The organism is Proteus sp. STS61-E, assembly GCF_040932335.1.
Classification (GTDB): Bacteria; Pseudomonadota; Gammaproteobacteria; order Enterobacterales; family Enterobacteriaceae; genus Proteus; species Proteus mirabilis_B.
This window is the reverse complement of the sequence record NZ_JBFQGE010000003.1, coordinates 346029-403699: the sequence shown is the minus strand read 5'-3', so window position 1 is coordinate 403699 and position 57671 is coordinate 346029. Positions and strand designations below refer to the sequence as shown.

The 57671-nt window shown below is 39.2% G+C and carries 45 protein-coding genes and 2 riboswitches (2 of these 47 cut by a window edge); of the genes, 20 read left to right on the top strand and 25 right to left on the bottom strand.

Annotated features, from left to right (window positions below):
- From lgt to rppH, 3 genes are all read right to left on the bottom strand, one after another.
- Positions 1 to 890, bottom strand: partial view of a prolipoprotein diacylglyceryl transferase gene (gene lgt / locus AB4J89_RS10085; protein WP_088494672.1) — the 5' portion only. The gene continues 1 nt to the left of window position 1, outside the view; the window shows 890 of its 891 coding nt (coding positions 1-890); it begins with the start codon at positions 888 to 890; only part of the stop codon is in view: it crosses the left edge, with 2 bases visible at positions 1 to 2.
- 79 nt (positions 891 to 969) lie between these two features.
- Positions 970 to 3216 (bottom strand): phosphoenolpyruvate--protein phosphotransferase, encoded by a 2247-nt coding sequence (gene ptsP, locus AB4J89_RS10080; RefSeq protein ID WP_368469100.1) that lies wholly within the window; start codon positions 3214 to 3216, stop codon positions 970 to 972.
- An 8-nt stretch (positions 3217 to 3224) separates the two neighbouring features.
- The gene (gene rppH / locus AB4J89_RS10075) at positions 3225 to 3755 is read right to left on the bottom strand and encodes an RNA pyrophosphohydrolase (protein WP_036934096.1); all 531 of its coding nucleotides are present in this window, start codon (positions 3753 to 3755) and stop codon (positions 3225 to 3227) included.
- Between the two features lie 112 nt (positions 3756 to 3867).
- Positions 3868 to 3959, top strand: a riboswitch (TPP riboswitch).
- A gap of 64 nt (positions 3960 to 4023) precedes the next feature.
- Between rppH and thiB the strand changes: the two genes are divergently transcribed.
- The 6 genes from thiB (at position 4024) to rluA (ending at position 13552) form a co-directional block, all read left to right on the top strand.
- On the top strand, positions 4024 to 5037 hold the full coding sequence (gene thiB / locus AB4J89_RS10070) for a thiamine ABC transporter substrate binding subunit (RefSeq protein ID WP_194951149.1): 1014 nt from the start codon (positions 4024 to 4026) through the stop codon (positions 5035 to 5037).
- Positions 5037 to 6617 (top strand): thiamine/thiamine pyrophosphate ABC transporter permease ThiP, encoded by a 1581-nt coding sequence (thiP, locus tag AB4J89_RS10065; protein ID WP_088494669.1) that lies wholly within the window; start codon positions 5037 to 5039, stop codon positions 6615 to 6617. The genes thiB and thiP overlap by 1 nt, the downstream gene beginning before the upstream one ends.
- Positions 6610 to 7311: a thiamine ABC transporter ATP-binding protein ThiQ gene (gene thiQ, locus AB4J89_RS10060; protein WP_088494668.1), complete on the top strand. Its 702-nt coding sequence runs from the start codon at positions 6610 to 6612 to the stop codon at positions 7309 to 7311. Before thiP ends, thiQ begins: the two co-directional genes overlap by 8 nt.
- A gap of 88 nt (positions 7312 to 7399) precedes the next feature.
- Positions 7400 to 9754, top strand: coding sequence for a DNA polymerase II (locus AB4J89_RS10055; protein ID WP_088494667.1), 2355 nt, complete (start codon positions 7400 to 7402; stop codon positions 9752 to 9754).
- A 185-nt stretch (positions 9755 to 9939) separates the two neighbouring features.
- A complete protein-coding gene (gene rapA, locus AB4J89_RS10050; protein WP_088494666.1) occupies positions 9940 to 12843 on the top strand; it encodes an RNA polymerase-associated protein RapA in 2904 nt (967 codons plus the stop codon).
- A 55-nt stretch (positions 12844 to 12898) separates the two neighbouring features.
- Positions 12899 to 13552 carry a bifunctional tRNA pseudouridine(32) synthase/23S rRNA pseudouridine(746) synthase RluA gene (gene rluA, locus AB4J89_RS10045; protein WP_006535967.1) on the top strand — a complete coding sequence of 218 codons (654 nt, stop codon included), beginning with the start codon at positions 12899 to 12901 and terminating at the stop codon, positions 13550 to 13552.
- A gap of 243 nt (positions 13553 to 13795) precedes the next feature.
- On the opposite strand, the gene djlA is transcribed toward rluA, so the two are convergent.
- Positions 13796 to 14596, bottom strand: coding sequence for a co-chaperone DjlA (gene djlA / locus AB4J89_RS10040; protein WP_088494665.1), 801 nt, complete (start codon positions 14594 to 14596; stop codon positions 13796 to 13798).
- 272 nt (positions 14597 to 14868) lie between these two features.
- Complete coding sequence (locus AB4J89_RS10035; protein WP_162556638.1) at positions 14869 to 15018, bottom strand: hypothetical protein; 150 nt, start codon at positions 15016 to 15018, stop codon at positions 14869 to 14871.
- A gap of 8 nt (positions 15019 to 15026) precedes the next feature.
- Here AB4J89_RS10035 and lptD point away from each other — a divergent pair, with 8 nt between their 5' ends.
- Genes lptD through apaH form a run of 6 tightly spaced genes read left to right on the top strand, consistent with a single transcriptional unit; the run spans position 15027 to position 21816 of the window.
- Positions 15027 to 17402 (top strand): LPS assembly protein LptD, encoded by a 2376-nt coding sequence (gene lptD, locus AB4J89_RS10030; RefSeq protein WP_088494664.1) that lies wholly within the window; start codon positions 15027 to 15029, stop codon positions 17400 to 17402.
- Positions 17403 to 17452: 50 nt separating this feature from the next.
- A complete protein-coding gene (gene surA / locus AB4J89_RS10025; protein WP_088495989.1) occupies positions 17453 to 18790 on the top strand; it encodes a peptidylprolyl isomerase SurA in 1338 nt (445 codons plus the stop codon).
- Positions 18780 to 19778, top strand: coding sequence for a 4-hydroxythreonine-4-phosphate dehydrogenase PdxA (gene pdxA / locus AB4J89_RS10020; protein ID WP_088494663.1), 999 nt, complete (start codon positions 18780 to 18782; stop codon positions 19776 to 19778). The genes surA and pdxA overlap by 11 nt, the downstream gene beginning before the upstream one ends.
- Entirely contained in the window at positions 19771 to 20589 is an 819-nt protein-coding gene (rsmA, locus tag AB4J89_RS10015) for a 16S rRNA (adenine(1518)-N(6)/adenine(1519)-N(6))-dimethyltransferase RsmA (RefSeq protein WP_088494662.1), read from the top strand. The genes pdxA and rsmA overlap by 8 nt, the downstream gene beginning before the upstream one ends.
- Before the next feature lie 25 nt (positions 20590 to 20614).
- Positions 20615 to 20992, top strand: coding sequence for a Co2+/Mg2+ efflux protein ApaG (apaG, locus tag AB4J89_RS10010; protein WP_006535978.1), 378 nt, complete (start codon positions 20615 to 20617; stop codon positions 20990 to 20992).
- A 2-nt stretch (positions 20993 to 20994) separates the two neighbouring features.
- Positions 20995 to 21816 (top strand): bis(5'-nucleosyl)-tetraphosphatase (symmetrical) ApaH, encoded by an 822-nt coding sequence (gene apaH / locus AB4J89_RS10005; protein ID WP_088494661.1) that lies wholly within the window; start codon positions 20995 to 20997, stop codon positions 21814 to 21816.
- 440 nt (positions 21817 to 22256) lie between these two features.
- Here apaH and folA read toward each other — a convergent pair whose 3' ends face one another.
- Complete coding sequence (folA, locus tag AB4J89_RS10000) at positions 22257 to 22742, bottom strand: type 3 dihydrofolate reductase (protein ID WP_088494660.1); 486 nt, start codon at positions 22740 to 22742, stop codon at positions 22257 to 22259.
- 174 nt (positions 22743 to 22916) lie between these two features.
- Here folA and AB4J89_RS09995 point away from each other — a divergent pair, with 174 nt between their 5' ends.
- Positions 22917 to 23531 (top strand): LysE family translocator, encoded by a 615-nt coding sequence (locus tag AB4J89_RS09995; RefSeq protein ID WP_088494659.1) that lies wholly within the window; start codon positions 22917 to 22919, stop codon positions 23529 to 23531.
- 45 nt (positions 23532 to 23576) lie between these two features.
- On the opposite strand, the gene AB4J89_RS09990 is transcribed toward AB4J89_RS09995, so the two are convergent.
- The 9 genes from AB4J89_RS09990 to nudF form a co-directional block, all read right to left on the bottom strand.
- A complete protein-coding gene (locus AB4J89_RS09990) occupies positions 23577 to 24719 on the bottom strand; it encodes a hypothetical protein (RefSeq protein WP_368469094.1) in 1143 nt (380 codons plus the stop codon).
- A 109-nt stretch (positions 24720 to 24828) separates the two neighbouring features.
- Positions 24829 to 28053: an autotransporter Pta gene (pta, locus tag AB4J89_RS09985; protein ID WP_368469092.1), complete on the bottom strand. Its 3225-nt coding sequence runs from the start codon at positions 28051 to 28053 to the stop codon at positions 24829 to 24831.
- A 459-nt stretch (positions 28054 to 28512) separates the two neighbouring features.
- A complete protein-coding gene (gene ftsP / locus AB4J89_RS09980) occupies positions 28513 to 29934 on the bottom strand; it encodes a cell division protein FtsP (protein ID WP_088494656.1) in 1422 nt (473 codons plus the stop codon).
- A 538-nt stretch (positions 29935 to 30472) separates the two neighbouring features.
- Complete coding sequence (locus AB4J89_RS09975) at positions 30473 to 31222, bottom strand: 1-acylglycerol-3-phosphate O-acyltransferase (protein ID WP_088494655.1); 750 nt, start codon at positions 31220 to 31222, stop codon at positions 30473 to 30475.
- Between the two features lie 64 nt (positions 31223 to 31286).
- The gene (gene parC, locus AB4J89_RS09970; protein ID WP_368469089.1) at positions 31287 to 34244 is read right to left on the bottom strand and encodes a DNA topoisomerase IV subunit A; all 2958 of its coding nucleotides are present in this window, start codon (positions 34242 to 34244) and stop codon (positions 31287 to 31289) included.
- A 32-nt stretch (positions 34245 to 34276) separates the two neighbouring features.
- A complete protein-coding gene (gene parE, locus AB4J89_RS09965) occupies positions 34277 to 36172 on the bottom strand; it encodes a DNA topoisomerase IV subunit B (RefSeq protein ID WP_088494653.1) in 1896 nt (631 codons plus the stop codon).
- Between the two features lie 124 nt (positions 36173 to 36296).
- Entirely contained in the window at positions 36297 to 36872 is a 576-nt protein-coding gene (yqiA, locus tag AB4J89_RS09960; protein WP_368469087.1) for an esterase YqiA, read from the bottom strand.
- A 3-nt stretch (positions 36873 to 36875) separates the two neighbouring features.
- The gene (gene cpdA / locus AB4J89_RS09955; protein ID WP_368469085.1) at positions 36876 to 37715 is read right to left on the bottom strand and encodes a 3',5'-cyclic-AMP phosphodiesterase; all 840 of its coding nucleotides are present in this window, start codon (positions 37713 to 37715) and stop codon (positions 36876 to 36878) included.
- A gap of 226 nt (positions 37716 to 37941) precedes the next feature.
- On the bottom strand, positions 37942 to 38577 hold the full coding sequence (nudF, locus tag AB4J89_RS09950; RefSeq protein WP_088494650.1) for an ADP-ribose diphosphatase: 636 nt from the start codon (positions 38575 to 38577) through the stop codon (positions 37942 to 37944).
- Positions 38578 to 38790: 213 nt separating this feature from the next.
- Between nudF and tolC the strand changes: the two genes are divergently transcribed.
- The 3 genes from tolC (at position 38791) to AB4J89_RS09935 (ending at position 42418) form a co-directional block, all read left to right on the top strand.
- Positions 38791 to 40188 carry an outer membrane channel protein TolC gene (tolC, locus tag AB4J89_RS09945; RefSeq protein ID WP_088494649.1) on the top strand — a complete coding sequence of 466 codons (1398 nt, stop codon included), beginning with the start codon at positions 38791 to 38793 and terminating at the stop codon, positions 40186 to 40188.
- A 329-nt stretch (positions 40189 to 40517) separates the two neighbouring features.
- The gene (locus AB4J89_RS09940) at positions 40518 to 41246 is read left to right on the top strand and encodes a DUF1190 family protein (RefSeq protein ID WP_072070058.1); all 729 of its coding nucleotides are present in this window, start codon (positions 40518 to 40520) and stop codon (positions 41244 to 41246) included.
- An 8-nt stretch (positions 41247 to 41254) separates the two neighbouring features.
- On the top strand, positions 41255 to 42418 hold the full coding sequence (locus AB4J89_RS09935; protein ID WP_368469082.1) for a glutathionylspermidine synthase family protein: 1164 nt from the start codon (positions 41255 to 41257) through the stop codon (positions 42416 to 42418).
- Between the two features lie 99 nt (positions 42419 to 42517).
- Here AB4J89_RS09935 and AB4J89_RS09930 read toward each other — a convergent pair whose 3' ends face one another.
- From AB4J89_RS09930 to ribB, 4 genes are all read right to left on the bottom strand, one after another.
- Positions 42518 to 42838, bottom strand: a complete 321-nt coding sequence (locus AB4J89_RS09930) for a CcdB family protein (protein WP_088494647.1) — start codon at positions 42836 to 42838, stop codon at positions 42518 to 42520.
- Complete coding sequence (locus AB4J89_RS09925; protein ID WP_088494646.1) at positions 42838 to 43089, bottom strand: type II toxin-antitoxin system CcdA family antitoxin; 252 nt, start codon at positions 43087 to 43089, stop codon at positions 42838 to 42840. Before AB4J89_RS09925 ends, AB4J89_RS09930 begins: the two co-directional genes overlap by 1 nt.
- Before the next feature lie 343 nt (positions 43090 to 43432).
- Positions 43433 to 44218 (bottom strand): 4,5-DOPA dioxygenase extradiol, encoded by a 786-nt coding sequence (gene ygiD, locus AB4J89_RS09920; RefSeq protein WP_311755311.1) that lies wholly within the window; start codon positions 44216 to 44218, stop codon positions 43433 to 43435.
- Positions 44219 to 44394: 176 nt separating this feature from the next.
- Positions 44395 to 45048, bottom strand: coding sequence for a 3,4-dihydroxy-2-butanone-4-phosphate synthase (gene ribB / locus AB4J89_RS09915; protein WP_023582768.1), 654 nt, complete (start codon positions 45046 to 45048; stop codon positions 44395 to 44397).
- A gap of 124 nt (positions 45049 to 45172) precedes the next feature.
- A riboswitch (FMN riboswitch) is annotated at positions 45173 to 45332 on the bottom strand.
- Between the two features lie 202 nt (positions 45333 to 45534).
- On the opposite strand from ribB, the gene AB4J89_RS09910 reads away from it, so the two are divergent.
- Positions 45535 to 45855 carry an accessory factor UbiK family protein gene (locus tag AB4J89_RS09910; RefSeq protein ID WP_088494644.1) on the top strand — a complete coding sequence of 107 codons (321 nt, stop codon included), beginning with the start codon at positions 45535 to 45537 and terminating at the stop codon, positions 45853 to 45855.
- A gap of 98 nt (positions 45856 to 45953) precedes the next feature.
- Here the strand turns inward: AB4J89_RS09910 and AB4J89_RS09905 are convergent, their stop codons facing one another.
- Both AB4J89_RS09905 and AB4J89_RS09900 read right to left on the bottom strand, forming a co-directional pair.
- Entirely contained in the window at positions 45954 to 47276 is a 1323-nt protein-coding gene (locus AB4J89_RS09905) for a 6-phospho-alpha-glucosidase (protein WP_088494643.1), read from the bottom strand.
- Complete coding sequence (locus tag AB4J89_RS09900; protein WP_368469078.1) at positions 47276 to 48904, bottom strand: alpha-glucoside-specific PTS transporter subunit IIBC; 1629 nt, start codon at positions 48902 to 48904, stop codon at positions 47276 to 47278. The genes AB4J89_RS09905 and AB4J89_RS09900 overlap by 1 nt, the downstream gene beginning before the upstream one ends.
- 301 nt (positions 48905 to 49205) lie before the next feature.
- Between AB4J89_RS09900 and AB4J89_RS09895 the strand changes: the two genes are divergently transcribed.
- Positions 49206 to 49910: a GntR family transcriptional regulator gene (locus AB4J89_RS09895; RefSeq protein ID WP_088494641.1), complete on the top strand. Its 705-nt coding sequence runs from the start codon at positions 49206 to 49208 to the stop codon at positions 49908 to 49910.
- A 92-nt stretch (positions 49911 to 50002) separates the two neighbouring features.
- On the opposite strand, the gene hldE is transcribed toward AB4J89_RS09895, so the two are convergent.
- The 3 genes from hldE to AB4J89_RS09880 all read right to left on the bottom strand — a co-directional run bounded on the left by hldE (position 50003) and on the right by AB4J89_RS09880 (position 55313).
- On the bottom strand, positions 50003 to 51427 hold the full coding sequence (gene hldE / locus AB4J89_RS09890) for a bifunctional D-glycero-beta-D-manno-heptose-7-phosphate kinase/D-glycero-beta-D-manno-heptose 1-phosphate adenylyltransferase HldE (RefSeq protein ID WP_311755309.1): 1425 nt from the start codon (positions 51425 to 51427) through the stop codon (positions 50003 to 50005).
- A 95-nt stretch (positions 51428 to 51522) separates the two neighbouring features.
- Entirely contained in the window at positions 51523 to 54363 is a 2841-nt protein-coding gene (gene glnE / locus AB4J89_RS09885; RefSeq protein ID WP_368469075.1) for a bifunctional [glutamate--ammonia ligase]-adenylyl-L-tyrosine phosphorylase/[glutamate--ammonia-ligase] adenylyltransferase, read from the bottom strand.
- Positions 54364 to 54389: 26 nt separating this feature from the next.
- Positions 54390 to 55313, bottom strand: coding sequence for an inorganic triphosphatase (locus tag AB4J89_RS09880; protein ID WP_368469073.1), 924 nt, complete (start codon positions 55311 to 55313; stop codon positions 54390 to 54392).
- Positions 55314 to 55532: 219 nt separating this feature from the next.
- On the opposite strand from AB4J89_RS09880, the gene AB4J89_RS09875 reads away from it, so the two are divergent.
- Together AB4J89_RS09875 and AB4J89_RS09870 are read left to right on the top strand one after the other, a co-directional pair.
- The gene (locus AB4J89_RS09875) at positions 55533 to 56153 is read left to right on the top strand and encodes a TIGR04211 family SH3 domain-containing protein (RefSeq protein ID WP_088494638.1); all 621 of its coding nucleotides are present in this window, start codon (positions 55533 to 55535) and stop codon (positions 56151 to 56153) included.
- 26 nt (positions 56154 to 56179) lie between these two features.
- A complete protein-coding gene (locus AB4J89_RS09870; protein WP_088494637.1) occupies positions 56180 to 57418 on the top strand; it encodes a multifunctional CCA addition/repair protein in 1239 nt (412 codons plus the stop codon).
- Here AB4J89_RS09870 and folB read toward each other — a convergent pair whose 3' ends face one another.
- Positions 57419 to 57671: the 3' portion of a bifunctional dihydroneopterin aldolase/7,8-dihydroneopterin epimerase gene (gene folB, locus AB4J89_RS09865; protein WP_075672896.1), read on the bottom strand. It continues 98 nt past the right edge of the window; only the last 253 of its 351 coding nucleotides appear in the window; the start codon falls outside the window, past its right edge — the gene reads right to left on this strand; the stop codon is at positions 57419 to 57421.

Here is a 57671-nt window from a genome sequence, read left to right as displayed (position 1 = left end):
TATTTGTGAGCAGGTGTTGGATTTTGTGGTGTTTTTTTATCTTGACGATAAGCCCATACCATAAAAATAATACCCAACAAAATCATTGGAATTGAAAGAATTTGTCCCATACTCACACCACCAAATAATCCTAGTTGTGCGTCTGGTTGACGGAAGAATTCAACAATAATACGGAATGCGCCATAACCAATAAGGAATAAACCTGACACACTGCCTATTGGGCGATTTTTACGCACAAAAATATTAAGAATAATAAATAACACCACCCCTTCTAACAGCATTTCATAGAGCTGTGATGGGTGACGAGGTAAAACCCCATATTCTTGAATGATTGGCAGTAGTGTTGCTGGATCTTGGGCAACAAGCTGGAGATCCGCAGAACGCGAGGTTGGGAATAAGAAAGCCCAAGGCGTATCGAATGTGACGCGTCCCCATAATTCACCGTTAATAAAGTTACCAACACGACCTAACCCTAAGCCAAATGGAATTAATGGTGCAACAAAGTCTGCCACTTGGAAGAATTTACGTTTAGTACGTTTAGCAAACCAAATCATGGCACAAATTACCCCAATTAAACCGCCGTGGAATGACATACCGCCATCCCATACTTTAAAGAGGTAAAGAGGATCATTTAAAAAGACAGGTAGGTTATAGAATAAAACATAACCTAAACGACCACCGATAAACACACCCACAAAACCAACATAAAGTAATGTTTCAACTTCATTTTTAGTCCAACCACTATTTGGTTTTGCAGCTCGACGGTTTGCAAGCCATAAGGCAAAGACAAAACCAACTAAATACATCATACCGTACCAGTGTAATGACACAGGCCCGATAGAAAACATAACAGGATCGATCTCTGGAAATTTAAGGTAGCTTATACTCATTATTCCCTACTTCACTTAATCAATAATTTCTGTGCTGGTCATTTATTGCCAACATAGAAAAGGCTTATACGAAGGCTTACTAGATGCCTCCGCGAATTAATCCACCTAATCCTTGCCGTTCCATAAATTCAGAAGACAATTTTTTAATTTCTGTTGCTGTTTCAGCTTGCAACACCTGTTGCATAAAAGGCTGTAACATCACAGGATCAAGATGGCGCAATAAGTATTTTACCCTAGGTAAACTACGACCACTCATGCTTAACTGCCTAAAACCGAGCCCTATTAACAGCAATGCCCCTATTGGCGTACCCGCCATTTCACCACAAACACTCACTGGCAACTGATAATATTGGCATTGTGTTGCAATCAAATTCAGTGAACGCAATAACGCAGGATGCAAATTATCATAGAGTAATGCTACATGGGTATTATTACGATCGACTGCAAGTAAGTATTGAGTCAAATCGTTTGTTCCAACAGAGATAAAATCAACCCGATTGGCTAGTTGTGACAGCATAAACACCAATGAAGGCACTTCAAGCATAATACCCAACGGAGGTGGAGCACATTCACATTTTAGCTCTCGACTCACTTCATCACATGCTCGTAGCAGTAATGTTCTAGCTTCGTCAATTTCATCAATACTTGTCACCATCGGCAACAATATTTTCAAATTTTTAAATTCGAGGTTTGCTTTTAGCATTGCGCGTAGCTGAATAAGGAAGATTTCCGGTTGATCGAGCAATATTCTTATTCCTCTCCAACCTAAGCAGGGGTTTTCCTCATTAATTGGCATATAAGGAAGTTGCTTATCAGCACCAATATCTAGAGCACGTAATACAACGGGTTTATCAGGGAAAAAAGAGAGGATCTCACGGTAGCGATTTTTCTGTTCATCTTCTGAAGGAAAACCACTTTGTAGCATAAAAGGGATTTCTGTTCGATATAAACCAACGCCATCGATTCCGACACTAATGCGTTGTTCATATTTTATATTTAATCCCGCATTCAGTTGAACGCTAACTGCCTCACCATTTTTTAAAACCGCTTGCTGTTCAAGCTGCTCTTCTGCAATTTGGCTTAATACGCTCTCTTCATCAATAATTTGTTTATATTCTTGAGTAATAAAAGGCTCAGGCTCGATAAAAATCTCACCACGATAACCATCAAGAATAAGCATTCGATTATGTAAAAGCTCAGGCTGGATATCCGCCCCCATAATTGCGGGTATGCCCATTGCTCTAACAAGAATGGCAGAATGCGAGTGAGTTGCACCATCTCGAACAATTACACCAGCAAGTTGCTGTTCTGGTAGTTCTGCCAATAAACTTGCACTTAACTCATCAGCCACCAAAATAAAACGTTCTGGCCAAATATTGGTTGAGCTTAGATCATCATCTAAATGGAATAATAACCGACGCCCTAATGCTTTAAGATCAGAAGCTCGCTCTCGCATATAACCATCTTTCAGGCTAGAAAATTGAGCGGCGACTTTCTCAACCACTACTTTGACAGCCCATTCCGCAACATATCCTTGTGTAATGATTGCAGTCATTTTATGTTTGAGCTGAGGATCGTTAAGTAAATGCGAGTAGAGATCAAAAATAGCAGCGCTCTCTTTTTGTGCATTCGCCATAAAGCGCTTACTAAAGCGGCGACATTCTGCGGTCGCATCTTCTAAAGCCACCGTAAGTCGATTTAATTCTGCTTTTATATCAAGGGCGCTGGCTTTAAAAACATTTTCAAGGATAGGTTGAGAAACTTCTTGCCAGCCATAAGCCATAACCACGCCAGTAGAAACTGAAAGTGCTTTAATACGACTTTGACGATATTGCCCAAAAAGTCCTTTAGTTTGTACTTGCGATAATGTGGCACCAAGCTGTGTCGCCAGCGTCACCATAAAAGATTCTTCGCTCTCATTAAATAAGCGACGCTCTTTTTGCTGAACGACTAATACACCTAAGAGTTGGCGACGATAAACGATAGGAACGCCAAGGAAAGCGCGGAGATCGTCTTCTTTAACTTGAGGAAGGTATTTAAAACTAGGATGTTCACGAACATCAGCGAAGTTGATAAGTTCTGAAAGACGGCCCACTTCACCAACAACGCCTTCATCAAATGAAAGGCTAACGGCTCGCCCTCTAGGTTTTTTTAACCCTTTGGTCGCCATAAGATAAAAACAACTACGTTGTTTATCGGCAAGATAAATAGAACACACATCCGTGTGCATTGCCTGACACGTTTCCTTGACTAAGAGTTCAAGCGCTTCTGGAAGCCCTGCTGCCATAGCCACTTTTTCTACAATTTCTCGCAAACGTGTCAGCATAGTGTTATCTAATACCTTTTACGCCGATATCCATACGATGGACGTGGTAAAGACACTTGTTCTTGCAATGGCATGACTACTGGTGCGAACTCTTTCATTACACGTCGATAAACATCGCGTTTAAAAGAGACGACTTGTCGAACTGGATACCAATAACTCACCCAACGCCAGCCATCAAATTCTGGCGTTTTGCTTTGTTGAACATTGATGTCTTTATCATTACTTGTTAACTGCAAAAGGAACCAACGCTGTTTTTGTCCAATACAAACAGGTTTTGTGTCCCAACGCACCAAACGCTTAGGTAACTTGTAACGTAACCAGTTACGTGTGGAGGCAAGAATTTTGACATCCTTGCGACTTAACCCAACTTCTTCGAACAACTCTCGGTACATTGCCTGCTCTGGCGATTCTCCAGGGTTAATTCCTCCTTGAGGAAACTGCCATGAATGTTGCCCATAGCGACGAGCCCAAAGCACTTGCCCTTGCCGATTACAAATTACAATCCCTACATTCGGGCGGTAGCCATCATCATCGATCACTAGACTACCTCAATAACCAAATTTGAAAGATAACTCATTGTTTCATACTACTCACAGACGGTAAACCTCTATCAACAGACTTTGCATGACGTGCGTATTTATCTACAATGGGAAAGTCTCAACGGGGTGCCTTTCTAGGCTGAGAAAAACTCGTGGAACCTGATCCAGCTAATACTGGCGTAGGGATTTGAGTCAGGATGTTGCAATATTCAATGGTTTGCCATCCTCACTCCTCAGATCCTACCTGACTTTTACTGAGGAACTAAACGTGTTAACTAAATCGCTTCGCTTTACTTTCCTGCTCGGCGCACTGGGCATTATGAGCACTTTTTCGACTCAAGCCTTAGCACAAAAACCCACACTCACGGTTTACACCTATGATTCATTTACCGCAGATTGGGGTCCGGGACCTGCAATAAAAAAAGCGTTTGAACAGCAATGTGATTGTGAATTAAAACTAGTTGCTCTGTCTGATGGCGTATCTCTACTTAATCGCTTACGTATGGAAGGTGATAAAAGTAAGGCGGATATTATTTTAGGATTAGATAATAATTTGATCCACGCAGCAAAAGAAACCGGACTTTTTGCGCCAAGTAATATCGATACATCCAAACTGACCTTACCTGAAAAATGGACTGACGATACTTTTGTGCCTTATGACTACGGCTACTTTGCTTTTATTTATGATAAAAACCGTGTCCAAAATCCGCCAAAAAGCATGGCTGAATTGCTAAACAGCAAAGAACAATGGAAGATCCTCTATCAAGATCCTCGTACCAGTACTCCAGGTTTAGGTTTAATGCTATGGATGCAGTCGCTTTATCCTGAAAACACCGCTACTGAATGGAAAAAATTGTCAGAGAAAACACTGACAGTCACTAAAGGTTGGAGTGAGTCTTATGGCTTATTCTTAAAAGGCGAAGGTGATTTTGTGCTTAGTTACACATCATCCCCGGGTTATCACATTCTAGCGGATAAAAAAGATAACTATGCCGCAGCAATTTTTGATGAAGGACACTACTTACAAGTCGAAGTTGCCGCAAAACTCAAATCGAGCAAACAACCTGAATTAGCACAGCAATTTATGCAGTTCATGTTAACCCCTGCATTCCAAGAAACGATACCGACTACCAATTGGATGTATCCTGTTATAGATATGCCATTACCTGAGGTCTATTCTTTAATGCCTAAACCTGAAAAATCATTGCAATTTGATGCTGAAATTGTCGCAAAAGAGCGCCAGACATGGACTCGTAATTGGCAATCTGCGGTTAGTCGCTAATGGGAAGATGGCTTATCCCGGGGCTATGTGCCTCGGGTTTACTGCTTATTGTGGCGTTATTGTCATTTGGCGCATTGTGGTTTAATGCACCAAGTGGCGAGCTGTCCTCTATTTTTGCTGATGAATATTTATGGCATGTCGTTCGTTTTACTTTCTTGCAAGCCTTTTTATCTGCACTATTTTCAATATTACCTGCTATTTGGCTCGCCAAAGCGCTCTATCGACGCCAATTTAAAGGGCGAACACTCTTTTTACGCCTATGTGCAATGAGCCTTGTGTTGCCTGTTTTAGTCGCCCTTTTTGGCATTTTAACGGTTTATGGCAGAGTTGGATGGGTTGCTCAAATTTGTGAATGGCTAGGGATCGACTACCAATTTACGCCTTATGGTTTGCAAGGCATTTTATTAGCTCACATCTTTTTTAATATGCCATTAGCAACCAGAATGCTATTGCAAGCACTTGAAAGCATCTCATCAGAGCAACGCCAATTAGCCTCACAATTAGGCATGAATGGCTGGCAACGTTTTCGCTTTCTGGAATTTCCTTATTTATGGCGACAAATGCTCCCCACTGCGTCACTGATTTTTATGCTCTGCTTTGCAAGCTTTGCTACGGTGTTGGCTTTAGGCGGAGGCCCCGCAGCAACAACGGTTGAACTCGCTATTTATCAAGCATTAAGTTATGACTACGATTTACATCGTGCTGCGCTTTTAGCCCTGATCCAGCTTTTTTGTTGCTTAGGGTTAGTGCTTATCAGCCAAAAGCTAAAAGGCTCTCTTTTTGTGGGAAGCAGTCAAAAACTGCATTGGCGTGATCCCTATGATCCAATATTTAGCAAAATAACCGATGGTTTGATTATCATCCTTGCAATCCTCTTTTTAGTGCCGCCCATTTTGGCCGTAATCACTGATGGTCTTAATAGCCAATTTCTACGTGTTATACAACAACCTATACTTTGGCAAGCTTTTACAACTTCACTGATTATTGCCGTTGGTGCGGGTATTGTCTGCGTTGTATTAACAATGATGTTGCTATGGAGTAGCCGAGAGCTTCGCTTACGCCATTTTAAAAAAGCAGGACAAGCCATGGAAATGAGTGGTTTGATTATTCTGGCGATGCCGGGCATTGTGTTGGCAACAGGATTTTTTCTGTTATTAAACAATACAATTGGATTACCTGAATCACCTTATATTTTAGTGATTTTAACCAACGCATTAATTGCCATTCCTTATGCTTTAAAAGTGCTGGAAAATCCGATGAATGATATCGCTTCGCGTTATGGCCTTTTATGTCAGTCACTGAATTTGCAAGGAATAAACCGGCTTCGTTGGATAGAACTACGTGCATTAAAAAAACCAATCTCACAAGCGCTTGCCTTTGCTTGTGTTATTTCTATTGGTGATTTTGGTATTGTTGCCCTATTTGGTAATGAAACATTTAGAACATTGCCTTTCTATCTTTATCAGCAAATTGGCGCTTACCACACACAAGATGGTGCAGTAACGGCCATGATCTTATTGCTACTTTGCTTCTCTCTTTTTAGCCTAATAGAACGATTAGCTGGAAAATCTCATGATTAAATTAGAGCACCTTGCTTACACCTATGAACACCAACATCTCTTATTTAATCTAACGGTTAATGCAGGAGAACGCATTGCTGTATTAGGTCCAAGTGGTGCTGGTAAAAGTACATTACTCAGTTTAATTGCTGGTTTTTTGCCATCAGAAAAGGGAAGTCTGTTTCTTAACGGGCAAGATCATACAAAAACAGTACCGGCAAAACGCCCTATTTCTATGTTATTTCAAGATAATAATTTATTCCCTCATTTGACCGTAAGGCAAAATATTGGCTTAGGATTAAATCCGGGATTAAAGCTATCTGAAGATCAAAAAGCCCTATTAGAGAGTCGAGCTGAGCAAGTGGCTCTTAGTGAATATCTTGAACGTTTACCTTCTCAATTATCAGGTGGTCAACGTCAACGTGTTGCCATTGCTCGTTGCCTTGTTCGTGAACAACCTATTTTGTTACTTGATGAGCCTTTTTCTGCACTCGATCCCGCTTTACGCATTGAGATGTTGGCACTACTCGAGCAACTTTGCCGTGAAAAAGCGTTAACCTTATTGATGGTTTCTCATAGCTTAGAAGATGCAGCGAAAATCGCCTCAAGAGCGATTGTGATAGATAATGGTATGATTGTGTATGATGGAAATACACAATCACTAATAAATGGTGAAGTGGATCAATCACTTATTTTAGGTATTCCGTTTAATTAATCCCAGCCAAAATTAACTGTATAAATAACCACTATATTGACTATAATAAACACATCTTTAGTGAATTATTGGTATTTATTAGGTGCTCATGATTGGTCATACGGAACAAGGCTTTATTCTTACTCGCCACTGGAGCGACACACCGAAAGGTATTGTCGTCTCTTATTGGCTGGCTACGGATAATGGCCCGCGTAAAATTACTGTTCCTATGCAACGCGCAATTGGCTTTGTTGCCCGCCAACATGAAACTGTTTTGCGTTCTCTCGTTAATAAAAATCCTGATATTGAAATTCGCCCTCTCGATTTAAAAGATTTCGAAAGACAGCCCGTTTTTGGTGTTTATTGCAAACAATATCGCCAACTTGTCCAACTTGAGCAACAACTTAAAGAGCACCATATTCGCCTTTATGAAGCGGATATCCGCCCTCATGAACGTTATATGATGGAGCGCTTTATCACCGCACCAGTTTGGTTTCGTTATCAGCAAAATAATATTACTACATTAAAACCAGCCCCCGATTATCGACCTGCGCTTCGAACTGTCTCTTTAGATATCGAAACCAGTGAGTTTGGTGAGCTTTACTCTATTGGGCTTGCCGGTTGTGGTGATGATGTAGTGTTTATGCTTACTGATGAGTTGCCCATAGAGAGTGAAAGTCAGCAACCGGAAGGCTATCGCTTATGTTATGTCAGTAGCCGATTGCGTTTAATTGAAAAGTTAAATGAGTGGATGCAACATTACGATCCTGATGCGATTATCGGTTGGAATTTAATTCAGTTTGATCTGCGTATTTTGTACACACATGCTCAACGTTATGGCGTCAGTTTATTATTAGGTCGCCAAAACAGTCCGTTAGAATGGCGAGAGCATGGATTTAAAAAAGGCCATTTTTTTGCTTCTGCTCAAGGTCGTTTAATTATCGATGGTATCGATGCTTTGAAAATGGCGACATGGAATTTCCCCTCTTTTAGCCTCGAATCTGTTGCTCAAACACTATTAGGTGAAGGCAAAGCCATCGATACACCTTATGCCAGAATGGACGAAATTAATCGACGCTTTAAAGAAGATAAGCCCGCACTGGCTTATTATAATTGGCAAGACTGTGTCTTAGTGAACCGTATCTTTGATGCGACATCTCTTATGGCATTCTTATTGGAGAGAGCTTGTGTTACGGGGCTTTCCGTTGATAGAAGTGGCGGCTCTGTGGCTGCGTTTACCCATCTCTATCTCCCCTCAATGCATCGCATTGGGTATGTTGCGCCTAACCAAGGTGAAAAACCAGAAGAGCATAGCCCCGGTGGTTTTGTCATGGATTCGGCTCCTGGCTTATATGATTCTGTTGTTGTGCTTGATTATAAAAGCCTTTATCCCTCTATTATTCGTACTTTTTTAATCGATCCCGTAGGTATGATTGAAGGAATGCACCAACCTGATGAAAAATTTTCTATTTCTGGATTTCGTCAGGCACGATTTTCGCGAGAGTTACACTGTTTACCCGCTATTGTGTCGCAAATTTGGCATGAAAGAGATAACGCGAAATTACATAAAAATGCCCCACTCTCTCAAGCCCTCAAAATTATTATGAACGCTTTTTATGGTGTTTTAGGCTCTGTAGGTTGTCGCTTTTTTGATCCTCGTTTAGCGTCTTCTATTACGCTACGAGGTCATGAAATTATGAAAAAAACACGAGAATTAATTGAAGCCAAAGGTTATCAAGTTATTTATGGCGATACGGATTCAACCTTTGTTTGGCTGAAATCACCTCACACAGAACAACAAGCACAACAGATTGGGTCTCAATTAGTACAAGATGTTAACCAGTGGTGGAAAACACATCTTTTTGAAAACTACCAACTAGATTGCAAATTAGAACTAGAATACGAAACCCATTATCGTCGCTTTTTAATGCCCACTATTCGAGGTATGGAAACAGGTAGCAAGAAACGCTACGCCGGACTCAGCAATGATAAGATGGTGTTTAAAGGATTAGAAACCGTCAGAACAGATTGGACGCCCCTCGCTCAAAAATTTCAACAAGAGCTTTATACGCGCATTTTTCATCAGCAACCTTATCAGCAGTTTATTCGTGATTATGTCGCAGATACGCTTGCGGGAAAATATGATGAGAGATTAGTGTATCGTAAACGGTTACGTCGAAAATTATCAGAATATCAGCACCACGTCCCCCCTCATGTCAAAGCGGCACGTAAGGCGGATGAATATAATTTATCCCAAAATAGACCTCAACAATATCAGCAAGGCGGTTGGATTAGTTATATAATTACCCTCTTGGGGCCTGAACCATTAGAGCACATTACCGCTGCACCTGATTACGAACACTATATCAACAAGCAGTTAATGCCTATTGCAGATGCAATCCTACCTTTTATACAAGATGATTTTTCAACCTTGTTAAATGGGCAAATGACACTCTCATTTTAACTTGTGTCATTTTGCAGGTGACGGTTTGCTTTGCATCTATTAACATAACGCCCCTTTGGTGATAATTAGCTTTTCTTTGTTCAAAGAATAAGCCCTTTTTATCCCGCAGATTTTAATGACAACACCGCAATACTGCATTCATTAATAATTCCTAAATTATATATTTGAGAGCTGAGTTTATATATATGCCTTTTACTCTTGGTCAACGTTGGATTAGCGATACTGAAAGCGAGCTTGGACTGGGTACTGTTGTGGCAGTTGATGCCCGCATGGTCACCTTACTTTTTCCTGCCTGTGGCGAAAACCGCCTTTACTCCCGTCATGATGCACCAATAACGCGGGTGATGTTCAATGCAGGAGATACCGTCACCAGTCACGAAGGCTGGAAGCTCGCCATCGATAACGTTGTAGAAGATAACGGCCTACTTATCTACCATGGTGTACGTTTAGACACTGAAGAGCCTGCACAATTACGTGAAGTATTCTTAGATAACAAACTCACTTTTAATAAGCCGCAAGACCGCCTCTTTGCAGGTCAAATCGACCGCATGGATCGCTTTGCATTACGCTACCGCGCACGTAAGTTTATGAGCGAGCAGTTTAAGCAAGCACAAAGTGGTTTACGTGGTATTCGTGCAAGTCTTATCCCTCATCAGCTTTATATCGCCAATGAAGTGGGTAAACGTCATAACCCTCGCGTATTATTAGCTGATGAAGTTGGTTTAGGTAAAACAATTGAAGCAGGTATGATCATCCACCAGCAATTAATGGATGGTCGTGCTGAGCGAGTGTTGATTATTGTACCTGAAAGCTTACAACATCAGTGGTTAGTTGAAATGTTACGCCGTTTCAATCTACGTTTTTCACTGTTTGATGATAGCCGTTATAGCGAATCTTTATTAGATAGCGATAATCCATTTGAAACAGAACAGATGATCATTTGTTCTTTAGATTTTGTACGTAAAAACAAGCAACGCTTTGAACACTTAGTCGAAGCAACATGGGATATGTTAGTTGTCGATGAAGCTCATCACCTTGTTTGGAGCGAAGATGCGCCAAGCCGTGAATATCAAGTAATTGAAGAGTTAGCTGAATCTATTCCTTCTGTATTGCTATTAACTGCAACCCCAGAGCAGTTAGGTCAAGAAAGCCACTTTGCACGTTTACGTCTGCTTGATCCAAGTCGTTTCCATGACTACAACGAATTTATTAATGAGCAACAAAAATATCGCCCTGTTGCCGATGCTGTCACTATTTTGCTATCAGAAGATGATTTAAATACCGAACAACAAAATATCATCAGTGAAATGATCAGCGAGCAAGATGTTGAGCCATTACTGAAAGCGGCAAATACGCAAGGTGAAGAACGTACTAAATCTCGCCAAGAACTCATCCATATGTTAATGGACAGACATGGAACGGGTCGTTTGTTATTCCGTAACACACGTTCTGGTGTTAAAGGCTTCCCTAATCGCTTACTTCATGCGATCAAAATGCCACTACCAACGCAATATCAAACTGCGATTAAAGTGGCTGAGATTATGGCAGCTAAAAAAAGTCTTGAAGTTCGCGCAAAAGAGATGCTTTATCCTGAACGTATTTACCAAGAATTTGAAGGTGAAAACGCAACATGGTGGAACTTCGACCCGCGTGTTGAATGGTTACTCGGTTTCTTAACTGCAAATCGTAATGAAAAAGTACTGGTAATTTGTGCTCAAGCAGCAACCGCGTTGCAATTAGAGCAAGTTTTACGTGAACGTGAAGGTATTCGTGCGGCAGTCTTCCACGAAGGTATGTCATTACTTGAACGCGATCGCGCTGCTGCTTATTTCGCTTCTGAAGAAGAAGGCGCACAAGTTCTGCTATGTTCAGAAATAGGCTCTGAAGGACGTAACTTCCAGTTTGCTAATCAACTGGTTATGTTTGATCTGCCATTTAACCCTGATTTACTCGAACAACGTATTGGTCGTCTCGATCGTATTGGTCAAAATCGCGACATTGATATTAGCATTCCTTATCTTGAAGGGACTGCTCAATCCGTATTATTACGCTGGTATCATGAAGGCTTAGATGCCTTTGAGCATACTTGCCCAACCGGTCGTACTATTTATGACAGCAAATATGATGCTCTCGTTAATTACCTTGCACAGCCTAATGAGTTAGCTGATTTTGATGAGTTTATTGTCGCTTGTCGTAAACAACATGATGAAATGAAGCTCAAACTTGAGCAAGGCCGCGATCGCCTATTAGAAATGCACTCTAACGGTGGTGAAGTCGGTGTTGAGTTAGCAGGTGAAATTGCAGCACAAGATAACGATCCTGAATTAGTGAACTTTGCACTGAATTTGTTTGATATCGTCGGTATTAATCAAGAAGATCGTAGTGATAGCTTAATTATTTTAACGCCATCTGATCATATGTTAGTGCCTGATTTCCCTGGATTACCGCAAGATGGTTGCACTATCACCTTTGATAGAGAGCAAGCGCTATCTCGTGAAGATACCCAATTTATCAGTTGGGAACACCCAATTATTCGTAATGGCTTAGATTTAATTTTATCTGGTGATACAGGAAGTTGTGCCGTTTCCTTATTAAAAAATAAAGCATTGCCAGTGGGAACGCTGTTAGTTGAACTGATTTATGTCGTAGAAGCACAAGCGCCTAAACATCTTCATTTAAGTCGTTTCTTACCTGCAACACCAGTTCGCTTATTACTTGATCTGAAAGGTAATAACCTTGCATCTCAAGTTGAGTTTGAAAGCTTTAACCGCCAATTAAATGCCGTTAATCGCCATACTTCGAGCAAATTGGTCAATGCAGTACAAAGTGAAGTCCACCATGTACTTAAAGCCTCTGAACCTTTAATGGAAGTCGAAGCGAAAGGACTTATCCAAAAAGCGAAAGAAGAAGCAGATCGCGTGTTGACTCATGAATTATCGCGCTTAGAAGCTTTACGTGCAGTAAACCCAAATATTCGTGATGATGAAGTCGAAGCAATTGAAAATGAACGTGCTCATATTCTTAATCATTTAGATGAAGCAACGTGGCGTTTAGACTCAATTCGCTTAATTGTCGTTACCCACCAATAATTACCGTTAAAGCGGGGAGTATTTTACTCCCCGTTGTTTTGATGAGATATCCACCATGATGGAAGTGTATAACCCGCCGACTGATCCTTGGTTACATGTTTTATATCAAGATGAGCATATTATTGCCGTCAATAAACCCAGCGGATTATTGTCAGTACCGGGCAAAGCGCCAGAGCATAACGACAGTATTATGTCACGTATTAAAGCAGAATTTCCTAATGCTGAGTGTGTGCATCGCCTTGATATGGCAACCAGTGGCGTTATCGTTGTTGCACTCAATAAAGAAGCAGAGCGCGAACTAAAGCGCCAGTTTCGCGAACGTGAGCCGAAAAAAACCTATATTGCTCGCGTTTGGGGACATGTCGAAAAAGAAGAAGGATTAGTTGATTTACCTTTGATTTGTGATTGGCCTAATCGACCAAAACAGAAAGTCTGTCATGAAACAGGGAAAGCGGCGCAAACTTTTTATGAAGTGTTGGAATATGAAGAGAATGCAACAAGAGTGAAACTCTCACCCATTACTGGGCGTTCACATCAATTGCGGGTACATATGCTAGCGTTGGGGCATCCTATTTTAGGGGATCGCTTTTATGCACACCCGCAGGCAAGAGCGATGGCACCTCGCCTGCAGTTACATGCTCAGGAATTATTTATTACGCATCCTGCTTTCCGATCCCCGATACATTTTGAATGCCTTGCCGATTTTTAGTGTCTTATGACACTAAAACAGTCACTGAACTCAATGAAGCAAGGAGCAGGCAAAGCGCTAATCCCATAACCCCAACAAGAACACGGACGTTTGACATGGATATAGTTCCTTTTTTAAGAGAAGAGAGAATGAAATAATTAAATTTCACTTATATTTTACCGTGATAAATAATAAACTCAACTCAACCTAAGTTATCTCTATCACGGAATAATTCTCTCTTTTCTCATCTTCTTTTACAAGATGTTAACGAAATCCTTTTTCTTTTTTAATCAAATCGTAAGCAACTTGTATAGACTGTGCTTTTTGTTTTGCAATTTCCATCATTTCTGGCGGTAAACCTTTCGCGACAAGTTTATCCGGATGATGTTCACCCATTAATTTTCGATAAGCTCTCTTTATGGTTTTAACATCATCATTCTCATCAACACCAAGTACCTTACACGCATCAGAGAGCGTTGGGCCTTGAGGTTGAGGCTGATAACCCTGTCCATTTTGATAATGGAAATTCTGACCAGCCTGCATCATTGCTAATATATGTTCAAAATGTGCACGCGAAAAACCTAACTCATCGATAATGATAAACAGCATTTTTCTTTCATTTGGATGCAGTTGACCATCCGCAAAAGCAGCTTGTAATTGGATTTCCAGAAACATCTGAAGTAAGTCGCGACGTCCCACACAAATTTGTCGAACACGTTGCAATGTGGCTCTTAATGGAAAGTCAGGTGATTTACCTTCTCTAAAAGCTTGTTGCGCAGCTTGGCGACCAACACCGTGCAAATTCATGCGATCCATTAATTCGTTGGCAAGAGAAATATCAGTTTGAGTCACTCGCCCTTTTGATTTAGTCAGGTGTCCTAAAACTTGAAAGGTTGCAGCAAAGAAAAAAGCTTGTCTATCACGCGTATAGCGCCCACCACTTCCTAATTTACTTCGTTGCATGTCATAGAGGTGCCCAAGAAAAACACCAATAACAATGCCCCAAAAGCCTATTCCTGCAAAACTACCAATGGTAAGGCCTAATAATTTTCCCCAATAGCGCATAGACTCCTCAAATCTTCAATGCTCTGACAGCAATTTTGCATTATCATACTATTCATTTGCTTGCACACCTAACACCAAGCAACCTCTAAATAGACTTTTTCTTAAAATGAAGCGATTTACTGTTTCTCTTTGGACAGAGGTAATGCTGTTTTCGTTTAAATTGTGTTAAAGTAAAATGAGTGACCAAACGAATAACTTTAGCGTTGTTATACAGCACGAAATACCGCATTAGCGCGGTGTTTTTTTGTTTCTAATAAGGCTATAACCCTATTTCAACACAGAAACATCGAAAAAATGAGGCTTACGCCTATTTTTCGGTTACCGTTAGAACAATGTTCAGAACGTTGGGCTGGTGTCGCATAACTCCCTGCGTTAGTTTCTAGCTGTTTATCAGCACGAAGCCACTGATGACGGAAGCACATAAATACTTATGAAAAAAAGTTATCCCACACTGCTGGCCACCCTAGTTTGGGCCACAATATACGGTCAGCCTGCTTATGCTGATCTTGCCTCCCAATGTTTACTGGGAGTTCCTGTTTATAACAAACCATTAGTACAAGGCGATCCTAACAGCTTGCCTGTCACCATTACCGCAAATGATATGCAAGGCGAATATCCTCGCATGGTCAAATATAAAGGTAATGTTGATATTAAACAGGGAAACCAAACCTTAAGTGCCGACAGTGTTGAACTGACACAAACTGAGGGAGAAACGCCATTAAGAATGGTCACAGCAACGGGAAATGTGTCTTATGATGATCCTCAAATCATCTTAAAAGGCCCTCGTGCTTGGTCTAACCTTAATAATAAAGATACGGACATCGAGCAAGGTGATTACCAAATGGTTGGCCGTCAAGGCCGTGGTTACGCTGATAAAATGCAAATGCGTGGCGAAAACCGCTATACCATTATGGACAAAGGCATGTTCACGTCTTGTTTACCGGGAGATAGTAGCTGGAGCGTTGTCGGCTCAGAGGTTATTTTAGACCGTGAAGAACAAGTCGCTGAAATCTGGAATGCACGTTTTCGTGTAGCCAATGTGCCCATCTTTTATAGCCCTTATCTTCAATTGCCGATTGGTGATAAACGCCGTTCTGGTTTCTTAATTCCTAACGGAAGCTATTCCCGTAGTTCAGGCTTTGATTTCTTACTGCCTTATTACTGGAATATCGCCCCTAATTATGATGCGACCATCAGTACCAACTATATCAGTCGTCGTGGTTTAAAATTAGATAACGAATTCCGTTATTTAACCACTCCGGGACGCGGTACCATTGCTGTTGATTGGATTAATCACGATAGCCAATACAATAAAGATAAAGACGAAAATAAAGCGGGCTATCTTCCTCGTGATACAGCAAATCGTTGGTTATTCTACTGGGGACACAGTGGAGTCATGAATAATGTGTGGCGATTTAATATCGACTACACAAAAGTCAGTGATAACAAATACTTCACTGATTTTACCTCTCAATATGGTAACACTACAGATGGTTATGCAACTCAGAAATTTAGTACGGGTTATGCACAACAGAACTGGAATGCCACATTAACCACTAAACAGTTCCAAGTCTTCTCTGATAATAAAGATGCAAGAGCTTATCGTGCAGAGCCACAGCTTGATCTCAATTATTACAAGAATGATATGGGGCCGTTTGATTTCCGTACTTACGCTCAATTTGTTCGCTTTACCAGTGTCGGAGATAACACGCCTGAAGCAAATCGTTTCCATATTGAGCCAACGATTTCACTCCCTGCATCTACGGGTTGGGCAAGCTTTAATAATGAATTAAAGCTAATGGCAACTCATTACGATCAAGATATTCCTGACGCTTATAAGAAAAAGTACGCTAACCAGAAATTAGATGACAGTGTTAATCGTGTACTGCCGCAGTTTAAATCTGATATGAAAGTGGTTTTTGAGCGTCAATACCAAACAAACGATATTACGCAAACCCTTGAACCGCGAGTGCAGTATCTTTATGTTCCTTATAAAGATCAGTCTAATATCAATAACTTTGACTCTGCATTATTACAATCAAACTATGGCGGACTTTTCCGCGATAGAATGTATGGTGGTTTAGACCGCATTGCTTCTGCAAACCAATTAACCACTGGTGTAACTTCGCGTTTTTATGATAGCGAATTAGTTGAACGTTTTAACGTTTCTGTAGGTCAAATCTACTTCTTTGAGCGTCCAAGAACAGGCCCATCTTCTATTGGTAACGAAATTATCAATAGCACAGATGAAACAGGTTCAATGGTATGGGCGGGTGATGCCTACTGGCGGATCACGGATACTGTGGGTATGCGTGGTGGTTTACAATATGACCGTCGCTTAGGTAGCGTCTCAATGGGCGATGCAGTTATGGAATATCGCGCAGATAGCGATCACCTTCTACAGTTAAGCTATCGTTATGTTGATCGTGACTATATCCAAGCAACACGTGTTCGCCCTTATGATGGTGGTATTAATAAACTTCCTGAATACCAAAAAGGCATTTCACAAGTCGGTGTCGTTGGAAGTTGGCCATTAGCAGAGCGTTGGGGACTTGTCGGTGCTTATTACTTTGATACCAAAGAATCAGAACCTGTTAGCCAAATGGTTGGTCTACAATACAATACCTGTTGCTGGGCTGTGAATGTGGGTTATGAACGAAAAATTGTTGGCTGGAAAGTTGACCACAGCGATATTGATAATAAATGGTCTGTCAATGTGGAACTCAGAGGCCTAAGTAACAATCATAGTTTGGGTAGCCAGAAAATGCTTGAACGCGGTATCTTACCTTATCAAAGAGCATTCTGATTTAATCAGACTACGGAATTGGCTGAATGAATATGTCACCCCGCAATAAGATGCGGAAAATACATAATGGGAAACTTATGAAAAATTGGAAAACGCTGTTTATCGGCTTAATGATCACGGTCGGTGCAGCTACCAGCTCAACAACATTTGCTGCACAAGAATTAAACCGTGTATCGGCTATCGTCAATAACGGTGTCGTTCTAGAAAGTGACGTCAATAGAATGTTACAGACGGTCAAAATGAACGCGAAAAGCGCGGGTCAGGAAATGCCTGATGAGCAAGTTCTTCGCCAACAAATTCTAGAGCGTTTGGTCATGGATAACATCATTTTGCAAATGGCACAGCAAATGCAAATTGATATTCCTGATGCTGCGGTAGAATCTACCATTCAAGGCATTGCTGCTGAAAATAACATTTCACTTGATCAAATGAAAAAGCGCCTCGCAGCCGATGGTATTTCTTACAACGATTATCGCCAAGATATTCGTAAAGAGATGATGTTAGCAGAAGTTCGTAACAATGAAGTGCGTCGTCGTATTACTATTTTACCTCAAGAAGTTGATTCTCTTGCTAAGCAAATCGAAGGCCAAGCAAGTCAAAGTATTGATCTAAACCTGAGCCATATCTTAATTCCATTATCAGAAAACCCTGCACCAGCAGAAATGGAAAAAGCGAAACAAGTCATTACTCGCATTATGAATCAGCTTAAAAATGGTGCAGATTTCGGTAAATTAGCTGCAACTTATTCTGCTGATCCACAAGCTTTAAATGGCGGTAATATGGGTTGGGCATCTATTGATGAATTACCAACTCTGTTTGCTAAAGAATTAGCAAATGCGCAAAAAGGCCAAATCGTAGGACCTCTTCACTCTGGTGTTGGCTTACACATTATCAAAGTAAACGATATTCGTGGTGGAACTAATACCCTTTCCGTTACAGAAGTTAAAAGCCGTCATATTCTGCTAAAAAGCTCACCAATCATGAATGATGAGCAAGCCTATGCCAAGTTACAGCAGATCTCTGCCGATATTCGCAGTGGTAAAATGACCTTTGCTGATGCAGCAAAAGAGTACTCTGAAGATCCAGGTTCAGCATTACGTGGCGGTGAGTTAGGATGGTCAATGCCTGATGTTTACGATCCGGCATTCCGTGATGCATTAATGCGCTTAAATAAAAACGAATTAAGCCAACCTGTTCGCTCAAACTTTGGCTGGCATTTAATTGAATTAGAAGACACACGTAGTGTTGATAAAACAGATGCCGCAAATAAAGAACAAGCATACCGTTTACTCTTCAACCGTAAATTTAATGAAGAAGTACAAAACTGGATGCAAGAGCTACGAGTTGGGGCTTATGTGAAAATAATGAACGAGAATAATGCAAACTAAGCAAATAAAACCACTTGTTATCACCCCCGGCGAACCAGCCGGGGTTGGTCCTGACCTTATTATCTCATTAGCACAAATGAGTTGGGATTTACCTTGGGTTGTTTGTGCTGATCCTCAATTACTTAAAACAAGAGCAGAATTGTTAAACCTGCCTCTTTCATTAGTTGAATACGATCCTGCCACGCCACCTCAAGCGCACACACCAAGTCAAATTTGTGTACTCCCAATCGCACTCCACACTAATGTCATTCCAAGTACATTAGATGCGCGCAATGGATTATACGTTGTAGAAACATTAGCTCGTGCTTGTGATGGCTGCCTAAATGGCGAATTTTCAGCACTTGTGACAGGGCCGGTTCATAAAGGTATTATCAATGATGCGGGTGTGCATTTTACAGGGCACACCGAGTTTTTTGCTGATCGTAGCCATTGTGAACGTGTTGTCATGATGCTGGCGACAGATACATTAAGAGTCGCATTGGCAACCACACATTTACCACTACGAGATGTGGCGGATGCAATTACAGGTGAGCTTCTGCATGAAATTATCACCATTTTAAACCACGATTTAAAAACCAAGTTTGGTATAGCAGAACCTCAAATTTACGTTTGTGGCCTTAATCCTCATGCAGGAGAAAGCGGTCATATGGGACGTGAAGAAATTGATATTATTGAGCCTGCATTAACACAATTACGTCAGCAAGGAGTTCATCTTCATGGACCTTATCCTGCTGATACCTTATTCCAACCTAAATATTTAACACATGCTGATGCGGTGCTTGCGATGTATCACGATCAGGGATTACCTGTGCTAAAATATGAGGGTTTCGGTCGCGCCGTGAATATAACTCTTGGCCTTCCTTTTATCCGTACTTCTGTTGATCATGGCACCGCCCTTGAGCTTGCAGGTACGAAAAGCGCAGATGCTGGCAGTTTTTGCACCGCATTAAATTTAGCCATTAATATGATACAAAATTGTAATGAATAATAGAGTCCATCAGGGGCACTTTGCCCGCAAACGCTTCGGGCAGAACTTTTTAACAGACAGCTATATTATTGAAAGTATTGTTGAATCCATTTATCCTCAACCCGGTGAAGCCATTGTTGAAATTGGTCCTGGTTTAGGTGCAATTACAGAGCCAGTAGGCGCAAGAATGGATAAAATGACGGTTGTAGAGATTGACCGTGATTTAGCCGCTCGTTTAGAAGTTCATCCTACATTAAAAGACAAGCTGACCATTATTCAGCAAGATGCAATGACAATCGATTTTGCACAATTAGCAAAAGAGCGTCAGCAGCCTCTGCGTGTTTTTGGTAACTTGCCTTATAACATTTCTACTCCACTCATGTTCCACTTATTCAGTTTTGCTGACGCAATTTCTGATATGACATTTATGTTACAAAAAGAAGTGGTTAATCGCCTTGTTGCTGGTCACGGTAGCAAAACTTATGGTCGCTTAAGTGTGATGGCGCAATATTATTGCCAAATCATCCCTGTACTTGAAGTTCCACCAACTTCATTTAAACCAGCACCTAAAGTTGATTCTGCGGTTGTTCGCTTGATCCCTTACAAAGAAAAGCCATACCCAGTAACGGATATTGCAATGCTTAGCCGTATTACCGCTCAAGCATTCAATCAACGCCGTAAAACACTACGTAATAGCTTAGGCGGATTACTCACAGCAGAAGATATGATAGCACTTGATATCGACCCAACTGCAAGAGCAGAAAATATTTCTGTTGAGCAATACTGCAAAGTGGCAAACTGGTTATCGCAAAAGCAAGACTCACAAGCATAAGATAAAGCCAGAGACAGGAGGCACTATGTTCACCTCATCAAAAGTGGCGATACAGGTACAAAGCGTTTACATTGAAAGCCAATCTTCCCCTGAAGATGAACGATATGTTTTTGCTTATACCATATCAATTCATAATTTGAATAAATGTGCAATTCGCCTCCTGCGCCGCTATTGGTTGATCACCAATGCACAAGGTAATACCACTGAAGTTCGTGGTGAAGGTGTTGTCGGCGAACAGCCGCTTATTGAGCCCGGCACACAATACCGCTATACCAGTGGTGCCGTTCTTGAAACACCGATGGGAACAATGGAAGGTCATTATGAAATGATTGACACTGATGGTCGATTATTTCAAATAGAGATCCCCGTTTTCCGCCTTGCACTTCCAACATTGATAAACTAATTATGGCAACTTATTTAATTGGTGATATTCATGGCTGTTACCATGAACTGCGCCACCTTCTTGATAAAGTCAGTTTTGATCCTACACAAGACACATTGTGGTTAACGGGTGATCTTGTTGCACGAGGCCCTGACTCGCTTGAAGTATTGCGCTTTGTAAAAAGCTTAGGTACTTCACTTAAACTCGTCTTGGGTAATCATGATCTTCATCTTTTAGGTGTATTTGCAAAAATTAGCCGCAATAAACCAAGAGATAAGCTGAATGACTTGCTCAATGCGCCAGATGCAGATGAATTAATTAATTGGCTAAGACGCCAACCCGTACTGCAAGTTGATGAAGACAAGAAAATCATCATGGCTCACGCAGGGATCACGCCACAATGGGATTTAGAAACAGCCAAAATGTGCGCTCGTGAAGTTGAAGCTATTTTAAGTAGTGATAGCTATCCTTTGTTTATTAACTCAATGTATGGCGATTTACCAAACAACTGGTCACCAGAGCTTTCAGGTCTAGCGAGATTGCGCTTTAGCACTAATGCGCTCACTCGTATGCGTTACTGTTTTCCTAATGGTCAGCTTGATATGATTTGCAAAGATAAACCACAAGAAGCGCCCGCGCCATTAAAGCCTTGGTTCGATTTACCAAGTCAATTACCTGAAGGTTATAGCATTATATTTGGGCATTGGGCCTCTCTTGAAGGGAAAGGTACTCCTGATAATATTTATGCGTTAGATACAGGATGTTGTTGGGGTGGAAATCTCACTTGCTTACGTTGGGAAGACAAACAGTATTTCACTCAACCTAGCCTATCTGCTCCCAAATAACTCACTTATTATCCCCTCCCTGCTTCAAGCGCAAAAATGGCGACATTGCCTTTTGCGCTATGTTGATTTTATCCTCACATATTACCTAAATTGCTCTTTTTTCTTCTAAAGAGAACATTTTATATACAAAAACGAACACCTAAAAATAGCTATAAATTTAATCATTAATAATCAATGTGTTATTTTTTTTCATGGCAAAATAAGTATAAAAAAACACGATATTGAAAATAAAAAATCTCTATATTGATTAATATCTCATATATTATTCTTATAAAATGAGTTTATTAAAATATAAATAATGGTTGGTTTAAAATAATGCTCTTTTTATAAAAAGGAATATTTAAGTAGAATAATAAATCTTACTTTTTATTATTTTTATATTAATAAAATAGGAATAATAAAAAGGGAGATATTTAATCTCCCTTTTTATTTAATTCTTGTTATTTTCTTCTTTTTAATATTTCGAAGCAGTAGTTATGTGAGTTATTTTCATCTGCTTCATGGTATTCCATAAAGGTAGAATCCCACTCATCAGGCTCATAATCTGGGAATGTTGTATCACCGATAACTTCAGCATCGATGTGGGTTAGATAGAGTGTATTTGCCATAGGCAGGAATTGCTCATACACTTTACCACCACCTATCACCATGATTTCCTCATGATTTTCAGCAGCTTGCAAAGCTTCTTCTACAGATTTAACCCAAACAACATCGCTATCTGTTCCTGGCTGGCTACTTAAAACAATATTAAGACGATTCGGTAAAGGACGTCCAATAGACTCATAAGTCACCCGGCCCATAATAACGGGTTTATTTAGCGTATTCTTTTTAAACCATGCGAGGTCACCCGGTAATGTCCAAGGCATTGCCTTTTCCATACCAATAATGCGATCCATCGCTAATGCTGCGATTAAACTAATATTCATTTACACACCTACGGGTAAAGATGGGAAAAAACTGTTCACACTATACGTAAAGCTAAAACCTGAGTCGATACAAATTATGCTTCCTTGATAATAAATAATTGCTTTATACTCGAAGTGTTAACTTAATCATATAAGATTCAATCATTATAATATTGTTATATACAAGGCGCTATTATGCTTGAAACTTCTTTAGTTGTTTTTACAATTGCTTTACTCGGTATGATCTCACCAGGTCCTGACTTTTTTCTCGTTGTAAAAAATGCGGCGCGTTATCAACGATCTGCAGCAATGATGACTGCAATGGGAATTGTGGCAGCATTACTTGTGCATATGTCATATTGTGTTGCAGGTATTGCCGTTCTTATCACAACAACACCTTGGCTTTTTTCCATTTTAAAATATGCCGGAGCCGCGTATTTACTCTGGATTGGTTTTCAGAGTTTGCTCTCAAAATCTAATCATTCGATTGATGAAAACTCAGATAAACATTCGCAAATCAGCTTTAAGAAAGCCTTTATGCAAGGTTTTCTCTGTAATTTACTCAATCCTAAAGCCACCTTGTTCTTTCTTGCCGTTTTCACTCAGGTGTTAAGTGTCGATTCAAGTATTGGTGAAAAATTGTGGTATGCCTTTATTATTTGGGGCTTAGCCGTAGTTTACTGGCCTTTATTGGTTTTATTAATTCAAAGCGCGCCTGTCAGAAGAGTGCTTAATAAAATCCAAAAAGGAATTGATAAAGTGTTAGGTGTTGTACTGATTGGTTTAGGCATTAAAGTCGCGTTGAGTTAAATAAAAAACCTCTTTAATAAAATTTATTAAAGAGGAATAACTTATTTATAGTAAATTTAAACTTAAATCATTATCACTCTTTAAATAATCAATAATATCCAGCAAAACCATTTCATTCTCAAGACGATTAGATTTATTTCTCATTTTATCTAAAATTTTTTCATAATTGTCTCTAATAACATTGGCAATATTATTTTTTATTTCATCACCATTGTTATTCTTACTAAAGAAACTTTTCATTTTTCGATTAAACTCAGATATAAAATATTCATCCCCTGCTGCTTTTTCTTCCGATTTAGAAATATCATTGGACTCTAATAATCCTGACTCAAGCATACTATCCACAAATTCTTTTACGCCCTCATTATTTTTCAATTTATTTTCCAAGAGATTTAATATTGATTTTATAAAACCATCATTATTATAATTTCCAACATTACACTTTTTTGCTTTATCAATAAAAATTTTAGTTATATTTATAATTAGATTTTTCTCCATTTCCATCGAGTAAATATCATGCATTGTATTAACTAAATACATTATTGAATTACCCATTTTATGGGATGTTTTTCTATCAAGCTCTTTACAAGCATAATCTATTGCAGAGTCAATACATTGCCTATAATTAAAGTTAATATAATTTAACATACTAGCGCATTCTGGATTATGTATATTCAATTGTTCAAATTGTTCTTTTTCATAATTATTAATCACATCTAAAGAGATACTCATTATAGTAATGAAGTCTTCTTTCGTTTTGGATTTTTCATAAAGATATTTTTGTATTATTTTTTTAGCCATATCATAAGAATCATTTTTCACTGCTATATTTAAACTTAAAAAGAATGATTCTAATGTCTCTTTCTTAAAACTAACAAAGTCAGATTTTATTAGTCTACATTTATTAAGTTTTATTTGTCCCTCTCTCTCAAAAAGAGTGGATAAATTATTTATCTTAGCATGCTGTCCTTTATCTAACAAAAAAGTCAAATCAGTCTTTATATTAAATATTTTTTTTATAAAAAAAGACAACTTAGATAAAAAAGTTTTACTCTTCCCTCCCACATAAAAGTTATTGAAGTTATTTAAAACACTATTAATTTCATTTTTTATTTTATGATTTTCTTTTTTATTTATATCGGTATATTTTATTAAGTTAGTTTGAAAACGAGTATTGTTTATTTTCATGATGACTCCTTATCTCATAGTAAAACAATCCCTTATTTATCTACATTTTAATACAAAAAAAAGCCCTTATTACTAAGGGCTTTCAATATCAAAAAACAACAAATAAGATTTAGAAATTAACTTTCAGCGTAGCATTGATACCACTTGAGCTTACATCACTATTATATTGACCTTGGTAAGAAATACCGAAAGTTGTTGATTTACTTAATTGTGCATCAACACCTAAGCCAACACCAAATAGATTATCCAGTTTGCCACCACGTAATGTTGCATCACCAGAGTTTGATAAGAAGAGGCGTGATTCAGGACGGTTATCACCAAATAAATGACTTGCAGAAATATCGCCTTTTAAAGTCATATTAACGTTGCCAGCCATAAATGGATATCCACCACGTAAACCAATAGTACCGACTTGAATATCTTGTGAATCAGTCTTAGTGATAAATTTCATATTACCGACATTTTCGTTGATATCATCAGTTGATACACGCAACCAGCTGAATCCGGCATATGGCTCAATAGAGTACTGATTTGTATTAAATTGAGTATAAGCACCTTCTAAGAAAATTTGAGTAATTTTTGCATCATAACTTGTAGAGTTATAACCTGCATTTTGTCCTACCCAAAGTGTTCTTTTTGCATCTCTATCTTGGTTAGTATGTGTGAAACCATAGTTTAATGAAGCCACGTCATACAGATTAGACACACCATAAGCACCAATATGGATATCGTTACTGTCTATTTTACCGTGTTCATTACCTTTATATTTGGTTGAACCCGCACCAAAGAATAAACCTGCTTTGGTATTTTCGGTCACATCAATTTCTGCACCTAATAAGCCAACATAGAAATCAACATCCATATTGCTATGACCATAATCAGCACTGCCCCATTGGCCAATACCTGTCATCCAAATACGAGCATTGCTATTATCCAATTTAGCATAACGGCCTTGACCAATACCCATTGCTTGATCTTTCACTGTGCGAGTTAAACCTAACACATTCACTACACTTGCACTGTTAGCATTAAGGTACATATCGCTGCCCAATGAATTATAAGTCTTGCTCAGATCTCTTTCATTCATTGGTAATACTGCATTGAATAAATCGCCACGACCTGTGCTATCCAATGTATTCGCAATAGAGCGGCCATTTTCATTGTTAGCAAATGTGGCTAAAGAGGTATTTTCTTTCTTACTTAATGTACCTGTAATTGTGTTGTCTTTTACAGAAACATTTTTATCAAATAATGCATAATCACTATTTGGATTGTTATTTGCTAACATTTTAGTTTTAGTACGATTATCAACTAAATTGTCCGCATTAACGGTTCCTGTCGCGACAGTATTATTAAGATAGATATCTTTTAATTGACCTTCACTATCAGCACCAACATCTAAACTTGCACCTTTATTTAATGCCATATCACCGACATTAACATCATGTCCAACGGTAACTAAATACGTCCCCTTATCGTTGATATTAATGTTAGCTTTATGACTTTCATTCGATGCTAATTGGCCTTTTTGTGTGAAAGTATCGTTATAGCGATCAATAACACTTAATTTACCACCGTTGACATTAACAGCTTCAGTGCCAAATGATTCGGTAAAGCCGTATAACGTTCCTTGTTCGACTGTTGTGCCGCCACGATAAGTATTATCGCCAGTCATAACCAATGTGCCTTCGCCTTTCTTAATTAAAGCACCATCATACAAACCAGCATCAATTTTGGCTTGAATAGCATCAGCACGTTTTTGGTAATACTCTTTACGCCATTTTTCAGCATCTTCTTTGCTAACAATATGGGAAGTTGGGTCTGGATTACCATCATTGACAACAAAATCCGTTCCTAGATTGTAATCACCACCAGCCGCAATCCCCTTCTCTTGATAGTCTTTCAGCCATGCTAAATCTTCTTGTTCACGAAGATCTAACGCAGTTTGTGAAATATCATTTGTCCAGACATCAAGCGGTGTCATACTTAAGTTATATTCAAATTTACCTAAGAATTGACCCGGACCATACATCCCTTTATCTAAATCTGGGGTACCCCAACCATAACGCACATCCGGCGTACCTTCAGCCGCAGTCCAGCTATCATATAAAGAACCATCTGGATTACGGTGATTAGCAGTTGTAAACATCACATCACGAACTTGTATCGCATTCATTGACTCGTAACGCGACATCAATACACCCATTGCGCCTGTAACGTGAGGTGCCGCCATTGATGTACCACTAAAGGTATCCCAATCCGCACTACCATCTTCATTAACAATAGAAGAATAAACGTCCCAACCGGGAGCAACAACAGTCCACCATTTCGCATTACCGGCTTCATTAAAGACTTTCACCAGCTCATAGCCTGATTGATCTGCATTTTCTTTCAGACCAGCAACCGCAATCCAATGTTTTTCTGCTTCAGGATTAAAGTAAGGATAAAGAGGACGATAATAAGGCTGAGCAAAGTCACGGTTGCCCGTTGTAAAAACTTGAACAACATTAGTGCCTTTTACTGCATCATAAGCGGCATCAACAAAGGATGGTTTATCGCCATAGACTTTTTTAAAGTAGAAATATTCGTATTCCGTTTGCGCAGTGGTATCTACTGGCATATGCTCCGTTGTCTTACCACCATCAGGCCCCTTTGTTGGAATGGTATTAATAATACGAGGGTTTGTACCCCAGCTATTATTAATGACTTGAGCCCCTGCATCGACCATGGCTTTCCAGCCAGTGTAGAAATAGGTGTAATCTTGGTAAGGACCATAGTTATTGCTATCTGTTGCGCCTGTATTTCCTAAATAAACATCCGCACCCCATGCCACCCCATGCATACCATTACCGTCACGGTTTGCACCGACAGTGCCCGTAACGTGTGTTCCGTGTGTATCATTCACACCTTTGATCCAGCCTCCATCAACATCAAAAGCTTGACCTTTTTCATAATGCCCACCCAATCCTTGAGGATAGCGCATACCCGTTGTGCCATATTGACCTTTCGCTTTCACAGCATGAAAACGAGCATCATTCAATTCTGGATGTGATAATAAAGCACCGGAGTCCATTACACCGATTTTGGCACCTTGCCCATGAAAACCAAGTGCATAAGCACTAGAGGCATTCATAGCAGCTAACCCCCAATCTTTTTGATACTCTTGGCTTTCCCAACTTTTTGCATCGCCTAATTGCCCAGCTTCTGAATATGCTACGGAATATCCAGAAAAAAGAAGTGCTGATGCAACAATGGAAAGCTGAAATATATTATTATTTATTTTATTTTTTTTATTCATTTTGTGATGGTGACTTAAAGCTATTTCTTTGTTCATTCTGTACCTTCAGTTATATTAAAATTTAATAACATTAATTAAGGATCAAAAATAAAAGACGCGAAGATTCTCTAGTTTCTAGAGAAATAATTACTTGAAGGGCATCTCAAAAATATGATTTCATGCCAGAAAAATAGATAGATTGACTACGGAATCACAAATTAACAGATAGATTAAACAAAATTAGATCACTTGTTATTATATTACAAACAGTCAAAATTAACCTCTTTCAATATTAACCTCATTAATAACAATATTTAAATAAACTTAATAAAGAGAACTTAAATAAATAAACAAAAATATCAAATTGATTAACAATTTGTTTTTGAGAATATTTTTCTCTATTTAATTTTAGTCTAAAAAATATAATCCACATTATTTTTAATATAAAAAAAACAGTATCTTTATTTTAAAAATACTGTTTTTCTTTTAATTTAAATTAGTGCTAATACTCAGTTTTTATTCCAAAGGTGTGACTTCCATTTGTCCTACCATACCTTTGTCTGCATTTTCTAATAACTGGCTATAATACAGGAAAGGGAAATGTGAATAAGAAGGCTGTTTTAATTCCACCAGCAATTCACTTTGATTTTCAATCCAAACAGTATCTTTCCAACCAAAATCCGCAGGTGCAGGTTTCTGACCATTATGGTTAATTACTTTAAAACGAGCACCTTCAATATGGAATGGCTGTGGTGTCGGTACTGTTACAAGCCAACGTTCCCACCCATTTTGCTTGCCTACTAAATCAATTCTTGAAAGCTCCCAACGAGCATTATTTATTCCCGGAGGACTGTTATGCAGTTGGATGGTTCTAGGCTGAATAGAGGTAGTGATTTGCGTGTCATCTACTGCTAATTGTGCAGGTGCTTTATCTGTCACTAATGACATTAATCCGGTTGGTTTAATGGTTAATACATTGGTATTACGTAGTAAATCAGAAGGTTCAAAAATACCACGGAGCCTATCCATAAAGCTAGCACTTTGCCCTGCGGTAATTGTGACTTCATCGCCTTCAGACATATCAACCAATATTTCACGTCGCTCACCTGGAGCCATCGGAATTGATTTCAGCTCTACGGGAGATGTTAATAGCCCTTGATCAGAAGCGATAAGGTAAAGTGAACGACCATCATTTGCGGTTAGTTCATAACGGCGAGCATTAGATGCATTAACTAAACGTAAGCGGACCCATCCTCTTGAGACTTCAATATAAGGATCTTCACGTCCATTGACTAATAATGTATCGCCATAAAAACCATCACTAGCAGCTTCTTTGTCGTATTGTGGCGTACCAAAATTATCGATACGTTTATCTTGAATAATGATAGGAAAATCATTCACACCATAATGCTTTGGTAAAGGGAGGGATTTGCTCTCTTCATCTTCCACAATCCACATTCCCACCAATCCATTATAAACATGAGGTGCCATTTTAAAGGGAGTATTGGCGTGATACCAACATGTTGCTGCTTTCTGGCGAATAGGCAATACCGGCGACCAATAAGCACCGGGTGACATTAATCTTGCTGCACCACCGACTTGAGTCCCCGGAACTAATAAACCGCTCACCGTCATTGATACTGCTTCATTAAGACGGTTGCTATAAATAAGCTTTATATCATCGCCACTTTTGACTTTGATTGTCGGTCCCGGTGTTGAGCCATTGATCCCCCAAACTTCCGCTTTTTGTGTGCCATTAAATGCCCAATGTACATTTTGCAAAGTCAGAAAAAGAGGCTGACCACGGCGAGATTCCAACAATGGCGGTATAGGTAATTGTTTATCATTGACTGATTCAGCACGAACAGAAGAAGATATTGAGCCCAGACATACCGCTAAGCCTGAAGCCTGAATAAACTGGCGACGACTAAATGACATACTTTCTCCGCAACAAAATACAAATATTCCTATCGCATAATCAAAAATGCCGTGACAGGAAAAAAGCTGCTGTGATTTAAAGACAAAAGGACTTAAATGAAATTACGGGAGCATAATAGCGCGGATGTGACATAAATCCTAAAAATAGTTGATAATCTATGTTTTAAATAATTCAAATAAAGCATACACACAACAAATGCCCTATCAAATATATACTCTAGATAATTCAAGATGCAGCTAGGTAGCACTGTTTCAATTAAAGCACACACAATAAGTGCCCTATCAAATATATACTCTAAATAATTCAAGATGCAGCTAGGCGACAAGTGAATAAGTCGCTAGGAGCATACATAAGTATGTGACTAGTGCGAATGAACGCAATCAACAATGCTGCAACTTGAAGTATGACGAGTATCATAAGTATGTGATTAGTGCGAATGAACGCAGCCAACAGCGCTGCAACTTGAAGTATGACGAGTATAACAATATAAGCCTGAAAATTAGGCTTATATTGTATTATTTAGATAATGCGTAAACGTTAATTTAATTTACCGGGAAAATCACGCTTATTCATTTCTTCAACTTCTTTATCTAGCTCTTCGATTTTCGCTTTCATAATTTGACGACAATCTTCTGCTAATTCTCGAACTTGATCTTTGGTGTATTTTGAAACATCAATTGGAGGCAACATTTCAACAATAACGTAGCCATTATTCCAACGGTTTAGCTTAATTTTATCCTGCGTTGTAGAAACACAAACCGGAATAATAGGCACACCTGCTTGGATGGCGGCATGGAATGCACCTGTTTTAAATGGTAAAAGGCCACGACCACGGCTACGTGTTCCTTCAGGGAACATCCACACAGAAATCTTCTTCGATTTAATCTGATCAGCAACTTGTGAAATAGTCCCATGTGCTTTAGAGCGGTTTGCTCTATCGATCAAAATATTACCCGTTATCCAATACAACTGACCAAAAAAAGGAATAAAAATTAAGCTTTTTTTACCCACTGTCACGGTATTAGGTTGTACTGCATTTGACATCGTCACCATATCAAAATTGTTTTGATGGTTTCCGATATAAATACTTGGGCCATAGCTTTCCGCTTCTTTTGGAAAACGCTCAACAAGCTTAATCCCAAAAACACGAGATAACTTGCCAAATGCTCGTCCGTAAGTCATTACATGTTTTGGATTTCTTGGTGAAAACATGCAATAAATCATTCCAAACGTCACCACAATAATGGTGTAAAGAATGACAATAATGCCTCGAATAATGGCTAACATAAGTTTTAGCGTCCTAAATAGAAGTGGGTCAACAGACCCACTCAATAACAATTAAGTATTAGATTTAATTTGTTTCAATATCAATATGATCGATAACTTGAGCACCGCGAGGTAAAGAGGTTCCTCGGCGTCCACGTTTTGCTTTAAAGCTAACTAGCTCATCCATCGACATTGTCATTTTACGTTTACCGAAATGCAGTGTAACAGAAGCATTTTCAGGTAATACTCGTAACCAAGCAACGTTATCCTCACCACTTGCTGCTTGTGAGGCTGGAATAGAAACCATCTGATTTCCTTTTCCTTTTACCATCGTTGGTAATTCCGCGGCTTCAAAAATCAGCATTCTACCGCCTTTAGTAATGATCATAATGAGATCGGTGAGCTCATTATTCAAGCGTTGTGGCGGTAATGGTAATGCATTTTCAGGTAAAGTCAGTAGTGATTTACCTGCTTTATTTTTAGAAGTTAAATCATCAACCTGACAAATAAAACCATAACCTGCATCAGATGCCATTAAGATCTTATCAGTACTTTCGCCCATAACAACATGGCGTAATTGTGCACCTTTCTGAACTTTTAATCGTTCAGTTAGCGCATCGCCTTTGCTACGACCAGAAGGTAATGCATCAACATCAACGGTATAGCTTTGACCTGTTGTATCAATCAAGTGTACCGGTTGATTACTCATACCTTCAACAGCATCAAAATAATCATCACCTGCTTTAAAGCCAGCCGATTTAGCATCAATATTATGTCCTTTCTGGCAACGAATAAGCCCTTTTTCAGACATAATGACGGTAACAGCTTCAGGATGTAGATGTTTTAACGGAATAGGTTCATCACCCGCATTACCGCTAAAATAGTTGATCTCTTCTGCTTTAAGTACTTCTTGCTGACCATCAACAGTAAAGATTAATGCTTCTTCTTTAGGTGCGAACAGTATTTGTTCAATCACATCACCTTGCTCTTTCCCTAAAGCAACAAGACGTGTACCACGTCCTTTTTTATTCATTTCATTTAGCTGTTCTGCTGAAATGGCTAGAATACGTGTTTTATCGGTAATGATAATAAACCAGTGCTGCTCATTTTTCTTTTGAGGATCAACTAAGAACGGAGCTAATAATTCAGTCTCTTCAGAAACTGTTAGTAGCCCTTTACCTGTCTTATTCTTCGTCTCCATCTCATCGTAAGAGAGAACAGAACCATAACCTTCTTTTGTCGCCAGTAAATACTCTTGCCCCGCACTTCCCGCTAACATGTATTTCACGCTGGCATCAGGTGGGAAAGTTAACTTGCCTGTTAATGGTTCGCCTTGACTACGCCCTGAAGGCATATCATTTGGACTTAAGGTATAACTACGTCCCGTAGAATCAAGGAATAGAACAGGCTGATTACTCATACCACGTACTGCGCTGTGATAACTATCCCCTGCACGATAACTCATGCCACTAGGATCAATATCATGTCCTTTCGCATTACGTACCCAACCCATTTCAGACAATACAATGGTGACAGGCTCTGATGGCAACATATCTTGTTCATTTACCACTTTCGCCTCTTCTTGAGGACGGATTGGCGAACGACGATCATCACCAAATTCTTTTGCGTCGGCTTCAATCTCTTTTTTCAGTAAAGTATTTAAACGACGTGGTGAACTTAACAACTTCTCAATGCTATCGCGTTCTTTTTCAAGCTCATCGCTTTCGCCTTTTAGTTTCATCTCTTCAAGTTTGGCTAAATGACGTAAACGTAACTCTAAAATAGCTTCGGCTTGAATATCGGATAACTCAAAGCGACGCATTAATTCTGCTTTTGGCTCATCTTCATGACGAATAATTTCAATCACTTCATCAATATTGAGATAAGCAATCAATAAACCTTTGAGAATTTCTAAGCGACGTAAAACCTTTTCTAAACGGTGATTTAAGCGGTTTGTGACTGTTTGGCGACGATAAACTAACCATTCGTTTAAAATAGTCAGTAATCCTTTTACTGCCGGGCGGTTATCTAACCCAATCATATTTAGGTTAACGCGATAACTTTTCTCTAAATCAGTATTCACAAACAAGTAGTACATCACTTGTTCTAAATCGACGCGATTACTACGAGGAACAATAACAAGTCTAGTTGGATTTTCATGATCAGATTCATCACGTAAATCTTCAACTAAAGGTAGTTTTTTAGCACGCATTAATGCGGCAATTTGCTCAAGAACTTTGGCACCAGAAACTTGATGAGGTAATGCAGTGATCACCGCACATCCTTCTTCTTTCTGCCACACAGCTCTCATTCTGACAGAGCCACGTCCTGTTTTATAAATCTTTTTGATATCATCGTGAGCAGTAATAATTTCAGCTTCAGTCGGATAATCAGGGCCTTGAACATATTGCATCACGTCAGATAACCCCGCATCAGGATTATCTAAAAGCATCACTAAAGCTTGTCCTATTTCACGCGCATTGTGCGGTGGAATATCCGTTGCCATCCCAACAGCAATACCGGTTGTACCATTAAGCACAATATTAGGTAAGCGTGCAGGTAACATTTTCGGCTCTTGCATCGTGCCGTCAAAGTTAGGTATCCAATCTACCGTACCATGTCCTAATTCACTCAATAATGTTTGTGAATATTTAGAAAGGCGTGATTCGGTATAACGCATCGCGGCGAAAGATTTCGGATCATCTGGTGCACCCCAGTTACCTTGTCCATCAATTAACGGATAACGGTAAGAGAATGGTTGAGCCATAAGCACCATAGCTTCATAACATGCACCATCACCATGTGGGTGATATTTACCTAGCACGTCACCAACTGTACGGGCTGACTTTTTAAATTTTGCGTTATTACTTAAACCAAGCTCTGACATCGCATAAACGATACGACGTTGCACGGGTTTTAGCCCATCTCCAATAAAAGGCAATGCACGATCCATAATGACGTACATGGAGTAGTTGAGATAGGCATTTTCTGTAAATAAGTGGAGCGGTTGGCGCTCTACACCATCATGAGTCAATTCACTCATTCAATTTTTTCCTCAGACTCTTGTGGTATCCATTACACTTCGATGTCAACTTCATCGCCTTTTTCTTGTAACCAATTTCGGCGATCTTCAGAGCGTTTCTTCGCTAACAACATATCCATCATGCCTAGGGTTTCTTGATAATTCTCATCATCAATCACCAATTGCACTAAACGACGCGTATTAGGATCAAGCGTTGTTTCACGCAGTTGAAGTGGGTTCATCTCCCCCAGGCCTTTGAAGCGCTGTACGTTAGGCTTTCCTTTTTTACGGCTTAGTCGTTGTAAAATGGCATTTTTTTCTGATTCATCAAGGGCATAATGAACTTCTTTACCTAAATCGATACGGTAAAGTGGTGGCATCGCCATATAAACATGCCCTTCCTTAACAAGAGCAGGGAAATGGCGCACAAATAAAGCACACAGTAAGGTTGCGATATGTAAACCATCTGAGTCAGCATCCGCAAGGATACAAACTTTACCGTAACGTAATTGGCTTAAGTCATCACTATCAGGGTCCATACCAATCGCTACGGAAATATCATGGACTTCTTGTGACGCTAGCACTTCATCTGAAGAAACTTCCCATGTATTTAAGATCTTACCGCGCAGAGGCATAATCGCTTGATATTCACGATCTCGCGCTTGTTTAGCTGAGCCTCCTGCAGAGTCCCCTTCAACTAAAAACAGTTCGGTATAACGTAAATCTTGAGAAGTACAATCAGCCAATTTACCCGGCAATGCAGGCCCTGAAGTGAGTTTCTTTCTCACCACTTTTTTAGCGGCACGCATACGACGTTGGGCACTACTAATTGCCATTTCAGCAAGTAATTCACCGATTTGAACATTCTGATTTAGCCATAAGCTAAAAGCATTTTTTACTGCATTTGCAACAAACGCACTGGTTTGTCTTGAGGAGAGTCGCTCTTTAGTCTGCCCTGCAAATTGAGGATCTTGCATTTTCACTGATAATACATAAGCACAACGTTCCCATGTATCATCGGCAGTTAACTTAAGGCCTCTTGGTAGTAAATTACGGAATTCACAAAATTCACGCATGGCATCTAACACGCCTTGGCGTAAACCATTTACGTGTGTACCACCTTGTACCGTTGGAATTAAGTTAACATAGCTTTCAGTGAGTAGATCGCCACCTTCAGGCAGCCATAACATAGACCATTCAACGGCTTCATTATCACCTTCAAATTTGCCAGTAAATGGCTCTTCAGGAAGGCGAACAAATTCAGCAACAGCTTCACTTAAATAATCGGTTAAACCATCAGCGTAGCACCAGTTCTCTTGGGTGTTATTTACTTTATCAACAAAAGAAACATTAACGCCTGGGCACAGTACCGCTTTGGCTTTCAATACGTGAGATAAACTTTTAGACGAAAAACGAGGAACATCAAAATAAGAGCCATCAGGCCAAAAATGTACACTCGTTCCTGTGTCTCGTTTTGCACAGGTGCCAATTTCGTGTAACTCTTCAACTTTATCGCCATTTTCAAAGGCAATTTGGTAAATTTTGCCATCACGACGAACAGTTACTTCAATACGCTTTGAGAGGGCGTTAACAACCGAGATCCCTACACCATGCAACCCGCCAGAAAATTGATAGTTTTTATTAGAGAATTTTCCTCCGGCGTGGAGGTGAGCTAGGATTAACTCGATAGCAGAGACTTTAAGTTCAGGGTGAATATCGACCGGCATTCCTCGCCCGTTATCGATAACTTCGATAGATTGATCTTCATATAAAATGACATCGACCTTCGATGCGTGTCCCGCAAGCGCCTCGTCCACGCTATTATCTATCACTTCCTGTGCCAAATGGTTCGGTCTTGTTGTATCTGTATACATCCCCGGACGGCGACGTACAGGCTCTAGACCATTAAGAACCTCAATATCCTTTGCGTTATAACTTGATTGAGTCATTGTTTTAATCTGCGGTTCGCTGTTAGAAAAATACTGTTTATAATAACAGGTGTTGGCGGCAATATGATATTAATTTTCGGCTAGATACATCAACCTACGTTTTACAGGTTAATCGACCGAAAGGCTAAATTATCTTTAAAAATTGAATAATTTTCGGAAAAAAACGTTCAAAACCCACAAAAGCATGGTTTCCATCCGATTCTATGGTTTGCCTACACGCGCCAAGATATGAGACAGCTTGACGATAATCAAGTATTTCATCTCCAGTTTGTTGAAGCAACCAAATAAGTTCAGGTGATGTGATTGTGGGAATACGCAAAGCAAGCAGCTCATCCATATGATGAGGTTCTAGCTTATATTTTTGATGTGTATAAGGATTTTCGTTCTCCCCCAAAAAGTCTTGCAAAAGATCGAACGGTCGTATCGCAGGATTAACAACAACCGCAGGTAAGTTAAAACGTTGAGATAACCAAATAGATAAATAGCCACCTAATGATGAGCCAATTAATCCAAGTTTATCATCGGCACTCTCTTTAACTAACGTTTCAATTAACTGAGCGGCTTCTTGAGGGTAGAGTGGCAATTGAGGAACTAACAATTCAATTTCAGGATGAGTTACTTCAAGCCATTGGCGAAAAGCCTGCGCCTTTGCTGATTTAGGTGAGCTATTAAAGCCATGTAAGTAAAGAATACGAGGCATAACTTAATAGCCATCCGCATCAAGATCAGGACAAAATTCAGTACCCGCTAAACGATAAACCTGTGTGTCAATTTTGCCCTTCTCATCAGATAAAAGTGACATTTCCAAATAGCGCCAGCCCGGAGAAACTGTATCTAATGTAAAATTTGTACAATGAGGGCGAAACTGAATGCACGTAGAAGGTGTCGCCAACAAACGAATACCATTCCACATTTCATCCATTTCTTGGTGAATATGGCCACAAAGCATCATTTTTACTTGAGAGTGATCTTTTAAACGCTCAGCCAATTCTTGAGAATTTCTTAAACTGTGTTGATCTAACCATGTACACCCTGAAGGCATAGGATGATGATGTAACAAGATAATCGTATCTCTGTGCTTTTGGCTTTCAAGACAGCGCGTTAGCCAATCTAACTGGCAATCTGATAACTCACCATGAGGAACGCCTTGAATTTGGCTATCTAATAATAGCATTTGCCAATTATCACCAATCAACACTTGTTTTGCTGACAAAATTCCTGCCTGATTTAAAGCATCAATCATCGCAGGTTGATAGTCATGATTACCCGGCAACCAAACACAAGGAGGTGTCAGCGTCGCAATGCCATCAGCAAAATGCTGATAAGCTTCAAAGGTTTGATCTTGAACTAAATCACCTGTCGCAACAATCAAGTCAACATCAAGACCCTGCTCTCTAATCGCATTTAATACTGCATGGTAGCTACGATAGGTATTTATACCCAGCAGAGTATCTTCCACATTAGCAAAGAGGTGGGTGTCTGTGATTTGTAATATTCTTACGGTGTTTTTATGTTTCACCGATAATTCAAGCTGGCTTTCCAAAAGGTTTCCTTGTTTCACTCTCATTAGCCGTTATGTTAACGTATTTTCGTAGTAAAGATCTGCCAACCAATACACATTTCAAAAGATTAGTGAGAAATATTCTCGCTTTCAATCACGTTTTTTTCACTTCATTTTACAATTTAATTCATTTGATATCGTATACTTAGAGATAGTTACTCTACTTGATAATATTACTAAAAACATCCTTTAAAGATTGATTAGTGTATTAAATTACTGACCAACGCTCTCTTAGTGCAATATGATGAAGTTGTAACCATTGCAGAGCAATAACAGATGCTGCATTATCAATAACGCCTTCTTCAACCCAACAATAGGCTTGTTCTCGGCTCACGACATGAACACGAATATCTTCGTTCTCACACGCTAACCCATGAATACCTTTTGCCGTTGTTGCATCCACTTCGCCAACATAGACATGCATTCTTTCACTTGTACCGCCAGGGCTTGAAAGATAACTCACAATAGGTTCGCATCGTCCAACAACAACCCCTGCTTCTTCTTGGGCTTCACGTCTAACAACATCTTCAGGGCTTTCCCCTTGTTCGACCATACCCGCAACCACTTCAAGCAACCAAGGTGTCTCGCTGGTTTCATACGCAGGAATACGAATTTGCTCAATTAGCACCACTTCATCACGTTTGGGATCATAAGCGAGCAAAACACCAGCATTGCCTCGTTCAAAAACCTCACGTTTAACCTCTTCACTCCATCCTCCTTCAAAAAGGCGATGTTTAAAGCGATATTCGGTCATGCGAAAAAAGCCTTTATATAAATCTCTCTGATTGAGCAATTTCACATCTTCACGACCGTATAAAAATGGTGTATTTTCCCTTTTCTTCATACAATGTTCCTTAAGTTACATTTAAGAGTCTTTTTATTGCTTACGTTTAATACAGATTTAAAGAAATTTGCCAACAATTCATGTAAAGTTAATCTAAAATAAAAGGATATGGCACAAATGGCTACCCCTACTTAGGGAAACAATCTGCTAGAATTATCCCCAATCAAGATTAACAGAGGCAACTCAGCGAAACTGTTGCAACAAGGAATTAAAATGAAAAAACTGCTCTCTCTTTTGGTCACGATGAGTTTGGCAGGATTCAGCACTGCAAGTCAGGCTGAGGATCTGCTTCAAGTTTATCAAAAAGCAAAGGACAGTAACCCTGAGTTACGCAAATCATTAGCTGAACGAAATCAAGCTTTTGAAAAAATTAATGAAGCTCGTGGCTCATTATTACCACAATTAGGATTAGGTGCATCTGCAGATTATAAAAGCGGCTACCGTGATGCAAGAGATACCGAATCCAATTCTATTGGCGCAAGTTTAACGCTGACTCAAAGTGTGTTTAACATGGCTTTATGGCGTCAATTAAACATTCAAGAAAAAACAGCGGGCATGAGCGATGTGACTTACCAAACAAGTCAGCAAAAACTGATTTTAGACACCGCGACCGCTTACTTTGATGTTTTGCGTGCTATCGATTCACTGTCATTTATTGAAGCGCAAAAAGAACAAGTTTACCGTCAGTTAGATCAAACAACTCAACGTTTTAACGTAGGTTTAGTGGCAATTACTGACGTACAAAATGCGCGTGCAAATTACGATAGCGTACTGGCACAAGAAGTGGCTGGTCGAAATCAATTAGATAATGCATTAGAAAAACTACGCCAAGTCAGTGGTATCTATTACATTAATCTTGCCTCACTCAATATTGGTCGTTTTTCAACAACTTCACCAGACTCTATTGAGAAACTGCTAAAAGATGCTGAAGAGCGTAACTTAAGTTTATTAAGTGCACGTTTAGGTCAAGATTTAGCGCGCGAAAATATTCGTTTAGCGCAATCAGGTCACTTACCAACAGTAGATTTAAATGCATCAACTGGCGTATCAAATAGCCATAGTCACGGTAGCGCATTACCTCCAGCAACAGCAGGTAATAGTCGCAATAGTTACAATGGTCAAAATAGTATTGGTCTGTCTGTTAGCATCCCTCTATATACCGGTGGCAGAACAAGCTCACAAGTTGAACAAGCACAATATGGTTTTACTAGTGCAAGCGAACAATTAGAATCGGTTTATCGTTCGATTGTCCAAATCGCTCGTTCTTCTTATAACAATATTTCTGCGTCGATCAGTAGCATTAAAGCGTATCAACAAGTCGTTGTTTCTGCGCAAAGTTCATTAGATGCAACTGAAGCGGGTTATCAAGTGGGTACTCGTACTATTGTTGATGTGCTGAATGCCACAACAACGCTTTACGATGCAAAACAGAAATTATCTAACGCGCGTTATGACTATTTAATTAACCAATTAAATATTGAATATGCTCGTGGTACCTTAAATGAAAATGATTTAATTCAGTTAAATAATGCATTAGGTGCAGAAATTTCCACTTCACCAGACAGCATTATCCGCCCGTTAACAAGCCCTGCTCTTAACGTTGCGCCTTAATCCTGAATTAAGAAGTTAGCCACTTATAAAAAACCGCTTTCAGCGATAAACTGATAAGCGGTTTTTTTTATGCTTTCTCTTCACATAAGATATTGTGTTATGGATTAAATTAAGATCTCGACAATATCTATATTCTTGTATTAACAAATACCTTAATTACAATTAGGTTAAAAAGAGAGGATTTACCTAATTTCATTACCCTTAACCTTATAAAGATCACAAATTTCTGGTTATCCCTGATGATTAGGCGTTTCTTATTTATTTTCTAGACTATTTAACCTATCCTAGCTTTTATTTTGAACGTTTTACCTTTTATGGATCTTATCAATATGCCAATGAAACGTACCAAATCGATTAATCGTGATGCTTTCCGTAAAGCATTTCGTCCTTATCGTCTGGCGCCTGTTGCAATCGCCATCACTGCTGTATTCGCGCTTTCAGGATGTGAAGAGAGCGATGAGACAGTTTCACTGTATATGAACGCACAAGAATGTGCTCAAGCGAATCCGTCACAAGCAGCACAGTGTGAAGACTCTTATCGCACTGCATTGCAAGAAGCACAGCGTACCGCACCTAAATACGCAACATTAGAAGACTGCGTAGCTGAATTCGGTGATGCACAATGTACTCAAACAGCGTCTATTGATGGACAGCCTGTTAGTACTGAAAATGCCAATAATTTAAGCCCAGACAGCTCACAAATGGCTCAGGCTAACTCCGGCGGTAGCTTCTTTATGCCATTAATGGCGGGCTATATGATGGGTCGCTTAATGGGTGGCGGTGCGCCAGCACAACCTCTGTTTAGTTCGCGTAATCCAACAAGCCCCGCAAATGGTAAATTTGTGGATGCAACAGGTCGTAACTACGGCCCTGCGGTTGGCGGTCGTCAAATGAACGTGCCAAAAACAGCAATGACACCAAAACCATCAACAACTTCAACAGTAACACGTGGTGGCTTTGGTAATACGGTTTCAAGACAAGCAGCAGCTCAACGTACCAGTGCAACAAATAATAACCGTAGCTCAACTGGTTCATCTTCTTATCGTTCAGGTGGTTAATTAAAACCATGAAACGTGAAAATATCATTGAACGCCCGGATTGGCGTGAAAAAGCAACGGAATTTGGCTTTAACTTTCATACAATGTATGGCGAGCCTTATTGGTCTGAAGATGCTTATTATCAATTCTCAATGGAAGAGGTTGAAACGTTAGAAGAAACGACGGAAGAGTTGCATCAGATGTGCCTACAAGTCGCTGATAAAGTGGCTAATAGTGAAGAATTACTGACTCGCTTTCAAATCCCGCGTCACTGCTGGGATTTTGTACGTGATTCATGGAAATCATCTCAACCTTCACTCTATTCACGTCTTGATTTAGCGTATGACGGTAAAAATCCGGCAAAACTGTTAGAAAATAATGCAGATACTCCAACTTCTCTGTATGAATCTGCTTTTTTCCAATGGATCTGGCTTGAAGATCAAGTCAATGCAGGTCGTTTACCGCAAAATGCCGATCAATTTAACAGCATTCAAGAGAAATTAATTGATCGATTCTCAGAGCTTCGTGATCAATACGGAATGCGTTATCTGCATATGTCTTGTTGCCAAGATACTGAAGAAGATCGTGGTACAGTTCAATATCTACAAGATTGTGCTGAAGAAGCCCAAGTAACGACTGATTTTGTTTTTATTGAAGATCTGGGTCTAGGCGAACGTGGTGAGTTAACTGATCTGCAAGATCAGATAATCAGCAATATGTTTAAGCTTTACCCTTGGGAATTTATGTTCCGCGAAGACTTCTCAACTAAACTGGCTGATGCAGGTATTCGTTGGTTAGAGCCTTCTTGGAAGAGCATTATTTCAAATAAAGCATTGCTACCAATGCTTTGGGAGATGTTCCCTAATCACCCAAATCTACTGCCTGCATATTTTTATGACGGTAAAGCGCCTGATTCATTATCGCGTTATGTTATCAAGCCACTGTTTTCACGCGAAGGTGCAAATATTCGTATTGTTGAAAACGGCAAGGATATTGCTGTCGCAGATGGCCCTTACGGTGAAGAAGGCTTTATTGTTCAAGATTTCCATCCACTGCCAAAATTTGGTGATAGTTATACATTAATTGGTAGCTGGCTGGTTAACGACCAATCCGCAGGTATTTGCATTAGAGAAGATAGAGAGCTTATTACTCAAGATCTCTCCCGCTTCTATCCGCATATTATTTTAGATTGATAGAAATCTTAAAATTATATTGAGCACCTTATTGCTTGTTAGCGGTAAGGTGTTTTTTTATTCAAAATAGCTTTCTATTTTGATGATTTCAATATAAGACTATATTCCAGAAATGATCATATCCATAGCAGACACTATTGCTGTATGGATCTCAGGCCTAACACACACAATATCAACTGTTCTTAACTTACTCTTTGCTACGGCTGTTATAGATTTCGTCATAACAACATATTTCTGATTATCTATTTCAATAACGGGTGCCAATATCTCTATTTGAGAGTTCTTATGTGATAACTGAGTAATCGGCATAATGACCCGAGAATCAATATCACTTAGTAGTTCATTTTGAATATCAATAAAATAAGGGTACTGTTCTTTCGATTTAAGGGATTTATTACGATATATTGTGTATTGAGACATCAAATAACCCCATATTCATCATCATCAGTAAATAACCCCATTTCCTGTTCGAATTCATTAAGAGCTTGAATGCCATTTTTATTTTCAGCTTTCCACTGTTCCCGCTTTTTTTCACGAATGGCATCAGATAACATTTGATCAAGTGTTGCTGATAAATTAATTCCAAGCTCTCGCGCTTCATCCACCAATTTTACAGTTAGATACACATTAACTCCTCGTTTATCTTTTTTACTCATCGTCAATGTTTTCATTATAAGCTCCATTTATGTGCATCATTTATGTGCATAAGTGTAGAGCAGATAATTATCAACATCAAACTGGGAGATATTCAAAAAACATAATTAACTTATTTAGAGAAATATAAAAAGCATTCATCTAATAGCTATGAAGTTTATCAAAATTTTCACCAAATAAAAATAAAATCAATATAAACAAAAGGTTAAAAACATTTATTATATCTATATAGAAAATTGGAAAGGTTAATAACGAGGGAAATATAATGAATCGATACATTAATATTTAATATAAAAAAGGCCAAATTCCATAAAATGGATTTAGCCTTTCACTTCTATCAATTAGTTTTATTGGATAGTTTTATCCAATTTGAAACGTCATCATGCTTAGTGATTTATTCACAATATCATTATTCAGCACTGTTGCCTTTTCACCCTCTTGTTTTAAACCTAATAGATACAACGCAGGTAAAAAATGGTCTGGTGTAGGGTGTGCCAGTCGCCCTTCTTCTGTTGATAAAATCGTAAATAACGCTTCTGGTACATTATCGCTTCGTAAGCTGTTTTCGACTGCCTCATTAAAGGCTAATGCCCAAGAATAAGGCGTCGCATCGCTATTTTGCCAATCCATCATTCTTAAATTGTGAACGATATTACCGCTACCAATAATTAAGACGCCTTCTTTACGTAATTCAACCAGCTTTTGCCCCAATTCATAATGCCATTGTGCTGATTGGCGTGCATCAATGCTTAATTGAACAACAGGAATATTTGCATTGGGATACATTTTTTCGAGTATTCCCCAACTCCCATGATCTAATCCCCATTGATCCATATCGAGTTTTAATTTAATCGGATCGATAAGATCTTCAATCAGTGCGGCTAAGCCTATCGAGCCTCGCGCTGGATATTCTATTGCGTATAACTCTGGTGGAAATCCATAGAAATCATGAATTGTCTTTGGTTGCGACATTGCTGTTACATAAGTCCCATCGGTATACCAATGAGCTGAAATCACTAAAATCGCTTTAGGTTGAGGAAGCGTTTCCCCTAATTTTGACCAGAGGCGAGTATATGTATTATCTTCTAATACATTCATTGGACTACCATGCCCAATAAACAGCGCTGGCATCATTTTTGTTTCCATAACCACCTCTTATGGCGAGTGTTCTTATCACATAAGCATACTGCCTTCTTACTTGAAATATAGTCAAAGAAGTATGAAATAGTTATTCAAAAAATATGAAAAAAGCCACCTAAGTTTCCTTAAGTGGCTTGATATAAGTGTGTGTGTTTTTCAGTGTCGTTTATAACATGTTAATTTCAGCCAGCTTTTTTCTCCTCACGAAGACGATAAGCCACTAAATCTTCAATAGTTAACACAGGCATATTGTGCTTTTTAGCAAAAGTAATTACTTCTGGTGCTCTTGCCATTGTGCCATCGTCATTTGTTAATTCGCATAACACTGCAACAGGTTTAAAACCGGCTAAAGTTGCTAAATCAATCGACGCTTCAGTGTGTCCACCACGCGTTAACACACCGCCAGGTTGAGCACGTAATGGGAATACGTGACCGGGACGATTTAAATCACTTGGTTTTGCATTATCAGCTGCCGCTGCACGTACTGTGGTTAAACGATCAGATGCTGAAACACCCGTCGTTACACCTTGTGCTGCTTCAATCGTGACTGTAAATGCCGTATGGAAATGACTGGTGTTATTTTCCACCATCATAGGCAAATCAAGTTGTTGACGGCGTTCTTCTGTAATGCATAAACAAACAATGCCACTACCATGACGAATAGACATCGCCATTTGTTCTGTGGTCATCGTTTCTGCTGCGAAAACCATATCGCCTTCATTTTCGCGGTTCTCGTCATCGAGCACCATTACGCCTTTGCCAGCACGAAGGGCTTCTAGAGCAAGTTCAACACGCTCAAATGGATTACCGAATTCGGAAAGTAGCGTCTGATTCATGGTAAAAAAACCTCAATAATTAATGAAAGTTACCAGAATCAGGGCAGTCTTAGGAGTGGATCTCTGCTTAATAAATACACAAGCAGAAACAACAGGAATGGATACAATGATCCTACTGATGCTATTTTATTCTCTCCCATCCAGACTTTAACTGTCGGCTCCAGAATCACACTGGATCTGCTGACCTTTGCATTACAATGGCAACACAAAGCGCTCGCGGGCTTTACCTAAGTATTCAGGTATCTACCGCCGGTGGGGACTTTCACCCCGCCCTGAGATTAACGGTGAAACTATACGCTTTAAAATTATAAGAGGCAATCATCAATCGGCGACAATCTTTGTTTCATCACATAATCATTTTATGACATACGGTTATTTAACTATTTATAATAAAAAAGTAACAATAATCTTGATATCTGGTTTTATTCCCTCTGTCCTCATATTACACTTAGCCTCAGCTTTCTATTTTATTTGTGAGGACTTCCCATGTTGGACCCGAAAAAACTTGAACAAGTCGCGCGCCAAATCCAAAACGTTCTGCCACAGGGCATTAAAGATTTTGGTGATGACATTGATAAAAAAATCCGCACTGTTCTGCAATCTCAATTAAACAAGTTGGATTTAGTCAATCGCGAAGAGTTTGATGTACAAACTCAAGTTTTATTACGTACTCGTGAAAAACTTAATCGTTTAGAACAACGTTTAAATGAGCTAGAAGCTGGTCTACTGGCAAAACCTCAAATTGAAGTTTCCCAAGTTGAAGAAGTTGAAATTGTGGTAGAAACTCAAGCTGAAAATAAGGCTTAATCTATTCACTTTATTGCTTGTTTTAGTAATAAAGAAAAAACCCTGTATCTCATAAAGACACAGGGTTATTTTTTATAACCTTAATAATCCATTAGCAACTATTTTAATTCCGGCCAATAGTCTTTATTTGCTTCAATTAAATCATCTAAAATCGCTTTTGCGACAGTCGCACTTGGTACAGTTTTAGACATCGTAATGGCTTGCCACAGTTTTAAATAGGATTTTTCAATCCACGCTTCTACCACTAATTTTTCAACTGCAACTTGTTGGCTCATCATTCCTTTTTGAAATAATGGAATTTTACCCATTACCAAAGGCTCTGGGCCATGACTTCCGACAATACAAGGGATCTCTACCATCGCCTCAGGATCAAAGTTAATAATTGATCCGTTGTTAGGAACGATCAGTAGCATTCTTTCTTGGGTATTAAACGCAATAGCTGTTGCTAGATCGACAATGTAAGAAGCGTGTTCATCAATCTCAAGATGCCCTGCCGATGATTTACCTGCATTAGTAATGGCACGACAAGCGCTGAACACATTCTTTTCTCTGTGCTCCATCACTTCATTCGCACGAGTATGATGAGGATCAGAATGCTCAACAACATAATCAGGGAATAAATAATACTTCAAGTAAGTGTTTGGCATTGTTGCTGGATCTAATGCCCACACATCTTTTGCTTTACCGAATGTATCATTCCAGCTGGCTTCAACCGGCTCACCAGCCACTTTTGGAATATACCCATGTTCAGCAACATGTTTACGGATCACAGGCAGTAAATCATTCCCCTGCAAATCTTCAACTTGAGTCCACCAGCCAAAATGATTTAAACCGTAGTAACGAACTCGCATCTCTTTACGTGATTTTAATCCTGCAATTTGTGCCATACGTGATTCAATGCCAATTGGCATATCACAAATATTTAAGATCTTCGCATTAGGTTTTAAACGACGAGTAGCTTCAGCGACAATTGCAGCAGGGTTAGAATAATTTAGCATCCATGCATTTGGTGAATATTTTTCCATATATTCAACCAACTCTAAGACTCCCCCAATAGAACGCATACCATAAGCAATACCACCAGGCCCACAAGTTTCTTGTCCTAATACACCATGGCGCAAAGGAATTTTTTCATCTTTTTCACGCATTGGATATTTACCAACACGGATATGCGCCATAACAAAATCAACATCCGTAAAGGCAGTTTTAGGATCTGTGGTATAGCAAAATTCAATTTCAGGTGCCTTTTCAGTAAGAATTATTTCACAAGCTTTAGCAATGGTTTCTTGCCGCTCGGCATCATTGTCATAAAATTTGATGGCTCTTAATGGAAAACGTTTTAAATTTTCCAGTAGCATCAAAATAATACCGGGTGTAAATGTACTACCGCCACCTGCAATTACGACTGAGAACTTCTTCATTATATAGCCTCCGACAAGATGATTTTTTGTGTATCTTCTTTCATAAGTTGTTCAATTTTGTCTCTCACTTGAGAAACGTGTAGCCCGATAATGATTTGTAATGCATGGCCTTTACGCACCACACCATGTACACCGAGCTCTTTGAAATAAGCATCCGTTTCAACTATTTCGCTATCTATCACTTCAATGCGTAAACGTGTTGCACAATTATTTAAGGATTTGATATTTCCACTTCCCCCTAAACCTTCAAGAATGCCTTTAGGAAGTGCGAGTTTGCGGTCTTCTTTTGCTGTTTTTGAACTATCTGAAACTTGTGACTTTTTATTTTTATAGTCTTGTTTGCTATAAAGTTTTATCTCTTCGTCATCTTCTTCACGACCCGGTGTTTTTAAATTAAGTTTGATAATTAATGTTCTAAACACCACAAACCAAATCATTGTAAAAATGAGTCCTATGACTATTTGCGTGATAATCATTCCGTAATGGTTATGAAACATTGGGATCCAATTCATAGGAAGAAAATTGTCGATGATCCCCCCGCCCATATTTCCAACAACCCCAAAGTGATAAAGCGTTGTCGCTAATGTGGCGGCTAACACGGCATGAATGGCAAACAATAACGGTGAGATAAATAAAAATGTGAATTCTAAAGGTTCTGTTATTCCCACAAATACAGCGGTCAATGCAGAAGGTATAAGTAAACCGGCAATCTTGGCTCTATTTTTAGGTGCGGCAGTAAAATAGAGAGCTAGCGCTATACCAATAGAGCCAAAAACTTTGCTATTACCATGTAACGCAAAGCCACCTTCAGGAAATAACTCTTTTAAAGATTGTGTACTTTGACTGAAATATTGCATATTTTGAGCCCAATCAACTTGAATACCATGTTCAGTGACTGCTGGGCCAAAAATAAAAGGTCCATAAATAAAATGATGTAAACCAGTAGGAATTAAAATACGCTCAAGAAAGGTATATATCCAAACACCTAAAGAGCCTGATTCAACCATAAACACCTGCAAAGATTGAATACCAACTTGCACTTTAGGCCAGAAAAATAATGTTATCCACGCTAAAGGTAACATCACAAAAAAACTAATTAATACAACATAAGATGTTCCCTGAAATATACCTAGAAATACAGGTAGCTGTTTATCGAAATAACGATTATGTATACTTGTTACAATACCAGCAATAATAATTGCCCCAATAATACTAGTATCTAATGTTTTAATACCGGCAATCATTGTAAGGCCACTATTTCCGCCAACTTCATTTGTAAAGTCCACGCCGAAATAATTTCCCCAAACAATACCCATTGCATTAATAAAATAATTCCAAGTGAGAAAACTCACCATAACGGCAAGGCAAGCTCTTGCTTGTGCTGTTTTGGCTAAACCTATTGGTAAACCAATTGCAAAAATAAGAGGCATATTGCGAAAAACAGTCCATCCACCCTCTTCAATAATATGAACAATTTGAGAAAATAAACTATCAGGTCTTAATAAATCTTCACTAATAAATAATGGATTCTGTAATAGAATTGCAATGCCTACAACAATACCTGCAAAAGGAAATAGCAGGACAGGGGTAAACATGGCTCCACCAAATCTTTGTATTTGACTGAGCATAAAAATATCCTCTTATTTACTGCTACTGGGACGACATACTATTTAATTTATTTTTATTCTGTAAATTCAGATTAGATTCTTTTCTCTTTATTCTCTCATTCGAAATGAGTTATTCGTGATCTAATTCATATTAATCTTTCAAGCAAAGTGATCTACATTTTTGTAAAAAAGCAGATCAATTTTTATTTTTTGATAACGTTCACATTTTCAAACTACAAATCATTTTGCTATATATCAAAATATTAGACTCAGATATTCTAAATATAGAAAACTATTTTTTAGAATAAAAAGAGGTATAAAAGTGATCTATAAAGACATTGCAAAAAGCCTAAGAATTCAAATAAATTCGGCAGGATATCAAATTGGTGACACATTACCGGCTGAAAAAACATTAGCAGAGCAATACGATGTTTCAAGGATGACTATCCGTAAAGCTATAGATTTACTGGTTATCGCAGGTTTATTAGAACGGAAGCAAGGTTCAGGGACTTATATTAAAGAGAAAGATGTTCATCATGAAAATGCAAGCTTAAAAGGCTTTGTCGAATTAATGGCAAATACAGGCCACAATGTAAGAAGTGAAGTTATAGAATTTAGTGTTATTCCCTGTCCTTTATCTATTGCTAGTAAATTACGAATTAATTCAAATGAACGTATTTTTTATTCAAGGCGAATACGTTACGTTGATAATAAACCGCTTATTGTTGAAGATAGTTATATGCCTGTTAAATATTTTACTAATTTAACATTAACCCACTTAGAAGGCTCTAAGTTTGACTTTATTGAGAATGTTTGCCAAATAAAAATAGCGGGAAGTTACGAAACATTTCATCCTATAATGCCAGACAACAATATTTGTCAATTATTAAAAATAGAAAATAACATTCCAATATTAAGACTCAGCACATTATCATACAGTATCCATGGTGATTATATTAACTATTCAATCATGTATAGAAACACTCAAGATTATATTGTTGAGTATCATTTAAAACGAGAACAATAATTATTGATAATATTAGAACATAATAATTAGTCACCATAACAAAAAAAGCACCCCGTAGAGTGCTTTCTTTTAAGCTTAATAAAAGAGCTTAATTATTTCTTTTTAATTGCGTTAATGATATTTGTTGTAGAAATACCATCTTCAAAATTCAGCACTTTTACTTCACCACCTGCTGCCCAAACTTCTTTACTACCTGCGATATCTTCAGGCTTATAATCGCCACCTTTAACTAAGATATCCGGTAATACAGAGGCAATTAAGCGCTGTGGTGTATCTTCTTCAAATGCAACAACCCAATCGACTGCACCTAAAGCACCTAAAACTGTCATGCGCTGCTCTAATGGGTTAACAGGACGACTTTCACCTTTTAATCGCTTAGTAGACGCATCACTATTTACAGCAACAATAAGGCGATCACCTAATTTACGTGCGTTCGCTAAATAGCTAACGTGACCTGCATGAAGAATATCAAAACAACCATTCGTCATAACGATACGCTCGCCACGTTGACGCGCTAATTCGACAGCTTGTTTTAGTTGCTCTTCTTCCATCATACCGAAACCGTTGTCAGAACGACCACGGATTGCATTTTCAAGCTCGATAGGTGACACCGTTGATGTCCCTAATTTACCGACAACAACACCCGCAGCTGCGTTAGCAAGGAAACAGGCTTCACCTAAAGGTTTACCAGCAGCTAAAGAGGTTGCTAATACGCCAATTACCGTATCACCAGCACCAGTAACATCATAAACTTCTTGTGCTTGAGTTGGTAAATGCAGTGGGGCTTCATTAGCACGAAGTAAGCTCATTCCGCGCTCTGAGCGAGTGATAAGCAGCGCTTCAAGATCTAAATCTCTAACTAATTTTGTGCCTTTTTCCACCAGCTCTTCATCGGTTTTACAAACACCAACGACTTGTTCAAATTCAGACATATTTGGCGTTAATAACGTTGCACCGCGATAACGTTCAAAATCAGATCCCTTAGGGTCGATTAATACAGGTACACCCGCTTTTTTTGCCAGTTGGATCATCTCTTGAACATGAGAAAGCGCCCCTTTGGCATAGTCTGATAAAACCAATGCACCAATAGAAGGCAATGCTTGCTGAATACGTTCATAAATAGGTTGAGGATCAACATTGCTAAATCCTTCTTCAAAATCAAGACGGATTAATTGCTGATTACGAGAAAGAACACGTAATTTTGTGATCGTTGGATGTGTCGCAACAGAGACAAAATCACAACGCACATTGACCTGATTTAATGTATTGCTCAATGCTTTTGCGGCTTCATCAATACCAGTTAAACCCACTAAACGCGAATTAGCACCAAGAGACGCGATATTCATTGCAACGTTTGCGGCACCGCCTGGTCGCTCTTCTGTGGTATCTACTTTGACCACTGGCACTGGGGCTTCTGGTGAAATTCGACTTGTTGGGCCATACCAATAGCGGTCTAACATGACGTCACCGACAACCAACACATTGGCCTTATTAAAATCCGGCAGCGTTACTTTCATCCCATACTCCACATTTATTTTCAAAATAAGCCGAAATAATACCATAACTTGTTAGGCAAAAAGAGATACACATAAGACTTCATGCCAACAAACCATTACTCTTGTTCACCGAGCCACTTCAGTTTGCTTTTTAATACGCACTCTCGCTCTGCGATAAAACAATGATTATCCACAATAGCAGGTAATGCTTGTAGAGCCAGATGATGCAATTCATTACGTAATGTGACATAAGCATGTGTTAAAGCGAGAGCTTCATCTTCATCCATTACTTGATGTTTTGCCATTAACTCAAAAATACGCACATTATCAGACCAACGAGTTAAAGCCGGATATTGGTGAGAAAAACGCAATACTAAATATTGTGCGATAAATTCAATATCGGTAATACCGCCAGATGAAGTTTTTAAATCAAACTTATCTGCTTGTGTTGGTGCAAGATGTTGCACCATTTTTTTACGCATATCGCGCACTTCATTCTGTAACACATCTGCATCACGAGAAAGACATAGGGTTTCATGACGAATACGTGAAAACATCTGTTGTAATTCATCATCACCGTAAATCATTCTGGCACGAATTAGCGCCTGATGCTCCCAAGTCCAAGCTTCATTTTTCTGATATTCATCAAAAGCTTGAATAGTACTAACCAACATACCAGATTCACCTGAAGGGCGTAAACGCGCATCGACTTCGTACAACACACCAGAAGATGTTCTGGTACTAAATAAATGGATAATACGCTGTGCTAAACGCAGATAAAATTGGCGGGCATCAATCTGTTTAGCCCCTGTTGTCACCGTATTTATTGGACAATCTAATAAAAAGACCAAATCCAAATCAGAGCTATATCCTAGCTCCCATCCCCCTAATTTACCGTACCCAATCACCGCAAAACCAAGTCCATCACGATGAGCTAAATGTTCAGGCTCACCATAACGTTTCACCATATATGACCAAGCTTGATGAACAACAGCATGAATAATAGCTTCAGCTAAATAGGTTAAGTGGTCGCTAACCTTCATGACTGGTAATACACCTGTAATATCTTCAGCAGCGATACGTAGTAATTGAGCCTGCTTAAACTGGCGTAATGCTTCTAATCGTTGCTCTTCGTCTTCTTCTGGTACACGTAATAAATATTGGCGTAATTCATCACGATACGCATCTAAAGGCAGGGGTTGATAAAGAGAATTGGGATCAAGTAATTCATCTAGCAATAAAGGGTGAAGCGCTAATTGTTCAGCAATCATCGGCGATGCCGCACAGAGCCGTATAACATGCGTTAAAACTTCATCCGACTCTTGCATTAACTCTAAATACGTTGTACGACTCACAATGCTTAATAACAGAGGCGTCACACGTTGTAGTGTCACTAGAGTTTGAGGTTGCTGACAAATTTTAGCTAATAGTTTTGGCATTAAGGCATCAAGAACATCACGTCCTCTCGGTCCAATCGTTCGCTTGCCAATATCTTGTCGAAAATTCTGTAACGTCTGATTTATCGCCTCAAGAGCTTCGATGGTTAATGTTTCATGAAATAATGGCGACGTTTCAGGCAAACGCCCAAGTAACCAAAGACGCTTAAATTCAGAAATATCATCTTCATCATCATTCTCGTCTTCTTCACCAATCAATTGCGTGAATATCACGGAAACAGCCTGCATCTTGTGGTTAATTTCTTGATAAAGCATTTCCCAATCATCAAATCCCATTGCAAAAGTTAACCGTGCTTTATCTTCTTCACTTTCTGGTAAGGTTTGAGTTTGTTGATCACCAATAGATTGCAGTAAATTTTCTAATCGACGAAGGAAAAGATAACTTTCAGTGAGTTGTGCGGTTTCTTGTGATGTTAACAGCTCTAGTTTAGTGATGACATTAAGCACTGTTAATAATGAATTACTTTGTAACTCCGGCTCTCTTCCCCCGCGAATTAGCTGGAAAACCTGAGTAATAAATTCAATTTCACGAATACCACCAGAGCCTAATTTTATATTATCAATCATACCACGACGGCGTACTTCACGACTGATCATGGATTTCATATTTCTAAGTGATTGGATAACACTAAAATCAATATAACGACGATAAACAAAAGGACGCAACATTTGCCGTAAAACTTGGCAATACTCTTTCTTTTCTGCACCTAGCACACGCGCTTTGATCATCGCATAGCGTTCCCAATCGCGCCCTTGCTCTTGATAATAATCTTCCAGTGCTGCAAAACTCATTACCAAAGGACCGCTTTCACCAAAAGGGCGCAATCGCATATCAACACGATAGACAAAGCCATCAATGGTATGTTGATCCAAAGCCTTAATAAGCTTTTGACCTAAGCGAGTAAAAAACTGTGCATTATCTAATTCTCGGCGTCCACCTTGCGTAAATCCATTTTCAGGATAGGCAAAAATTAAGTCGATATCAGAAGAAAAGTTAAGTTCAAATCCACCTAGCTTTCCCATTCCTAAAATCAGTAATGGCTGAGGTTTTCCCTCATGATCACAAGGTGTTCCCCATTGCTGGCAACATTGCTGATAAAGTGTATCTCTCGCAACACAAATTAATGTTTCAGCTAACACACTCAAATGTTTTAGCACACAAGGAATATCGCCTAATTGAAAAAATTGTAGCCATGCAATGCGCACTAATTGTTGATGACGAAATTGGCGTAAGATCCGCATCACATCATCTTCACTATCAATATTGGCTAATTTTTCCGTTAATTGAGACTCATAACTTTGCCATTCCACACTGTTTGGTGGATTTTGCCTGATATCAGTCAACCATTGAGGATTAACACGTAAATGCTCTGTTGCAAAAGGGCTAAAAGCAAAAAACTGTTGTTCAAGCTCACTAAAAGGCGCTAACGCATTTAATTGAGAAGAGAACCCACACTGTGCTTTATTCCACAATTGTTGAAATACACCGATAACAGACATAAATAGACTCTCAAGTTGTCAGAAAATTAAGCAATAGATAGTAACCACGCCATAGAAGATAACTTAAAGTTCAACCATAAAACATGATAATAGTCGGTTGCGGTTGTAAATGTTAACGGTGAAATACCATTGAGTGATTGTTGCATAGACTCAGGCAGATCAGCCTGTTTTTTACACCAATCTGAAAATAACGCCAACATTGCTGGCATAGTAATTGTCGGAGGTGTTGGGTTAGCAAAAATGGCTTCTTCTAATGCTTGTATTGCACTTAACCATTTTGTGAGTTGCTGAGCGGTTGTATCACTAGGAGAAAGACTCACCACACTCAACGATAAAGCAGGTTTATCTTTCGCTAAATAATAACCTCGAGCCGCTTTACTGCGAGAAGCTAGGCGCAATCCCCCTTTTTCACCTAAATAAGTCGCTAATGCAATAATATCTGACACATCGCCTTTTTTAAGCTCTAACTCGAACTCTTCGATCGGTAACTCATATTGATGAGTACGAATAGCGCCTTTATCTAATACCACTTCAATTTGGCTATTTTGAAAATCCACCAGCCAGATTTCACGATAAAAATCGGTATTAAACAACACATTGAGTTGTGTTTCTAATAGGGTTAAATCTGTATTTTCAGGCCAGATTTCTGCTGGAAAGCGAGCTAAATCTAATTTAGGTTGCTCTAATTTCACATTATATTCTGGACGTTGATGCAAACCTGCAACCACTTTACCGGCTGTTTTAATTGTCATTTCATAACTTTCATCAACACCACGAATACGCAACCCCATATCCCAACGACGAATTTGATTATCTGTCGTCTCAAAGTAAAGATTAGTCAGCTTTTTAGGTGCAGAGTGCTGATGAGGTAGAGTAAGAATGCGCTGAATAATGTGAGGAATAGCGGCAGGTATGGCACTCATTTTGAGTTCAGTTTCTAATTGGCTCATTCTATTTCCCTTAAGTAAATCAATTGATTAGTAAAATATTTGACGCATTTTCATTTTGCAAGTGATAGCCTAATAACAATAATGAATAAAAGGCAGATTATCCCTATATTCTACCAGTTAAGAGTGTTCTCATTCTGGTTTACTATTTGCTTACGCAAACTTTACTCTTTAGTATCAGTAAAAATATTCTCTTGTATAGATAAAAAAGTTGAAAACATAATGCGAAAATTACCCTTACTTTTTCTTTCCTTACTTGGCTTAGGCGTTTCTCTGAGCTCACACGCAGAAACTCGTTATGTTTCCGATGAATTATCCACTTATGTACACAGTGGACCAGGAAATCAGTATCGAATTGTTGGCTCTTTAAACTCGGGCTCAACCGTTACTGTTATTTCTCGTAACGCAGCAACGGGTTATGTACAGATTAAAGACGATAAAGATCGTACCGTTTGGCTACCAGAAAGCCAACTCAGTGCCCAACCAAGTATGCGTACTCGTATTCCTGCTATGGAAAAAGAGATCCAAACACTGCGCGATAAACTGGCGAATATCGATCAAAGCTGGAACCAACGCACCACTGATATGCAAAATAAAGTTTCAAACAGCGATGACATCATCAATGGCTTGAAAAAAGAAAATGAACAAATGAGAACAAAGCTCGCTGTCGCAGAGAAAAAACTCGATTTTGCTAATCAACAATTAGATGACAGACAACGCGATATCATCTTACAGTGGTTTATGTATGGTGGTGGTGTTGCAGGTGCAGGTCTTGTTTTTGGTCTGATCCTTCCACATATTATTCCGCGCCGTCGTAAACGTAATGATCGTTGGATGAACTAACATCCAGCCAAAGGAACAGTGATCCCGTGAATATATACCTTGTTGGTGGCGCTGTGCGCGACCAACTATTACAGATGCCAGTAAAAGACAGAGATTGGGTTGTTGTTGGTGCAACTCCTCAAATGCTGTTACAACAAGGCTATCAACAAGTAGGCAAAGATTTTCCTGTTTTTCTTCATCCAGATACTCATGAAGAGTATGCCCTTGCGCGTACAGAACGAAAATCAGGCTCAGGTTACACGGGTTTCACTTGTTATGCGGCACCAGATGTCACGTTAGAAGACGATCTCGCACGTCGTGATCTCACCATTAATGCCATTGCTTATTCTGCTGATGGTGAATATGTCGATCCTTATCATGGCATAGATGATATCCATGCAAGACAACTTCGCCATGTTTCTGAAGCCTTTTCAGAAGATCCTTTAAGAGTTTTGCGAGTTGCACGTTTTGCTGCACGATTTGCGCCTTTAGGATTTAATGTTGCACCTGAAACACTGCAATTAATGAAAACGATGGCACAAAGTGGCGAGCTAAATGCGCTGACTGCTGAACGTGTTTGGAAGGAAACAGAAAAAGCCCTTGAGAGCCCCGCGCCTCAAGTCTATTTTGAAGTTCTACGCCAATGTGGTGCTTTAAGCGTTCTTTTTCCTGAAATTGATGCTTTGTTTGGTGTTCCTGCGCCTGAAAAATGGCATCCAGAAATCGATACAGGCATTCATGCCATGATGGTACTCAATATCGCCAGCCAATTAACCGATGATATTGCGGTGCGCTTTAGCGCCTTATGCCATGATTTGGGGAAAGGATTAACACCTCCTGAAAATTGGCCTCATCACCATGGACATGGTCCTGCTGGTGTTCCTTTAGTTGAAGCCTTATGCCTGCGTTATCGTATTCCTAATCATATCCGTGATTTGGCACGCTTAACGGCAAGATTTCATGATCATATCCATCGTATTGATAGAATGCGCCCTTCAAAAATAATCCGCTTATTTGATGCTATTGATGCATGGCGAAAACCTGAACGTGTTGAGCAATTAGCAATGGTGAGTGAAGCCGACGCCAGAGGACGCAAAGGGTTAGAAAATCTCGTTTACCCACAACGCGCGTTTCTTTGCCAAGCTTTCGCAATTGCAAATAATGTGGATATTAAGCCAATTATTGAAAGTGGATTAAAAGGAAGTGCAATACGAGATGCGCTAACCAAGCAACGGGAAGCCGCGATTATAAAATGGAAATCGCGACTTAATCAGGATCAGCACTAATTAAGCTTTACGCTCAATAATCACACCCACGTTTTTGGCTTGTGCAACAGCCCCAGGTTTCGCTAATTTAATTTTTACTCTAGGTACAGCAAATTGAGTAATCAATAGCTGTGCCACTTCTTCAGCAACACGTTCAACTAATTCAAAACGTCGAGTCTCAACATAGTCAATGATTGCATTACTCACACTGGCATAATCTAAACAATGAACCACATCATCGGTTTGGGATGCGCGTTTGTTATCCCATTCCATT

Excerpts from the sequence above, each read along its gene's own strand:
- ptsP (WP_368469100.1), bottom strand. The coding sequence starts at position 3,216 with ATGCTGACACGTTTGCGAGAAATTGTAGAAAAAGTGGCTATGGCAGCA.
- thiP (WP_088494669.1), top strand. The coding sequence starts at position 5,037 with ATGGGAAGATGGCTTATCCCGGGGCTATGTGCCTCGGGTTTACTGCTT.
- thiQ (WP_088494668.1), top strand. The coding sequence starts at position 6,610 with ATGATTAAATTAGAGCACCTTGCTTACACCTATGAACACCAACATCTC.
- AB4J89_RS10055 (WP_088494667.1), top strand. The coding sequence starts at position 7,400 with ATGATTGGTCATACGGAACAAGGCTTTATTCTTACTCGCCACTGGAGC.
- rapA (WP_088494666.1), top strand. The coding sequence starts at position 9,940 with ATGCCTTTTACTCTTGGTCAACGTTGGATTAGCGATACTGAAAGCGAG.
- rluA (WP_006535967.1), top strand. The coding sequence starts at position 12,899 with ATGATGGAAGTGTATAACCCGCCGACTGATCCTTGGTTACATGTTTTA.
- djlA (WP_088494665.1), bottom strand. The coding sequence starts at position 14,596 with ATGCGCTATTGGGGAAAATTATTAGGCCTTACCATTGGTAGTTTTGCA.
- AB4J89_RS10035 (WP_162556638.1), bottom strand. The coding sequence starts at position 15,018 with ATGTGCTTCCGTCATCAGTGGCTTCGTGCTGATAAACAGCTAGAAACT.
- lptD (WP_088494664.1), top strand. The coding sequence starts at position 15,027 with ATGAAAAAAAGTTATCCCACACTGCTGGCCACCCTAGTTTGGGCCACA.
- surA (WP_088495989.1), top strand. The coding sequence starts at position 17,453 with ATGCGGAAAATACATAATGGGAAACTTATGAAAAATTGGAAAACGCTG.
- pdxA (WP_088494663.1), top strand. The coding sequence starts at position 18,780 with ATGCAAACTAAGCAAATAAAACCACTTGTTATCACCCCCGGCGAACCA.
- rsmA (WP_088494662.1), top strand. The coding sequence starts at position 19,771 with ATGAATAATAGAGTCCATCAGGGGCACTTTGCCCGCAAACGCTTCGGG.
- apaG (WP_006535978.1), top strand. The coding sequence starts at position 20,615 with ATGTTCACCTCATCAAAAGTGGCGATACAGGTACAAAGCGTTTACATT.
- apaH (WP_088494661.1), top strand. The coding sequence starts at position 20,995 with ATGGCAACTTATTTAATTGGTGATATTCATGGCTGTTACCATGAACTG.
- folA (WP_088494660.1), bottom strand. The coding sequence starts at position 22,742 with ATGAATATTAGTTTAATCGCAGCATTAGCGATGGATCGCATTATTGGT.
- AB4J89_RS09995 (WP_088494659.1), top strand. The coding sequence starts at position 22,917 with ATGCTTGAAACTTCTTTAGTTGTTTTTACAATTGCTTTACTCGGTATG.
- AB4J89_RS09990 (WP_368469094.1), bottom strand. The coding sequence starts at position 24,719 with ATGAAAATAAACAATACTCGTTTTCAAACTAACTTAATAAAATATACC.
- pta (WP_368469092.1), bottom strand. The coding sequence starts at position 28,053 with ATGAACAAAGAAATAGCTTTAAGTCACCATCACAAAATGAATAAAAAA.
- ftsP (WP_088494656.1), bottom strand. The coding sequence starts at position 29,934 with ATGTCATTTAGTCGTCGCCAGTTTATTCAGGCTTCAGGCTTAGCGGTA.
- AB4J89_RS09975 (WP_088494655.1), bottom strand. The coding sequence starts at position 31,222 with ATGTTAGCCATTATTCGAGGCATTATTGTCATTCTTTACACCATTATT.
- parC (WP_368469089.1), bottom strand. The coding sequence starts at position 34,244 with ATGAGTGAATTGACTCATGATGGTGTAGAGCGCCAACCGCTCCACTTA.
- parE (WP_088494653.1), bottom strand. The coding sequence starts at position 36,172 with ATGACTCAATCAAGTTATAACGCAAAGGATATTGAGGTTCTTAATGGT.
- yqiA (WP_368469087.1), bottom strand. The coding sequence starts at position 36,872 with ATGCCTCGTATTCTTTACTTACATGGCTTTAATAGCTCACCTAAATCA.
- nudF (WP_088494650.1), bottom strand. The coding sequence starts at position 38,577 with ATGAAGAAAAGGGAAAATACACCATTTTTATACGGTCGTGAAGATGTG.
- tolC (WP_088494649.1), top strand. The coding sequence starts at position 38,791 with ATGAAAAAACTGCTCTCTCTTTTGGTCACGATGAGTTTGGCAGGATTC.
- AB4J89_RS09940 (WP_072070058.1), top strand. The coding sequence starts at position 40,518 with ATGCCAATGAAACGTACCAAATCGATTAATCGTGATGCTTTCCGTAAA.
- AB4J89_RS09935 (WP_368469082.1), top strand. The coding sequence starts at position 41,255 with ATGAAACGTGAAAATATCATTGAACGCCCGGATTGGCGTGAAAAAGCA.
- AB4J89_RS09930 (WP_088494647.1), bottom strand. The coding sequence starts at position 42,838 with ATGTCTCAATACACAATATATCGTAATAAATCCCTTAAATCGAAAGAA.
- AB4J89_RS09925 (WP_088494646.1), bottom strand. The coding sequence starts at position 43,089 with ATGAAAACATTGACGATGAGTAAAAAAGATAAACGAGGAGTTAATGTG.
- ygiD (WP_311755311.1), bottom strand. The coding sequence starts at position 44,218 with ATGGAAACAAAAATGATGCCAGCGCTGTTTATTGGGCATGGTAGTCCA.
- ribB (WP_023582768.1), bottom strand. The coding sequence starts at position 45,048 with ATGAATCAGACGCTACTTTCCGAATTCGGTAATCCATTTGAGCGTGTT.
- AB4J89_RS09910 (WP_088494644.1), top strand. The coding sequence starts at position 45,535 with ATGTTGGACCCGAAAAAACTTGAACAAGTCGCGCGCCAAATCCAAAAC.
- AB4J89_RS09905 (WP_088494643.1), bottom strand. The coding sequence starts at position 47,276 with ATGAAGAAGTTCTCAGTCGTAATTGCAGGTGGCGGTAGTACATTTACA.
- AB4J89_RS09900 (WP_368469078.1), bottom strand. The coding sequence starts at position 48,904 with ATGCTCAGTCAAATACAAAGATTTGGTGGAGCCATGTTTACCCCTGTC.
- hldE (WP_311755309.1), bottom strand. The coding sequence starts at position 51,427 with ATGAAAGTAACGCTGCCGGATTTTAATAAGGCCAATGTGTTGGTTGTC.
- glnE (WP_368469075.1), bottom strand. The coding sequence starts at position 54,363 with ATGTCTGTTATCGGTGTATTTCAACAATTGTGGAATAAAGCACAGTGT.
- AB4J89_RS09880 (WP_368469073.1), bottom strand. The coding sequence starts at position 55,313 with ATGAGCCAATTAGAAACTGAACTCAAAATGAGTGCCATACCTGCCGCT.
- AB4J89_RS09875 (WP_088494638.1), top strand. The coding sequence starts at position 55,533 with ATGCGAAAATTACCCTTACTTTTTCTTTCCTTACTTGGCTTAGGCGTT.